The 57,671-nt window shown below is 65.4% G+C and carries 48 protein-coding genes and 7 pseudogenes; 30 read left to right on the top strand and 25 right to left on the bottom strand.

The window, feature by feature from the left end:
* Positions 1 to 163 precede the first annotated feature (163 nt).
* Positions 164 to 1,171, bottom strand: a complete 1,008-nt coding sequence (locus AB0M48_RS30185; RefSeq protein ID WP_363848502.1) for an SIS domain-containing protein — start codon at positions 1,169 to 1,171, stop codon at positions 164 to 166.
* A 659-nt stretch (positions 1,172 to 1,830) separates the two neighbouring features.
* Here AB0M48_RS30185 and AB0M48_RS30180 point away from each other — a divergent pair.
* The 5 genes and pseudogenes from AB0M48_RS30180 to AB0M48_RS30160 all read left to right on the top strand — a co-directional run bounded on the left by AB0M48_RS30180 (position 1,831) and on the right by AB0M48_RS30160 (position 6,971).
* The gene (locus AB0M48_RS30180; protein ID WP_363848501.1) at positions 1,831 to 2,778 is read left to right on the top strand and encodes a hypothetical protein; all 948 of its coding nucleotides are present in this window, start codon (positions 1,831 to 1,833) and stop codon (positions 2,776 to 2,778) included.
* Positions 2,779 to 3,072: 294 nt separating this feature from the next.
* The gene (locus tag AB0M48_RS30175) at positions 3,073 to 3,516 is read left to right on the top strand and encodes a DUF4267 domain-containing protein (RefSeq protein ID WP_363848500.1); all 444 of its coding nucleotides are present in this window, start codon (positions 3,073 to 3,075) and stop codon (positions 3,514 to 3,516) included.
* 11 nt (positions 3,517 to 3,527) lie between these two features.
* Positions 3,528 to 3,974, top strand: coding sequence for a nuclear transport factor 2 family protein (locus tag AB0M48_RS30170; RefSeq protein WP_363848498.1), 447 nt, complete (start codon positions 3,528 to 3,530; stop codon positions 3,972 to 3,974).
* Positions 3,975 to 4,154: 180 nt separating this feature from the next.
* Positions 4,155 to 4,643, top strand: a pseudogene (locus AB0M48_RS30165) (ATP-binding protein); the annotation flags it as partial.
* 114 nt (positions 4,644 to 4,757) lie between these two features.
* Positions 4,758 to 6,971 carry a LuxR C-terminal-related transcriptional regulator gene (locus AB0M48_RS30160; protein WP_363848553.1) on the top strand — a complete coding sequence of 738 codons (2,214 nt, stop codon included), beginning with the start codon at positions 4,758 to 4,760 and terminating at the stop codon, positions 6,969 to 6,971.
* A gap of 87 nt (positions 6,972 to 7,058) precedes the next feature.
* On the opposite strand, the gene AB0M48_RS30155 is transcribed toward AB0M48_RS30160, so the two are convergent.
* Positions 7,059 to 7,907: a hypothetical protein gene (locus AB0M48_RS30155; protein ID WP_363848496.1), complete on the bottom strand. Its 849-nt coding sequence runs from the start codon at positions 7,905 to 7,907 to the stop codon at positions 7,059 to 7,061.
* A 294-nt stretch (positions 7,908 to 8,201) separates the two neighbouring features.
* Here AB0M48_RS30155 and AB0M48_RS30150 point away from each other — a divergent pair, with 294 nt between their 5' ends.
* Positions 8,202 to 8,543 carry a hypothetical protein gene (locus AB0M48_RS30150; RefSeq protein WP_363848494.1) on the top strand — a complete coding sequence of 114 codons (342 nt, stop codon included), beginning with the start codon at positions 8,202 to 8,204 and terminating at the stop codon, positions 8,541 to 8,543.
* A gap of 973 nt (positions 8,544 to 9,516) precedes the next feature.
* Positions 9,517 to 10,101: a hypothetical protein gene (locus AB0M48_RS30145; protein ID WP_363848492.1), complete on the top strand. Its 585-nt coding sequence runs from the start codon at positions 9,517 to 9,519 to the stop codon at positions 10,099 to 10,101.
* A 153-nt stretch (positions 10,102 to 10,254) separates the two neighbouring features.
* Here AB0M48_RS30145 and AB0M48_RS30140 read toward each other — a convergent pair whose 3' ends face one another.
* The 3 genes from AB0M48_RS30140 to AB0M48_RS30130 form a co-directional block, all read right to left on the bottom strand.
* The gene (locus AB0M48_RS30140; RefSeq protein ID WP_363848491.1) at positions 10,255 to 10,611 is read right to left on the bottom strand and encodes a hypothetical protein; all 357 of its coding nucleotides are present in this window, start codon (positions 10,609 to 10,611) and stop codon (positions 10,255 to 10,257) included.
* Between the two features lie 382 nt (positions 10,612 to 10,993).
* On the bottom strand, positions 10,994 to 11,821 hold the full coding sequence (locus AB0M48_RS30135) for an RICIN domain-containing protein (protein ID WP_363848488.1): 828 nt from the start codon (positions 11,819 to 11,821) through the stop codon (positions 10,994 to 10,996).
* A 351-nt stretch (positions 11,822 to 12,172) separates the two neighbouring features.
* Complete coding sequence (locus AB0M48_RS30130; protein WP_363848485.1) at positions 12,173 to 12,697, bottom strand: hypothetical protein; 525 nt, start codon at positions 12,695 to 12,697, stop codon at positions 12,173 to 12,175.
* Between the two features lie 798 nt (positions 12,698 to 13,495).
* Here AB0M48_RS30130 and AB0M48_RS30125 point away from each other — a divergent pair.
* Both AB0M48_RS30125 and AB0M48_RS30120 read left to right on the top strand, forming a co-directional pair.
* Positions 13,496 to 13,918, top strand: coding sequence for a hypothetical protein (locus AB0M48_RS30125; RefSeq protein WP_363848483.1), 423 nt, complete (start codon positions 13,496 to 13,498; stop codon positions 13,916 to 13,918).
* 13 nt (positions 13,919 to 13,931) lie between these two features.
* Complete coding sequence (locus tag AB0M48_RS30120; protein WP_363848480.1) at positions 13,932 to 14,510, top strand: isoprenylcysteine carboxylmethyltransferase family protein; 579 nt, start codon at positions 13,932 to 13,934, stop codon at positions 14,508 to 14,510.
* A 19-nt stretch (positions 14,511 to 14,529) separates the two neighbouring features.
* Here the strand turns inward: AB0M48_RS30120 and AB0M48_RS30115 are convergent, their stop codons facing one another.
* The 7 genes and pseudogenes from AB0M48_RS30115 to AB0M48_RS30085 all read right to left on the bottom strand — a co-directional run bounded on the left by AB0M48_RS30115 (position 14,530) and on the right by AB0M48_RS30085 (position 26,872).
* Positions 14,530 to 16,086, bottom strand: a complete 1,557-nt coding sequence (locus AB0M48_RS30115; protein ID WP_363848476.1) for a 4-hydroxyphenylacetate 3-hydroxylase N-terminal domain-containing protein — start codon at positions 16,084 to 16,086, stop codon at positions 14,530 to 14,532.
* A gap of 336 nt (positions 16,087 to 16,422) precedes the next feature.
* Complete coding sequence (locus tag AB0M48_RS30110) at positions 16,423 to 17,406, bottom strand: 3-oxoacyl-[acyl-carrier-protein] synthase III C-terminal domain-containing protein (RefSeq protein WP_363848474.1); 984 nt, start codon at positions 17,404 to 17,406, stop codon at positions 16,423 to 16,425.
* Between the two features lie 143 nt (positions 17,407 to 17,549).
* Complete coding sequence (locus AB0M48_RS30105; RefSeq protein ID WP_363848551.1) at positions 17,550 to 21,218, bottom strand: acyltransferase domain-containing protein; 3,669 nt, start codon at positions 21,216 to 21,218, stop codon at positions 17,550 to 17,552.
* Between the two features lie 210 nt (positions 21,219 to 21,428).
* Positions 21,429 to 22,991, bottom strand: a pseudogene (locus AB0M48_RS30100) (type I polyketide synthase); the annotation flags it as partial.
* Between the two features lie 713 nt (positions 22,992 to 23,704).
* The gene (locus tag AB0M48_RS30095; protein ID WP_363848471.1) at positions 23,705 to 24,574 is read right to left on the bottom strand and encodes an RICIN domain-containing protein; all 870 of its coding nucleotides are present in this window, start codon (positions 24,572 to 24,574) and stop codon (positions 23,705 to 23,707) included.
* 259 nt (positions 24,575 to 24,833) lie between these two features.
* Positions 24,834 to 25,058: a hypothetical protein gene (locus tag AB0M48_RS30090; RefSeq protein WP_363848468.1), complete on the bottom strand. Its 225-nt coding sequence runs from the start codon at positions 25,056 to 25,058 to the stop codon at positions 24,834 to 24,836.
* Between the two features lie 767 nt (positions 25,059 to 25,825).
* Positions 25,826 to 26,872: a VCBS repeat-containing protein gene (locus tag AB0M48_RS30085; RefSeq protein ID WP_363848465.1), complete on the bottom strand. Its 1,047-nt coding sequence runs from the start codon at positions 26,870 to 26,872 to the stop codon at positions 25,826 to 25,828.
* Positions 26,873 to 27,458: 586 nt separating this feature from the next.
* Here AB0M48_RS30085 and AB0M48_RS30080 point away from each other — a divergent pair.
* The 7 genes from AB0M48_RS30080 to AB0M48_RS30050 all read left to right on the top strand — a co-directional run bounded on the left by AB0M48_RS30080 (position 27,459) and on the right by AB0M48_RS30050 (position 32,791).
* The gene (locus AB0M48_RS30080; RefSeq protein ID WP_363848462.1) at positions 27,459 to 27,671 is read left to right on the top strand and encodes a putative adhesin; all 213 of its coding nucleotides are present in this window, start codon (positions 27,459 to 27,461) and stop codon (positions 27,669 to 27,671) included.
* 765 nt (positions 27,672 to 28,436) lie between these two features.
* Complete coding sequence (locus tag AB0M48_RS30075; RefSeq protein WP_363848459.1) at positions 28,437 to 29,609, top strand: mandelate racemase/muconate lactonizing enzyme family protein; 1,173 nt, start codon at positions 28,437 to 28,439, stop codon at positions 29,607 to 29,609.
* A complete protein-coding gene (locus AB0M48_RS30070) occupies positions 29,606 to 30,511 on the top strand; it encodes a dihydrodipicolinate synthase family protein (protein ID WP_363848456.1) in 906 nt (301 codons plus the stop codon). The genes AB0M48_RS30075 and AB0M48_RS30070 overlap by 4 nt, the downstream gene beginning before the upstream one ends.
* 5 nt (positions 30,512 to 30,516) lie before the next feature.
* Positions 30,517 to 31,230 (top strand): SDR family oxidoreductase, encoded by a 714-nt coding sequence (locus tag AB0M48_RS30065; RefSeq protein ID WP_363848453.1) that lies wholly within the window; start codon positions 30,517 to 30,519, stop codon positions 31,228 to 31,230.
* 9 nt (positions 31,231 to 31,239) lie between these two features.
* Entirely contained in the window at positions 31,240 to 31,848 is a 609-nt protein-coding gene (locus AB0M48_RS30060) for a bifunctional 4-hydroxy-2-oxoglutarate aldolase/2-dehydro-3-deoxy-phosphogluconate aldolase (protein WP_363848451.1), read from the top strand.
* Positions 31,845 to 32,333: a PfkB family carbohydrate kinase gene (locus tag AB0M48_RS30055; protein WP_363848448.1), complete on the top strand. Its 489-nt coding sequence runs from the start codon at positions 31,845 to 31,847 to the stop codon at positions 32,331 to 32,333. The genes AB0M48_RS30060 and AB0M48_RS30055 overlap by 4 nt, the downstream gene beginning before the upstream one ends.
* Positions 32,330 to 32,791, top strand: a complete 462-nt coding sequence (locus AB0M48_RS30050) for a PfkB family carbohydrate kinase (RefSeq protein ID WP_363848445.1) — start codon at positions 32,330 to 32,332, stop codon at positions 32,789 to 32,791. The genes AB0M48_RS30055 and AB0M48_RS30050 overlap by 4 nt, the downstream gene beginning before the upstream one ends.
* 208 nt (positions 32,792 to 32,999) lie before the next feature.
* On the opposite strand, the gene AB0M48_RS30045 is transcribed toward AB0M48_RS30050, so the two are convergent.
* The 5 genes from AB0M48_RS30045 to AB0M48_RS30025 all read right to left on the bottom strand — a co-directional run bounded on the left by AB0M48_RS30045 (position 33,000) and on the right by AB0M48_RS30025 (position 38,495).
* Positions 33,000 to 34,277 (bottom strand): hypothetical protein, encoded by a 1,278-nt coding sequence (locus AB0M48_RS30045; protein ID WP_363848442.1) that lies wholly within the window; start codon positions 34,275 to 34,277, stop codon positions 33,000 to 33,002.
* A 102-nt stretch (positions 34,278 to 34,379) separates the two neighbouring features.
* Positions 34,380 to 35,258, bottom strand: a complete 879-nt coding sequence (locus tag AB0M48_RS30040; protein ID WP_363848440.1) for an SMP-30/gluconolactonase/LRE family protein — start codon at positions 35,256 to 35,258, stop codon at positions 34,380 to 34,382.
* 125 nt (positions 35,259 to 35,383) lie between these two features.
* A complete protein-coding gene (locus AB0M48_RS30035; protein WP_363848437.1) occupies positions 35,384 to 36,670 on the bottom strand; it encodes an extracellular solute-binding protein in 1,287 nt (428 codons plus the stop codon).
* 32 nt (positions 36,671 to 36,702) lie between these two features.
* The gene (locus AB0M48_RS30030) at positions 36,703 to 37,560 is read right to left on the bottom strand and encodes a carbohydrate ABC transporter permease (RefSeq protein WP_363848434.1); all 858 of its coding nucleotides are present in this window, start codon (positions 37,558 to 37,560) and stop codon (positions 36,703 to 36,705) included.
* On the bottom strand, positions 37,557 to 38,495 hold the full coding sequence (locus AB0M48_RS30025) for a sugar ABC transporter permease (RefSeq protein ID WP_363848431.1): 939 nt from the start codon (positions 38,493 to 38,495) through the stop codon (positions 37,557 to 37,559). The genes AB0M48_RS30030 and AB0M48_RS30025 overlap by 4 nt, the downstream gene beginning before the upstream one ends.
* A 179-nt stretch (positions 38,496 to 38,674) precedes the next feature.
* Between AB0M48_RS30025 and AB0M48_RS30020 the strand changes: the two genes are divergently transcribed.
* Positions 38,675 to 39,478, top strand: a complete 804-nt coding sequence (locus AB0M48_RS30020; RefSeq protein WP_363848428.1) for an IclR family transcriptional regulator — start codon at positions 38,675 to 38,677, stop codon at positions 39,476 to 39,478.
* Between the two features lie 510 nt (positions 39,479 to 39,988).
* Here the strand turns inward: AB0M48_RS30020 and AB0M48_RS30015 are convergent.
* A complete protein-coding gene (locus tag AB0M48_RS30015; RefSeq protein ID WP_363848425.1) occupies positions 39,989 to 41,071 on the bottom strand; it encodes a putative glycoside hydrolase in 1,083 nt (360 codons plus the stop codon).
* Positions 41,072 to 42,382: 1,311 nt separating this feature from the next.
* On the opposite strand from AB0M48_RS30015, the gene AB0M48_RS30010 reads away from it, so the two are divergent.
* Together AB0M48_RS30010 and AB0M48_RS30005 are read left to right on the top strand one after the other, a co-directional pair.
* On the top strand, positions 42,383 to 43,039 hold the full coding sequence (locus AB0M48_RS30010; RefSeq protein ID WP_363848422.1) for a hypothetical protein: 657 nt from the start codon (positions 42,383 to 42,385) through the stop codon (positions 43,037 to 43,039).
* Positions 43,040 to 43,080: 41 nt separating this feature from the next.
* On the top strand, positions 43,081 to 43,980 hold the full coding sequence (locus AB0M48_RS30005) for a hypothetical protein (RefSeq protein WP_363848420.1): 900 nt from the start codon (positions 43,081 to 43,083) through the stop codon (positions 43,978 to 43,980).
* A 727-nt stretch (positions 43,981 to 44,707) separates the two neighbouring features.
* Here the strand turns inward: AB0M48_RS30005 and AB0M48_RS30000 are convergent.
* Positions 44,708 to 45,001: pseudogene (locus AB0M48_RS30000) on the bottom strand (GMC oxidoreductase).
* A gap of 409 nt (positions 45,002 to 45,410) precedes the next feature.
* On the opposite strand from AB0M48_RS30000, the gene AB0M48_RS29995 reads away from it, so the two are divergent.
* From AB0M48_RS29995 to AB0M48_RS29985, 3 genes and pseudogenes are all read left to right on the top strand, one after another.
* Positions 45,411 to 45,545 (top strand): hypothetical protein, encoded by a 135-nt coding sequence (locus AB0M48_RS29995; protein WP_363848417.1) that lies wholly within the window; start codon positions 45,411 to 45,413, stop codon positions 45,543 to 45,545.
* 184 nt (positions 45,546 to 45,729) lie between these two features.
* Positions 45,730 to 46,086 (top strand): IS3 family transposase, encoded by a 357-nt coding sequence (locus AB0M48_RS29990; protein ID WP_363848415.1) that lies wholly within the window; start codon positions 45,730 to 45,732, stop codon positions 46,084 to 46,086.
* Positions 46,022 to 46,324, top strand: a pseudogene (locus AB0M48_RS29985) (DDE-type integrase/transposase/recombinase); the annotation flags it as partial. The gene AB0M48_RS29990 and the pseudogene AB0M48_RS29985, both read left to right, overlap by 65 nt.
* Before the next feature lie 337 nt (positions 46,325 to 46,661).
* Here AB0M48_RS29985 and AB0M48_RS29980 read toward each other — a convergent pair.
* Together AB0M48_RS29980 and AB0M48_RS29975 are read right to left on the bottom strand one after the other, a co-directional pair.
* Positions 46,662 to 46,862, bottom strand: coding sequence for an IS3 family transposase (locus AB0M48_RS29980; protein ID WP_363848549.1), 201 nt, complete (start codon positions 46,860 to 46,862; stop codon positions 46,662 to 46,664).
* Between the two features lie 44 nt (positions 46,863 to 46,906).
* Positions 46,907 to 47,269 (bottom strand): annotated as a pseudogene (locus tag AB0M48_RS29975) (hypothetical protein); the annotation flags it as partial.
* Positions 47,270 to 47,414: 145 nt separating this feature from the next.
* Here AB0M48_RS29975 and AB0M48_RS29970 point away from each other — a divergent pair.
* From AB0M48_RS29970 to AB0M48_RS29940, 7 genes and pseudogenes are all read left to right on the top strand, one after another.
* Complete coding sequence (locus tag AB0M48_RS29970) at positions 47,415 to 47,834, top strand: rhodanese-like domain-containing protein (RefSeq protein ID WP_363848412.1); 420 nt, start codon at positions 47,415 to 47,417, stop codon at positions 47,832 to 47,834.
* Positions 47,792 to 49,071, top strand: a pseudogene (locus tag AB0M48_RS29965) (MFS transporter). The gene AB0M48_RS29970 and the pseudogene AB0M48_RS29965 overlap by 43 nt, the downstream one beginning before the upstream one ends.
* Complete coding sequence (locus AB0M48_RS29960; RefSeq protein WP_363848410.1) at positions 49,068 to 49,313, top strand: aminotransferase class V-fold PLP-dependent enzyme; 246 nt, start codon at positions 49,068 to 49,070, stop codon at positions 49,311 to 49,313. The pseudogene AB0M48_RS29965 and the gene AB0M48_RS29960 overlap by 4 nt, the downstream one beginning before the upstream one ends.
* Positions 49,314 to 50,286: 973 nt before the next feature.
* The gene (locus tag AB0M48_RS29955; protein ID WP_363848408.1) at positions 50,287 to 50,775 is read left to right on the top strand and encodes an NUDIX domain-containing protein; all 489 of its coding nucleotides are present in this window, start codon (positions 50,287 to 50,289) and stop codon (positions 50,773 to 50,775) included.
* A gap of 672 nt (positions 50,776 to 51,447) precedes the next feature.
* Positions 51,448 to 51,729, top strand: a pseudogene (locus tag AB0M48_RS29950) (SpoIIE family protein phosphatase); the annotation flags it as partial.
* Between the two features lie 76 nt (positions 51,730 to 51,805).
* Positions 51,806 to 51,934, top strand: a complete 129-nt coding sequence (locus tag AB0M48_RS29945) for a hypothetical protein (RefSeq protein ID WP_363848560.1) — start codon at positions 51,806 to 51,808, stop codon at positions 51,932 to 51,934.
* 32 nt (positions 51,935 to 51,966) lie between these two features.
* Positions 51,967 to 52,320 (top strand): ATP-binding protein, encoded by a 354-nt coding sequence (locus tag AB0M48_RS29940; protein ID WP_363848405.1) that lies wholly within the window; start codon positions 51,967 to 51,969, stop codon positions 52,318 to 52,320.
* Between the two features lie 60 nt (positions 52,321 to 52,380).
* On the opposite strand, the gene AB0M48_RS29935 is transcribed toward AB0M48_RS29940, so the two are convergent.
* Positions 52,381 to 53,427 carry a glycosyltransferase family 4 protein gene (locus AB0M48_RS29935; RefSeq protein WP_363848402.1) on the bottom strand — a complete coding sequence of 349 codons (1,047 nt, stop codon included), beginning with the start codon at positions 53,425 to 53,427 and terminating at the stop codon, positions 52,381 to 52,383.
* Between the two features lie 347 nt (positions 53,428 to 53,774).
* Between AB0M48_RS29935 and AB0M48_RS29930 the strand changes: the two genes are divergently transcribed.
* Positions 53,775 to 54,023: a hypothetical protein gene (locus AB0M48_RS29930; RefSeq protein WP_363848400.1), complete on the top strand. Its 249-nt coding sequence runs from the start codon at positions 53,775 to 53,777 to the stop codon at positions 54,021 to 54,023.
* On the opposite strand, the gene AB0M48_RS29925 is transcribed toward AB0M48_RS29930, so the two are convergent.
* The 3 genes from AB0M48_RS29925 to AB0M48_RS29915 all read right to left on the bottom strand — a co-directional run bounded on the left by AB0M48_RS29925 (position 53,998) and on the right by AB0M48_RS29915 (position 57,254).
* Positions 53,998 to 54,729, bottom strand: a complete 732-nt coding sequence (locus tag AB0M48_RS29925) for a GAF and ANTAR domain-containing protein (RefSeq protein WP_363848397.1) — start codon at positions 54,727 to 54,729, stop codon at positions 53,998 to 54,000. The genes AB0M48_RS29930 and AB0M48_RS29925 overlap by 26 nt on opposite strands.
* A gap of 992 nt (positions 54,730 to 55,721) precedes the next feature.
* Positions 55,722 to 56,486 carry a GAF and ANTAR domain-containing protein gene (locus tag AB0M48_RS29920; RefSeq protein ID WP_363848394.1) on the bottom strand — a complete coding sequence of 255 codons (765 nt, stop codon included), beginning with the start codon at positions 56,484 to 56,486 and terminating at the stop codon, positions 55,722 to 55,724.
* A gap of 342 nt (positions 56,487 to 56,828) precedes the next feature.
* Positions 56,829 to 57,254, bottom strand: coding sequence for an STAS domain-containing protein (locus AB0M48_RS29915; protein ID WP_363848391.1), 426 nt, complete (start codon positions 57,252 to 57,254; stop codon positions 56,829 to 56,831).
* Positions 57,255 to 57,671 lie beyond the last annotated feature (417 nt).

Raw genomic sequence — 57,671 nt, 5'->3', positions numbered from 1 at the left:
CTGGTGCAGCCGATCCGGAGAGCGCAAGTCCACCCCGCCCCCGCGTGGGCGGGTTTCCTGCGCAACTGTGCGACTGAACCAAGATGTTCGACCGACATGTGCCGATTGGGACATGGGGCTGAGGCCACCTGCGTGGAGTCGGTTCGGCGCGGCGGACATGTCGTCAGCCGGTTGGCCGCAGTGCCACTTCAGCGGCAATGGTGTCCTGGTTGTACCAGGGATTTCCTGAACTTCTTGAGATGAGCTGGAACGAACGGCGGTCGTAGTGCGCGGCCAGGTCGCCGAACACGTCGTTGAGGAAGAACATCGCCCAGAAGGCACGTTCGAGGAAGGTGGCGCCCTTCATCTCGATCACCGTGCACTTGACGGCCTCGCGGGACGGGCATTCGCGGAGCAGCTCGACGGTCCGCTCCACCCTGCTCCTTTCGAAGGGGTGGGCTTCCGGATGCGTGAGGAGCAGGATGTGGTGCCTGTCCTGCAGTTCCGCGAAACTCGCGATCTCGCTGTGGGTGAACTCGTGCAGGAGGTTGACCGACGATGGCATCATCGCGATCTCGTTGAGGTACATCCGCGCGATGCGCACGATGGACCCGGTGATCGCGGGCTCTCCCAGGAAGAGGATCCGGCTGTCGCGCAACCGCACGGCGAGCTCCTTGGCGTGGTTGCTCTCACGGTTGGCGAGAAGGAACCGGCTGACGTCGGGCAGGCGATCCGCGTAAGGCTCACTGACCACTCCGAGCGCCCGCAGGATGTTGAGGCTGGAGGAGAAGAACTCCGCGACGTGGAAAAGCGGGTACTCGCGATCGTGATCACCGAGGTTCCACTGCACGTAGGACAATCCATCCTGGACAGCCATCCGCCCCAGCGGTCCACCGGCCGTCCAGACGACGATGTTGCTGGTGAGGCTGCGGGCGTGCCGGTATGCGATCAGAGGTTCCTCGGAGCTCCCGCTGTAGGAGGTGATGACCACGAGAGTGCCGGGATCGGCCAGCAACGCGTCCGTCAGGTAGTACTCGAGGTGGTAGTCGTTGACCACCTGCACGTCGAGAGGTACCTGCTCGCTCGCCAGGAACGACTTGAGCACATCGCCGCAGATCGCTGAGCAGCCCATTCCCACGAGGAGAAGCCGCTGGAACCTCCCGCTGCGCACCGCGTCGGTCAGCTGGACCACTCGGAAGCTGTCAGATCTGCACAGTTGTGCAGGGATTGTGTCGATGTTGGCCAGGAAACGTTCGATGCGCGATTCCACGTCCGCGTCCTCCATCTCGTCATGCCACCCGTTCTGAGGTGTGCATCACGGTTCCAGGAGGTGGCGACTCCCTGCCTGGGCAAGTTCCCTAGTTTTGTATCGGACGGTGGCGGCTGGACTGCTGTGGCCGGATGTCTGCCCTGTTGTCCGCCCGGTCGAACGATGCTAACGCGAGCTCGCTGATCTAGCAGCCAGTCGTTCCTCTGAAGTGCCGGAGGCAGGCGGTGCCGCTGGCGCGGCAAGTCCGGGTTCCTGAAGTCGCATGTCGACGGTCCCAACTCGATGGTCTGCCCATCGCGTTGCCTGATGAGGTACGGAAAGGGTGTGCCCTCGCATGCACCGGTGGGGCGGGCGGAGCCGCAGCGGAGGACGGACGATGGGACTCGCCTGCCGCAGAGCAGAGCATCGGCACGGTTGCCTTTCTCGCACATCGAGGTGCTCGCGCCTCGCACGGCGCCGCTGAGAATGGTTCGGCTGCTTGCTTCGGCGTGGGCGAGGACGAGGCTGTGGCCGAGGCGAGGGCGGGCTTGGACTGGCACCGCGCTGAGGGCTGCCCAATAACACCAACGGGTATCCCCGGTGTGGCATTCGTGTCGCGGTACGGCGACGTGCGGCAGGTCCTGCTCGATCAGGAGGCTCTTAGCAGCCACGGCAACTTCATCCTCGACGGCGACGACAGCGACTCACCGCTGGCCTTGATCATGCAGAGCGATCCACCGGAGGACACTGCTTCGAGGGACCTGCTGCGTCCAGGATTTCGCCGTGCGTCCATGTCGGACGCGGCTCCGTGGATCGGCGAACGCGCCACGGAGCTGATGGACCGCCTGCCGGACCGCGGACCTGCGGACATCGTCGGCGACATCGCGATGCCGCTCACGGCGACCGTGATCTCGCGGCTCATCGGTGTGCCCCAAGGCGATGCGGCCGAGCTGTCGCTCGCCATCACCGAGATCATTCCAGGCAACTTCCTCCAGTCGGACGTTTGGACCGAGCTCGAGAGCTACTTCGTCGAGCAGGCGAGGCGACGCCGGGCAGCCGTGAGCACACCGGATGATCTGCTGACCCGGCTGGTGACGGGCAGGCCAGCCGGCGAACTGCTGACCGATCGGGAGGTGTGGAGCGTGAAGAGCGCCTGCGCCGCTGCACGGCCATCCGATGGGTCATGCGCAGTGCGAGGTACAGACTGCGGTCGGTGCTGCGATGGTGGGACCTGGTCTGCGAGTTCTGGTGGGACTGGAGTCCGCGAACCTCGACGAGACCACGTTCCGCTCAGCCGCCGGCGAGTACGAGTTCCGGGGGAGTCCGCTCGCGCAAGCACGTCTCCCCTCAGCCACGGCATGCACCTGTGCTTGGGCGCGGAGTTGTCCCAGACGGAGATCACCTCGACGCTGAGCCACCTCTTGGACCGGATGCCGGGCTTCGCCTGCTTGACCTATCACGGCGTGACCAGCACGGTATCTGCGGTCCACGTCGGATCGACGTCTGGTGAGGCCGGTGCTGCACCGTCGGCCTCACGCATCTTCCTGTAAGCACTGATGGCACCTCGATCAGCCCTGATGGTCGCCCGGTCGTCCCTGGAGCGCCGTCTCCGGTTGCGAGACGATCTGCGACAGGCACAGGAGAAGTGGCTCCGTGCCGGACCGGCCCCGCGAGGTATCGACCGCGTCGATGTCTGTGGGTCCTGAACGTCTACCGGCTGGATGCAGCGAGTATCAAATTGGGAAGTATGTATCTGAAAGGTGCGTACTTCCCTTCCGGAAGTAGCTTTTCTAGGGTGACCACTACGGCTCGCATCTGCTGGCCATTTCACACAGGAGTGTCAAATGACTTCGACCAACGTTTCCGCCCGCGCAGCAGGCGGACGCGCCGCGTCCGGACACATTGGTCCCGTCCTTCGCTGGCTGCTCACGCTTCAAGGAGTCGTACTCATCGTGCTGGGCGCGTTGTTCGTGTTCGCGCCCGAGGCGGCCGAGCAGTCGTACGGCGTGCTGGTCGACACCGGGTCCTACGAGTTGCACTACGCGCTCGCCGCCAGGGAAGTGCTCCTGGGCCCGATCATCATCGCCCTCGCATGGCGACAGCAGATCGCGGCGCTCAGGCTGATCATGTTCTGCAGCATCTTCGTCGCGCTGGCCGACCTGGTGAACGTTCTCGGCGCCGGCGGGAGTGGAGGGTCATCACTGATGCCGCACGTGACCGGAATCGTCGTGCTGTCGGCGTTCTCCATCGCGCTGTACCGGGTGTCACGCGTGAGTCGAACGGCGTGACGTGGTGTGGCATGGAGCATGAGCAGTCAGAATCCAAAGTGGACGGCGACCGTCGTCAAACGAGCGAGGAAACGGCCGCCGGCACCACAGATTCAACCGCTGAACTGATCGTTGCCGAGCGGCGACTCCAGTCGGCGCAGCTGTCCGGAGACGTGGCGGTGCTGGATGAATTGCTCGACGATCGTCTGATCTTCACGTCGGGACCGGACGGCCGGTGTTACGGCAAGCACGACGACTTGGACCTGCATCGATCCGGGCGGCAGGTCATCACCAGACTTGTGGAAGAAGACCTGACTGTCCTGGTCGAAGGACGTACGGGTGTGACGTTGTTCCTCGGCGTACTGGAAGGTTCCGTGCGCGGAGTGCCGTTCGCGGCCAGGATGCGTTACACCCGGACCTGGTTCTACGACGGAGTTCAGGGGTGGCGGCTTCTGGCCGGGCACGCAAGTGCGATCTAGTCACATGAAGTGGGGCTCGATGAACCGCGGCGTCGTGGAAGCGCTCCCACGATCTCTTGCCGGTTCGGACCGCGTGCCGGGGAACAAGAATCGCGTGCCTGGCCGCTGCCCTAACGAGCAATACAACGCCGGGAAAGCAAGAGCAGAATCCACAGCGGAGCTGCTGCCTGGAGGTATCTGATGGTTCTGCCGGGAGAACGAGGATCACCACCCAGCCGTGCTGAACGGGAGGTTTTCGTCGGACGGCGTCGCGAGCTGGACCAGCTGCGTGAAATCGCGGCACGGGTCGCCGCGGGGACGCCGTGGCTTGTGTCGGTCGAAGGGGAGGCGGGCATGGGCAAAACGGCCCTGCTGGGCCACTACCTCGCCGAACTAGAGCATTCGGTGGTGCTGGGGGCGCGCGCTGACGAGGCCGAGGTCGACTACGGCTTCGGCCTCGTCGGTCAGCTCGTTGCCAGGGTGGACCCCGACGTGTTGAAGCGCTTCCCCTTGTTGTCGAGTGGCCCGACGCCGGCTGCGGCACCCTTCGCGGTGGGAGCCGAGTTGGTCGGGCTGCTGGGCAAGCTCCAGGCACGAGGACTGGTGGTTCTCAGCATCGATGACTGGCAGTGGGCCGACCAGCTCTCGGTGCAGGCACTCGGGTTCGCCTTGCGGAGGTTGTGGGCCGACCGCGTGCTGACCGTTGTGACGGCACGAACCGCAGGAAACGGGTTGGACGCCATCCGGCGTCGTCTGCTGGAGTCCAACGAGCGAACCACGCGGATCGTCCTGAAAGGACTCGGCGTGGAGGAAGCCGACGAGCTCGCCGCGGCGCTGAGCAACGGGTTGAGCCCCAGGGCGATCGAGCGGCTGCACACGCACACCGGTGGGCATGCTTTGTATCTGCGCACTCTGCTCACTGAACTCGCTCCTGACGAGTTGGCCGCGGGAGACGTGAAGCCTCCGCTGTCGGCAACCCTCGCTCAGACCATCGAGGACCGCCTCGCACGCCTGCCGTCCGACACCAGGAAACTGCTCGAAGCCCTTGCGGTGCTCAACACGAGAGTCCCGCTCGCACGGGTCGGCCACCTGGCGGAGGTGCCCGATCCCACCGCGGCACTGGAACCGGCACTTCCCGCCGGCCTGGTCGAGTGGTGGCCGTCGGAGGCGTCCAATCCCATCGCGTTCCGCCACCAGCTGCAACGCGACGGCGCCTACAACGCGATCCCTCCCACCCGCCGCAGGGCACTGCACGCCAAGGCGGCGCTGCTCGTGGACGGAGCAGCCTCGTGGCACCACCGCGTAGCGGCTACCGACACCACCGACGGCGTGCTCGCCGCGGAGCTGGAGACCGTTGCCGCCCAGGAAGCCGCTGAAGGTTCCTTCGGCCTCGCGGCAACGCACTTGCTGTGGGCGGGTGACCTCCATCCCGATCGCGTCGACCGCGAGCGTTGCGCCTTGACCGCCACCGTTCACCTCTTCGTGGTCGGAGACCTTCCGCGCCTGCTGGCTCTGCGAGAGACGGCCGTGGCGTGCCAGGACACCTCATTGCGCAGCACCGCACTCGGCCTCATAGCCTTCACCAGCGGCAATGCGCAGGAGGCGGAGATCCGGCTGCGTGAAGCCGCTCTAACCCTCGAAACCGGCTCCTTGGCTTGGGTTCCTCCGACTGCGGCGACTTGGCTCGCCGCGTTGCGTGCCTGGCAGGGGCAGGGCATCGGCACCGTCGAGGCAGCCGAACTGGCCTTGGGCTCCGGCGTCCTGCCGCAACCGGTCTCCGATCTGGCGACCTATTTCCACACCGTCGGCCGAAGCCACGCCGAGGGGCCTGGTGTCGCCCTCCCGCCACGGATCGGGACTGAAGCCGACAAGGACACGCTGGTGTACCGCGGTGCGTTCAACACAATCGCGTGCCGACTGCCCGAAGCTGAGGAAGATCTGCGCCAGGGGCTGGAACTGGCACAGCGGGGAAAGATCACGATGTTCGCCTCGTTGAGCTCTCAGGCGATGAGCGTGTTGGCGGTGGCACGGTACATGCGTGGTGCCTGGACCGAGGCGATGCTCATGGGTGAGCGCGCCGTTCACTCGGCGGAAAGCCTCGAGCACCGCTGGGACATCGCACGATCGCACCTGGCCTGTGCGATGGTGGCGGCTGGACGTGGAGACTGGACGACCGCCGACAAGCACGTGGGGACGACGTCGCAATACGCGTTCGCAGGACCGCAGGAGGCGTGCTTCGCCGCGGTCGCAGCGGCAGTGCTCGCCCAAGCCCGCCATGACCGGCCCGCCATGCTCGCCGCCCTGACGCCATTGCGAGATCCGGACGTGGTGGCAGGGTGGGGAAGCCACTGGGCCTTGCTGTGGCGCCCGCTGCTCGTCGAAGCGCTGATCGGTGTCGGTGAGCTCGCCGAGGCGGAGACGGAACTGCGGGAGCTGGAGCGGCTCGCCACGGACACGCCGGCGTTGAGGCCCGCCATCACGTGGCTGTCAGCCTGGCTCGCCGCCGAGCGCGGTGATATCGCCGCCGCCCGTGCCATTTGCCGCCGTGCAGCCGAGGCAGGCCCGTTCAAAGCCGGGATTCCGCTCCATCAGGCTCTGCTGGAACAGTTCCACGGAGAGCTCCTCCAGCGCCAGGGCAGGTCGCGCGAGGCCGAACAGCGGCTCCGCGAGGCTTACCGCCAGTTCGCTGAACTGGACGCCCATCCGTTCAAGGAACGGTGCCACGATGCTCTGGCGACCTGCGGCATCCCGGTGGCGCTCACGATTCCGACTGCGCGGGATGGACTCACCGAGCGCGAACGTGAAGTCAGCTACCTCGTTTCCCGCGGGCTCACGAACACCGAGATCGCGAGCAAGATGTTCGTCACCACGAAAACCGTCGAGTACCACTTGAGCAACGTCTACAGCCGGTTGGGCATCGCCAACCGACGTCAGTTGCGCGACCTGATCCAGCAGGAAGATCTCGACCGCCGCTCGCCGGCCTTGGCCAACGGCTCCGCAGGCCCGAGCCGACGATGACGCGGTAACCCGATGTCATCAAATGCGGGCCCCGTCGGACGGACTGCCTTCGACGGGTGTGCGCGGCTTGCTGTGCACACCCGCTCCTCACTCCTCCGAACGGTACTTCCAGTACCTCGCATGTAGTTGTCGTAGCAACGTTTTGAGCTCTTCCACCACCTCGTCTCCGTCGCCGGCCTGCATCGCCTCGTGATAGGCCAGCCTGCACTCCGCCATGAGCTCACCACCGGTGCGCCGGTTGACGATCTCCAGATCGTGCACCTCCAGGTTCGCGTCCGCCCACACCAACGCGATGTATTCGTCGATCGCCTGGCCGGGATCGACGACCTCCATCAGGAGCTCTGCAACCTCGTCGACATTCTCGGTATGAGCAGGTGGCTGGCCCTGGTCGCCCAGCATGTCCATCAGACCCTGTGCCGCGGTCGCCGCGTCGTCGTCGGCAGACGGATCGAACTCATGCGCGGCACCCATGTCGAAATCGAAATCCTCCATGGCTGCGTCGTCGTCGGAAGTCCATTGATGTGGAGCTGCAGCGGGTGCCGATGCATCGGCATTGATGCCCAGCCGCCGCCCTTCAGCTTCGAGCCACGCCAGCCATCCGTTGTCGTCGACCTTGGCGGCCAGGGTGTCGTAAAGCGCCTGGAGCGGCATGCCGAGGCCGGAGGCCACGAGCCGCAGATCCCCGGTGACGCTCACCGCCTCCACCCAGGCCGCCGGCGATCCCTGCGCCCGCAGATCACCGACGACGTGGTGAATCTCGGTGTCGAACAGGATGTGCTGCCGTGTCTCGCGCGCCAGGGCGTCGTCGTCACCGATGTAACCGGCGTGCAGGATGTCGAGCCGATGGGCCACCACGCGGCACCACAACCTGGCCAGGTCCTCGGTCACCCGGCAGTTGACGGCGATCTCGGCCACGGTGTCGCCCCACAGTTGCACGGCGTCCTCCTCTTCCCATCCATCGGCCACCGGCAGGTCCTATCCGGATCGGACCTGGAACTCCGCGTGGCCCTCAAGTCAGGTCACGAGTCTTCACCGCGCCAGCCCTCTCCGCACCGGGGGTTTCCCCCAGTCCTTCTGGGCATCGGGTCGGCCGCCCTTTTGGGAACTCCATGTCCCCTTCACCTCAACGCAGGTCGAACGCTCGTGCGGTACGCGGCCGTCCAACAGCGACGATGTGCGCTGCCAGAGGTGACCGACCTCCGGGGGAGCAGGGATTAGGGATTTTCCCCGGTGCCGGGAGCTGGGTGGGCGCTCAGACTTGCGCTGGTCGAGTTGTTCTGCGGCAAGGAGAAGCTCATGGTCCCCAAGACGACGATCGAGCCCACGGGCCGGGTCAGGGCGATGCTCCGAGCCGTTCGGGCGGGCCGGTGCGAGTTGTCCGGTGGCACCGAGCCGGACCTGTTCGTCGACGGCGTTCCGTTCTGCGACCAGCCGATGGCCCATGTGGTCGTCAACGCGGGTCTCATCGAAGCGGAGCGGCCCGTGGCACTCTGCGACCGTGCGTGCGCACGGCTGACCCCAGCCGGTATGGCGCTCATGGGCGAGCACACGGAGTTCTCGGCCGCAGCGTGAGTTGCGTGCGATGTGGGTGTCGCTCCCGCCCGCTCTATCGGGTCGGACGGTGAGCCCCGCACCTCGTCGCCGCTGATCACCCAGGCCCGATGACCGGCGCCGGTGTCCGGCGAGGGCCGGCTGTGCTCCTTCGCGAGCGAGCGCCCACGAGGTCGGCGGTGCTTGGCCGGCGCTCCATGTCCGAGAGATCCGAGGCGCGGAACACGATGTGCGCAGCGCGGAGACGCTGCGCCCGAGCAATGCGGTTCCCGCATGTGCGGCGGCCGTAGCAGGCCCTGAGCGCGCCAGAATTCCGCGACCTACGGTGCTGGTGTGTGGCCAACGTGAGCACCCAACCGGCCGCCGTCAGCCGGCACGCCGCCGGGATCGTTCCGACGATGTGGTAACCGGTCCGCCCTGCTGCGGTTCGGTCAGCAGGTTCACGAGCAGCTCGCCACGGCGTACAGGGCCTGCAAGCGACGTCGCCTGACCCGGCCGCGACGCCGAGTTGCCCCATCTCGCTGTGCCGCGGGGCGTTGGGGAGAACCACGCCTGGCAGCGAGCCGGGGCCGGGCACCGAGGCAAGCGCTTCGATCGGCCTGACCGGTGTTGCAGCGGACTTCGAACGTCCTCTCGTCCAGGAGCCGCGTCGGCCATCGAGACAGGTGGTGGCACGAGCTGCAGGCCTGTTGGCGCGGCCGCAGCGAGGATGCTTGCACGGTGGTCGGCACGTGGAGCGGTCGTTCGGCTGGACCGCAGGGTTGTGGTTGGCCACCCCTGAATCTCCGTGTTATCGCCGCGTTTCATCATGGGGCAGCCGCGGCACGGCCGCTTGTGTCGCTCGAGGCGATCATCTCAGGATCGTCCTGGTTGATCAGGATGGTCGGCATGGAACCCTAGTCCGCCAGTACAAGGGTGTTGCCCTGGGGACGAAGCCTCCTCGGACGCCGATGCTGGACATGTGAGAAGCAGCGGCTGCGTCGGGAGGTGGAAGATGAGCGATTCGCTCAGGCAAGAGCTCGTTCCTCTGCTCACTCGCGTGCTCAACGCCAACCTGGTCGTGCACTTGCCCCAGCTCATCGGTGGTGTGGCGCCGCTCGGCGTGGTGGCAGCCTTCACAATGGAGTCGGCTGTCCGTCTCGCTGCCCAACTGGCGGCTGTCCTGATCGTGGCGGGCTACCACGTTGCGGTTCGGCTCGTGCACAGGCGGTCGAGGCCGGGCGGCGCGGAGGTGCGCGGCGCGGCAGCAGGCCTGGCTTCCCACGACACTTCACCGGCCGGTGGAGGACTTGACCGCACCGGCGTCGAACGCGTGATACGTGCCACTGCACGTGATGGGTGGCTGATGACGGGCGGAGGAATTCCGGTCATGGCTTACCCCGGCGGGGAAGAAGGACACCGGCGCTCGAGACCCCGAAAACATTCCAGCAGTGAGAGGTTCGATTTGATCGACAGTTTCCGTGGCGCCGTCGCAGTCGTCGCTACGCAGGCCTTCGCCGAAGATCGCTGTAACCGCGGATCAGACGGTAGCGGTCACGGGCTCTACGGACTGGCGACCTTGAAAGGCATGCGCTCGTAGCACGTTGCGACGTGACGTCGAGCCCAGCTGACGACCACGACAACTGGTCTCGACTGAGGCCCGCTAGGACATACGATCCCCGCCGGGTGCCGAGTTTGTTCGGACGAGGATGTCCAATGCGCTGGTGAAGCCCTCCATCCATGGCGAATCGCATCAAGGCGGCCAACACGACGGCGAGCGGCAGTCCATCAGCGTTGCAGCGGTCCGGGAGAGCACGACGATCAAGCACGCAGCACCACGAATCGCGACGCTGCCATGTCTCGGGTCGTCGGCGTGGGCACGATCGTCCTCGTCGCCCGGCTTGCGCACGATGACGGGTGGCAGTGCGGCACGGTCGTTGGTGTTGCTTGGTGGCTGCTCTGGTTGCAGGATCTCTGTGAATGCCGATAGGGAACTCTCGCGGTCGGCCCGGTGGACGTTTCGCGACCGTCTCGACGAGCCGAGCTGCTCCACTTCGAAGATCAGCGACGGTGTTCTGTCGCACCACGATGCCAGACGCTCTGCCTGCACGCACCCGTGCCTGACGCGCAAGCGGGAGGCGAAGAAGACTGTTCCCCAAGAGGCGCGACGCCGTGGTCAGCGGCGGTACCCATACGCACGATCGTTGGGTTCACGCTCAACGGAACCTCTCACAACCCGGCGCTGAACATTCCCGTCCTCCTGGACACGCGCCGGTGCCTCCGCCGCCGGCGCCAGCGGCGGAGCGGCTACGACAGCAAAGACTCAGAAACAGCCTGGACAGCCTGCCGCACAGCCGCTCCCAGATCCATGACGCCGGATGACGAAGACCTTCGAAGATGCCCCCGTTCGCCGGGCATCTTCGAAGGCTGCGGCTACCTCACGGCGGCGACGTACGAATCCAGAGAGCCGCCTGAATGCGGTGTGGTCACTACTAAGAAATCGGACCGCAGTAGAGCATGACCTGGCCCGTCTTCGTGATCACGTCTTCGTTGTAGAACTCGGCAATTGCGACATGTGCTTCATTGTTGTCGACCTCGCTGACCCGATGGACCGCGCTAGTGCCGATATTGTCATACTTATAGTAGTCGAAGCCGTTCTGCGAGCTGGTCACGATAAATTTCCACCCTTGGGTGCACGTGTACTGTGGAGAAAATGCACTGCTGAAGGGTGCGACCTTGACTGGCATAGTTGGGAAACGGAATTGCTGCTGAACTAGGTTCCAGTACACAGGGGTGGGTGACTGGCCGATGTTGCCGTTGTGCACGCCGATGTACTTGCCGCTGTGCAGGGCCTTGAGGGCGTACCTCCCAGCTCCATCGTGGACGGGGGTGAATTTTTGGTTGGACCCACCGGTGCAGGTGTACTGGTGGATTCCTGTCCAGTCGGAGGTGAAAGCGCCGTAGACGTCCAGGCATAGGGTATTGCCCGCGTGGTAGGTGTGGCGGGGATGAATCGTGAAGTAAGGATTGTTGCCGTACCAGCCAGCGTTACGGAACTCGAAGTCTTGATGGTCACCGTTGGTCGTGGTGTTCCAGCTCTGCAGCTGCACTCCACTCGACGTCGAGGCTTGGGGTACGGTCATGAAGCCGCCGCTCAGTAGGGAGTAAACCCCGTTCGCTTGCGGTGCAGCGTATTGGGTGGCCGTCGCTGTTGTGGCGGTGGCTGCGATCGCGCCAAGAGCCATAGCCAGCACGAAGCCATACGACGCCACACGGCGTCCGATCGCTCCGAGAGAACGTACCTTTCCTGATGAATGCATATCAACTCCTCGTGCCGTGGTTCTCCATGTTTAGTCGTGACGACGACGCTGCGGTGTGTCCAGTGTTTACCGGTTCTCGCTGTTTCCGCTTTAGGATGCGGCGAATGTCCGTGGAGCGCGTTGTCGTATTGGTCCGGTGGACGTCCGCAGACGTCGCGGCCAGCCGAGCAGCTCCACTCCGAAGACCTGTCATGGTGTGCCTCACGACGATGTGGGTAGCTCGGCCTGCATTACTCATGGCCGCCGCGCACAGGCCTCCAGGTGGCCTGATGCCCGTGCTCAGAACCTTGTACTCCTGGAGTCCTGTCCCTGTCCGACGTTTGAGCCGGGAGATCTTTGTTAGCTGTGTGGCTAGTTCGGATCGCAGCGAAGAGTCATGAAGGCCTTTTCGTAAATATTGCCGTCAGCGTCGTAGTGAAGGTAGGAATATGCGAAGCTGTCCCTGGCTGACGGTTCGTACAACATACTGCCCCGGTGGGCCGCACCCTCGTTGTCTGGGTAGCCGCCGCCGTAAAAATCTGCACCCAGGTTCATGAAGACCTCGTAGCTGCGGTTTGCGAGGCGCTCACCTTCGTGGAAGAAGTTTCGCACCCTGAAATGCCAGCCGTCAGGGCAGGTGTCGTGGTCGCGCTTTCCGATGCCCAGCTCGATATTGGTGATCGTCCTTGTGTTGTAATCGAACGTCACGCGGGTGAGATCCCAGGGTGTAGGGTATGTCGACTGGCCAATCCATCCGTTGTTGGATACGGAAAGGTAGAGCCCACTGAGCGCTGCTTTGAGTGCATATTGAGTGCTACCCAGGTAGACCTGAAACGGCTTGGACTTCTGGTGATGACCCGTCGTGCATTCGTACTGGTGGTGAACTCCCACCCACACGTCGGGACACTTCGCGTGTCCATTGTTGTAGGTGTGTCGTGGGACTATGTAGAAACTCCGTCGCCTGCGTCTCGGAACTCGAAGTTCTGGTGGGTTCCGCCGGAGTTCGCGCTGACGTTGAGTTGTACGTCCGACATGGACTCGTTGGGAACGGTGAGCACTGCCCAGGGAAGTTGAAGCCGTTGTTGGTCAGGGTGTAGATCCCGGTGACCACCGGAATACGCCTGCCGATGCCTTCGGAGGGGAAGAGCCAGCGTTGCGGCTAGCGCAAGCAACGCAGCGGCGGCGATGCCCACACGTCGCCGTTCGCTGCTCTGCGGTGCGCAGATTGTGGGAATGATGGTCACGGTTTCCTCCAGTCGGACGGTCCGCGAATCTGACCGAACGTCGTTGCTGTGCCGATCTGACGGCTCACTCAGTCGAAGTTGGGAGCGCTGTTCGCTGCTGAGCAATCTCTTGTCTCTTAACATAGGTGGCCCTCATCACAAGCACCCTGGGGCAACTCCTAGTTCGTTTGAACGAGGGCTTGCGCTCATTCCAGAACTCAAGCGCTGTGGAAATGCAATTCCTCGACACTACTGATCAACAACGGGAGGGGATGCGCCCGCTTCTCGGGTCGGTAGTTCAGTCATGCCCACCGTCAGGGTGTCGACCTCAAGGTCCGGCGCGGCAGAGGACGCCGCCCTTTGGGGCGGCCGGACAGACCACGAGTTCGGCTCTGTTTCACGCGTCCGTTGGGCTGGAGGGGTGGACTGACCGGTTTTTACGCTGGTCAACAGGCCACGAACGGAGCTCACCATGGAAATTGATCACGTCGGCCTCACCGTCGCCGGCCTGTGGAACGACTGGACCGAACGCGGCGATGAACTCGGTGCCCTGGTCCGCGATCTCGCCGCGCAGTTGCTGTCACCGCCTGTCGACGTGGTCGGGCGGCTCGTCGGCACCGAAGTTCAACGTGCAACACGCCAGGCGATGGACGGCGTAGAGCTCCTGGCGTTCGAACACGCTGCCGGTGCCGAGCCCAGCGCGGTCACGAAGCCAGGCGCCGTCCACATCGGTGTCCGGGTCCCGGACCTGGACACCGCGGTGGCAGCGGCCATCAGCGACTCTGCCGAGGAGATCGGTCAGGCTGTGCAGATCGGCGAACTCGTGCACCGATTCGTCCGCTATCCCGACGGATTGATCGTCGAGTTCCTGGCACCGCCGGCGCAGGACGACTGAGGTGGATGCTCACATGACCATGTCACAAGGAGCGTTCCTCGTGCTCGTCGCGGCCGTGTTCGCCGAACGTGCGCTGGAACCGCGGATCAGCCGACGGCATCTCGCCGGGATGCTGGAACGAGGAGGCCGTGTCCGCGTTCCCGGCCGCGTCGGGACGGCGATGCTGGTGCTGCACCTCAGCTGGTTCGTCGCGATGATCGTCGAGGTCATGGCGTTCGACCGGCCGTTTCACCCGTGGCTCGCGGCCGCGTGTTCCGCGGCACTGGCGGCCGGCATGACGTTGCGAGCCCTGTCCATGCGGGCTCTCGGCGACAGGTGGGCGATCCAGGTGGCCACCATTCCTGATGAACCTCTTGTAGAGCACGGAATTTACCGCTACTTGCGGCACCCGAACTATCTCGGTGTCATCATCGAGATGCCGGCATTGCCGCTGTGGCACGGGGCCTGGGTCACTGCTCTCGTGTACGGCCTCCTCAACGTCGCCTTCATGGCGGCGAAGATCGCCCTCGAAGAACGGGCTCTCGCACAAGACGGAGGCGAGGCAGCCACGCGGCTGGCGCGGCTCCCTCGCCTCGTTCCGGGCATCTTCTGATGCCCGTGCGGCTCGTCGGCTACTTGGCTGTGGCCCGCGCCTGAGCACCGTCTCCGTTCGGCTGCAGTGAGCGGTTGGCGTAGACGGTGCCCATCGACTCGTAGTCCAGTGTGTCGCCCTGACCGGTGCCGACGACTCGCGCGGCCAGGTCCAGCGACGCCATGCCGGCCGTTGCCTTGGCGAGCAGCTTGTACGGCTCGGCGTCGAACTGGGTCACCAGGAGGTCTCGTTGCGCGGTCCACGGCATGGCGTTGAACAACTCGAAAAGCGTCTGGCGTCCGCCATAGCTGTCGCAGACCATGTCCCACCCGAGGTGCAGCACCCGTGCGCGATCCCGTGCGGCGGAGGACGGGCTGCTGAACGTTCTATCCAACGTCTCGCCGACAGCCGGGTGATCGAAGGTCGCCTCGGTCGGCATGTTGATCAGGCCTTGGCTGCCGAGGTCCTGCACGTAGCTGATGATGCGCCGGTAGTGCTCGACGGAGTAGGCCCGCCCGGTGGTGACGAGAGTCGAGTCGGGCATCCAGTACCCGCTCGTGCTGAGCTTTCCCTGGTCCTCAGACGCGTGGATGAACGCCCGTAGCGTCGTGAGATACCTGATCGTCTCACCGAGCGCCTCCCGTGCCTGAGGTGTCCGAGCCCTGCCGACCATCTCGGGGATGAGCGCACACAGTCCGAGCAGCACCTCGGCTTTCACCGCGAGGCGGCAGATGATGCTCCAGTGAGCCCACTCCGTGATGCGGGGGAACACGGTCAGCGCGAACTTGGGGTCGCCGTAACTGAAAACCCTGTTCCACGGCACGAAGACGTCATCGAAGATCAGGATCGCATCGTTCTCGTCGCCGTACTGGCTCACCGGACGATCGAACGCGTTGCCTTTGCCGTAAGCCTCGCGGGCAACGATGCGCAGACCTTTCGCGGCCATGGGGGTGGAGAAGTAGACGACGTGCTCCGGCGAGAGACCAGGCCGCGGGAACGCTCCGACGAGGCACTCGTCGGCGTGCACCGCGAACGTGGCGACACTCTTGACACCACGTACCACCACGCCTTCCTCCGTCTGTGCCACGACCTTCAGCAACGAGGTCTCTGGCAGCTCGGACGCAGGGTCGAGTGGCGGATCGATGAACGCGTGTGCAAGCGCAAGATCGCGCTCACGGGCGTACTTCCAGTAGTCGACGATGTTCTGCTCGAACGCTGCGTCACCACGGCTGAAATCGTGCCGGATGTCGAGCATGCCGAGGTGGAACAGTGGCACGTAGTCGACCGGACGACCGAACAGGCCGCCGGTGTGGCGTGCGACGGCCTGAAGATAGGCGCGCCGCCAGGCCAGTTGCTCGCGGTCTCGCGGTTCCATCCAGGCGCCGCCGTACCGCTGGCCGTCCTCCGCGACGAACGTCAGCGTGTCCTGCCACTCGTCCGTGCGGGCCAAGTCGTACATGCGAGCGAACGTCTCAGCCACGCCGCACAATCCGGGCTCGCTGGTGACGTCGTCGACGCGTCTGCCGTCGAGATAGACCTCGCGGCCGTCGCGCAGCGACTCCAGGTAGTGCTCGCCCGTGCGCAAGTTTGCATTCATGTCACGTCCCATTGGTGTGAGAGGGCTCAAGACCGTCGATCGCACGAAACGCCGACAGGTCGATCAGCGGTCCGCGGCCCCGTTCCTGTTGTGGTGCACGTGGCTTCGGGTGGTGACGTCCTTCCACCACGCGGCCATGCTCGCCTCGTCCATCGAGCTCCATCCGGGGGCTGCGGGATCGTCCTCTCTCCGAACAGCTTGCCCAGGTTCACCATGTTCTCGTCGCGGCGTGGACCTCCTGGTTCCGGTGGCGAAGTGCGGCATCCTCGACTCGTGAGACGACCGGTGTGTCAACGTCCACCAGAACCCGCTGCGTCCGACCTGAGACAGACGCGCCTACCACTGCAGCAAGACGGATTCAGTTGCGAAGCCAGGGCCCATGGCCATCAGGAACCCGTACGTGCCCGCCGGCGGGGGAGGTGCGGCGAGCACTCGGTCCAGCATCACCAGCACCGTGGCCGACGAGATGTTGCCGACGTCGGCGAGCACTTCGTAGCTGAGCTGGAGATCCGACTGGGACAGGCCGCAGAAGCTCTGGATCGCGTCGAGCACCTTCGGTCCTCCGGGGTGGACGATCCAGAGGCCGATGTCATCGATGCACAGTCCCTGCTGGGCCAGAAACCCTTCCACCGCATCAGGCAGCGCCGCCTTGATCATCGCCGGAACCTCAGGACGAAGGACGCAGCGAAGGCCGGTGTCGACGTAGTCCAGTCCCATCAGCCGTTCACTGTCGGGAACCTGGACCGATCGGGTCGCCAGGACCTTCGGATGTGGCCGTCCGTCGTCGGCGAGCGGATGCTCGTCCCCGACCATCACCGCCGCTGCCGCGCCGTCGCTGAACAGCGCCGCTGTGAGGATGTTGGACACCATGTCGCTGTAGGCGGACGGATTGTCTCCGAGCTGCTTGTCCAATTCGGACAGGTCGCGTTGGAGGGCGCCATACCAGAAGATGGACGAAAGTTCGACGGTGAAGAGAACCGACGCGTCCTCTGGATGCCCTTCGAGGTAGTCGTGGGTCCGTGCCAGCGCGGCCGCTCCCGCCATGCAGCCCTGGCCGAACATGGGCAAGCGTCGTGTCGTAGCAGCGAACGGAACGCGGAAGAGCACCCTGGATTCGAGCGACGGCATGGAGCTCAGGTATGTCGCCGAGGCGACCTGCGCGATGGCCGCTGGATCCAGCCCGACATCCTCCAGGAGCGTCCGGAGCAGCGGCACGACCAGCTCCGTGGCTTCGGTAGTCGCCCTGGTCATGGCCGTACCGGGGCCGGGCGGGTCGAAGACGTCGTCCAGGGGCAGACCGAAGTGGCGTCCCTCGATCATGGAATTCTTGAACAGCTGGTCGATGACGTCGAGGTCGGGGAAGGTCAGGTCCGCGCTCCGGAACCACCTGCGCAATGTCGCGGCGAGCATGGTCTGGCTGTAGTACCTCTCGGGAAACCGCACCGAGGTCGAAATGATCCTGCTCATCGAGTGCTCCCGATCGTCCTGAGCGCGAAACCGGCATCACCGGTACCTGTGCTGGCGTTGTTCAACTCAGCCGCGACGAGCCGCGGCACGTCGGCATCCCGTCCCACCATCGACCGGTGATCTGCACGAACCTCGTGGATCACGAATCGCCCGGTCGTGAGCTCACGCCATTGTTCGATCTCGTCGTGCGCGACGGCTTTGTCGTCGGTGGCGGTGAACGTGACGATCGTGCAGTCGAGTGGAGCCGACGAGGCGTGGACGTAGGTCTCGACGACAGCGAGGTCTGCCCGCATCAGCGGCAGGTGGCCGACGGTGAAGTTCGGATCGCCGGCCATTGCTTCGGTGACGAGGCCACGGTTCGTGAGTTCGGCGACGAGCTGGTCGTCCGGCAGCCGATGCAGAGGACGGTTCATGTCCTCCAGGTGGGGCGGCCTGTGCGCGGAGACGCAGAGGTGCGTCGGTTCCGGCAGGGCTCGGCGGCGCAGGCCACGCGCGATCTCGTAGGCGATCAGCGCGCCCGATCCGTGACCGAACAACGCGAACGGGCCGTCCACCGTGGCCGTGATGTCGTCGATGAGCAGGTCGACCAGCGCCTGAGCCCGTTCGATCGGCGCCTGAGCGGCTCGCGCTCCCCGGCCCGGTACCGCGAGCGGCTGAACGGCGAACGAGTCCTCGGCGACCTCGGCCCACGGACCGAAGACCAGCTCGGCATCCTCACCCAGGTCAGGTACGCACAGCAGCAGTGCCGGTGCTGTCCGATCCGTCGCGGTTCCATGTGCTGCCTGCGGTGGCACCGCGGCGGCAACGGGTTCTGAGCTCGCGGCCAACAGCGCCTGGACCTCAGTGCTGAGCTGCGCGACCGTGGTGTGGAACGCCGCTTCGCCGAGGGGCAGCGTGACGCCGAGGTCTGTGCGCACTCGATTTCTGAGGTCGAACAGCATCAGTGAGGAGATGCCGAGCTGGCTCAGCGGAGAGTCGACGTCCAGGCGCGCTGTCACCAGGCCGACTGCGCCCGCGACCACTTCGCACACGTAACGCTTCAGCTCGGCGGTGCGCGCGGCCGGGTTGAGGGAGAAGTAGGTCTTCCTCGTCAGCGGTAGGTCATTTGGCTGTACGACAGGCACTGACGTATGCGTTGACTCTGCGGGACGCACCACATCTGCCTGCACCGGCGCGGCAGCTAGTGGCGACGCAGGACGAACTACCGCCGGCTCGGCCAGCCAGTAGCGTTCCCGCTGCCAGGGAAGCGGTGCGAGGTCGACTCTGCGGCCTCCTGCCGGCTGCACGCTCGGCCAGTGCGGACGGTGTCCGCGGACGTAGAGCCGGCCGAGAGTGCGCAGCATCGCCGATCGTTCGTCCTCCTGGCGATGCAGCGATGTCAGCACGGCCACATCGGACCCCGCTTGCCGCACTGTTCGTTCCAGGACCGGCGCCAGCGTCGGATGCGGGCTGACTTCGATCAGCGCGGTGATCCCGTCGCGCAGCAGGTCCCGGACGGCGGAGTCGAAGCGAACCTGGCGTCGCAGGTTCTGGGCCCAGTAATAGTGGTCGAGCTCCGTTCCTTCGATGCGGGCGCCCGTCACGGTCGAGTACACGGACACGGCCGTGGGGTGGGGCGACATGACCGACAGACCGTCGCGCAACTCCGCGCAGAGGGGATCCATCTGAGGGCTGTGCGAAGCGCAGTCCACCGGTACCAAGCGGCAGTAGCGGCCTTGTCCCTCCAGACTTTCCCGCAGTTCACCGAGCGGCCCCGGTGCGCCGGACAGAACAACCGATCGGGGTGAGTTCACCGCTGCCACGACCACCTGGTCGCCGTAGCGGCGGATCTCCTTCTCCGCCTCGGACTCCGAGAGCTCGGCGACCGCCATGACACCCTGCCCGCTGGTACGTGCCATGAGATTGCTGCGCAAGCAGATCACTCGCGCCGCATCTCGCAGGTCCAGCGCGCCGGCGACGTGGGCCGCTGCCACCTCTCCCATGCTGTGCCCGACGACCGCTGCGGGTTCGACACCCCACGACCGCCAAAGTGCCGCCAGTGCCACCTGTACGGAGAAGACCACCGGCTGCACGACATCGACCCGGCTCGATGCCGCTTCGGCCTGCTGTCCCATGAGCTCGTCGATGACCGACCGGCCCGTGAACTGACGGATGGCGCTGTCGCATTCGGTCATCGCCGTGCGGAAGGCGGGCTCCCTGAACAAGCTCCGCCCCATGCCCGGCCAGTGCCCGCCCTGACCTGGGAACACGAAGGCGATCGGGTCCTCGCGGTCGGGACGAGCCTCGCCGATGGCGAGCGAAGGAGCGAAGCGGCCGTCGAGGAACCCGTCCAACGTCTGCCGGAGCTGCCGGCGGGACACCGCGGTGACTGCGATGCGATGGCGGAGCTGGCTGCGGTGTTCGCCGCTCGTGTGCGCCATGTCCCGGACCGTCACACCTTCTGCCCCTCCAGCAAGCTGTTCTGAGGTCACCGCGACCCGCTCGCGCAGCGCCTCGGCGGTGTGACCTGATACGACGAAGAGGCAAGGGAGATCGTCATCGGTTGTGATCTCGGTGCACGGACGCAACGGCAGCGCATCCGGCAGTGGCGTTAGCTCGGTGTCCGGGGTGAACACACGCGACCAGCGGATCGGCGCTCCGATCTCGTGCAGTCGTGCCAGCGAACGGAGCATTTCCGCCCGTCCTGGCGTGCCGCGCCGCATCGAAGAGAGGACCACACCCGCCTGCCCGAGTTGTGTGAGTTCCTCTGTGATCGGCCGGCTCAGAAGCGGGTGCGGACCGATTTCGAGGAAAACGTCGTGTCCCGCAGCGACGAGTTCGTCGATGGCCGAGGAGAACAGGACGGGCCGGCGCACGTTGCGCATCCAGTGCTCGGCTCCGAGCTCTTCTCCGCTCACTCGGCCGCCCGTCACCGTCGAGAAGAGCGGCACCGACGACGGCAGGGGCCGGAGCCCGTCGAGGCATTCGCGCAACTCGCCACTGATCTCATCCATTTGCGGGCCGTGGAAGGCGATGTTCACCGCTACCGCTCGACAGGTGACGCCTTGGCGTTGCAGCTCGGCCGAACACCGTTGGATCGCAGGAATCACTCCGGAAAGGACGGTCGAACGCGCGCTGTTGACCGCGGCGATGGCCACCTCGTCTCCGAAGTCGGCAATGAGTTGCCGGCAGTCTTCACGGTCACGATCGACGACGATCATCGCGCCGTGGCCTTCGGCCCGACGCTGAAGCCTGCTCATGTGATGAACGACGTGCATGGCTTCACGAACGCTCAGGCTTCCCCCGGTACAGGCAGCGGAGATCTCACCGGCGCTGTGACCGATCACCGCAGCGGGCTCGACGCCCCAGTCACGCCACAGCGCCGCGAGCGCGATCTCCACGGCGACGAGCAGCGGTTGCGCCACATCGACGTTGAAGGCCCGTGCGTTGCCGTTTTCCGCGCCGCCGCTGCCCGTCAGCTGCTTGCAGAGCGACCACCCGCTGAGCGGCGCGAAGTACTCGTCGCATTGCTGCAGCGCCGCGCGGAACACTGCTTCGCTCTCGAACAGGTCGCGGCCCATACCGTGCCAGTGGCCGCCGTTGCCGGAGAAGACGAAGACAGGTGCGGACGACGTCACTTTCTGGCTGACCGGGAGATCACGCGGCAGTTCGGCGAGCTGCCGCATGATCTCCGCGTGGGAGTCGCCCACAGCGGCGAAGCGAGCGGGTCCGTCCTGGGCCAGTCGCACGGCGGCGGCGAAGCCGAGGCTGCTCAGTGGTACGTCGGTCATCTGGTCGGAGGAGATGTGCCGGCGGATGGCAGAGGCCAGCTCCACGAGCTTCTCCTCGTCGGGAGCCGAGAGTGGTAGGACGCAGGTCTGTTCTCTGTGGACTTCCTCCACAACGACGTGGCTGTTGGTCCCGCCGAAGCCGAAAGCGCTCACTCCCGCGATCGCGGGCGTCTGGTGGGCGGGCCACGGTGTCGTCTTGTGCTGGACGCGAACGTTCTGAGCCTCGAAGTCGATGTGCGGGTTGGGAGTGTCGAAGTGGAGGCTGGCCGGAATCCGGCGGTGCCGGACGGCGAGGACGGCCTTGATCAGACCGGCCGCACCCGCGGCGGCCTCGAGGTGTCCGATGTTGGTCTTGCAGGAACCGATGAGCAGAGGCTGGTCCTTCGGACGGGCACGACCGAGGACGGCGCCGAGCGCGTTGACTTCGATCGGGTCACCGAGAGCGGTGCCCGTGCCGTGCGTTTCGACGTACGCGACCTGTGAGGCGTCGACGCCGGAACGCTCGTACGCGTCATGTAGAAGTGCTTGCTGGGCTTTGGGATTCGGGGCGGTGAGACCGTTCGAAGCCCCGTCGTTGTTCACCGCACTGCCGCGGATGACGCAATGGATGCGGTCACCGTCCAGCAACGCCTGCTGCAACGGCTTGAGGACGACCACACCGCCGCCTTCGCCCCGAACATAACCGTTGGCGCGCGCGTCGAAGGACTTCGACCGGCCATCCGGGGACATACCGCCGAACTTCGACATGAGGACGGAGGTGCGTGGACTGAGCATCAAGCTCACCCCACCGGCAATGGCGAGTTGGGACTCGCCGCTGCGGAGGCTTTGACAGGCGAGGTGCACTGCGACCAGCGAGGAAGAGCACGCCGTGTTCACCGAAAGGCTCGGACCACGCAGCCCGAACGCGTAGGAGATCCGGGCGGCGACAATGCTCAGGTCCTGACCCGTGGCCGTGTGCGACGTGATCGCATCGAGCTCGCCGTCGCGCAAACGGGAGTAGTCGTCCCACATCGCCCCGATGAACACCCCACTGGGGCTGTCCTTGATCCGCTCGACGTCGACGCCGGAGTCCTCGAGGGCCTCCCAGGCGAGTTCGAGCACAAGCCGTTGCTGCGGATCCATCTGCACGGCCTCGCGAGGCGAGATGCCGAAGAAGAGGGGATCGAAACGATCCACCTGGTCGAGGAAGCCGCCCCAGCGGGTGTTCATCTTGCCGGCGGCGCTCACGTCCGAGTCGAAGTGATCGCGCCAGAGCCAGCGATCGGCTGGTACTTCCGTGATCGCGTCGGCTTCCTCGAGGAGAAGCCGCCAGTACTGGTCGACGTTCGAAGCTCCGCCCGGGAACCTGCCAGCCATACCGATCACTGCGATCGCGTCCTGATTCGCTGACGGTCGTTCCCGGACGTCACGGCCGGTGCTGGACGTGGTGTCGTGGCCGGCAAGGTGATCCGCGAGCTCCGCGATCGTCGGAAACTCCCAGGCGATGGTGGGCCGCAAGGCCTCGCCCAGTTCGGCTCCCAGTTCGGTCACCGTCGTCATCAGCTGCGCTGACGAAAGACCGGCGTCGGTGAAGTGAACACGAGGGTCCACCGATTCGGCCGGCACGCCGAGTTGCCGGGCGACACACCGGGACAACCACGAACGCAGGTTCGCGGAGCTGCGGATCATCTCGTACTCACCGTCCCTGAATCCGGTTGCGTGGCGCTGCGGCAGGTTCTGACCGTGGCAGGGGCCGGAGGCTCCTGGACGACATGCACGTGGCCGTGCTTATGACGCCAACGCAGGACTGACTTCCTGATGGTCGGCCCGGTGCAGCTGGATCGTTTGGAGTCCGAGTCATGGCCGCTCCTGCCCCGTGGTCGGTGCTCGTGGACGCTTGGCGGTGAGCGGATCGAAAAAGCCACCGGACAGGACGATGCGCCTTGCAGGGGAGTGCGGTGCAGAGTTGAACGGCCCGCGCAGGAGACCGCGAACGATGCCTCATGGGGCACGAGCCGGGGCAACCAACTTCGTGATCAGTCGCGCAGGTGAGAGTGATCTGGTCAGGCGAGCGTCACAAACGGGAGCCGCCATTCCGGTGCGACCAGCAGGCGGGTCAGGCCCATTTGCGGCGAGCGGTGGGACTGCGGCGTGAGTGTGGTGCCGTGCAACCGTTGTTGCCGGGCATGAGATCGCGGCCGCCGCAAGAGTGTCCTCGGGGTGGCGGTAGTCGGCCGGCGGGTTGGGGCGTTGGGACGTGTGTAAGCAGGGCGCCAGGAACTGACCGCCCTGTACGCTCATGGTCGCCCTACAGCACAAGGGCGGGTGCGGATGTCGTTAGTGGTGAATTCTGGCGACCTCACCAGTAACGACCTCCGCACCCGCCTTCGCTTGGACCTTGTTCAGGCCGGGTCGCAGTAGAGACGGACGTGGGCCGGGACCTCCCACGGGTGTCCAACTGCAACGGACCACCTGTACTCGAACTCGGCTTTCCTTCGGAAGGTGCTGGAGTCATGGCCGTCGGAGTAGTCGACCTGTCGATGCCAGAGATTTGGGTGGTTGTACCCGAGTTTGTCGAACGCGATCTCATACCCCGATGTCACGATTCCTCCGCTGGCTGGCCGGAACTTCCAGCCGTCGCTGCAGCTGTAGACGGTGTCGTCATTTTCCCAGACCCCTGGGTCGCTTTGGACACCGATGACCTTGGTGACGTAGTGGAAGCTCGCCTTGTTGATCTCCCAGTAGTACGCGGTAGGTGACTGGCCGATGTTGCCGTTGTGAACGCCGACGTACTTGCCGCTGTGCTTGGCTTTGAGGGCGTACCTGCCGTAACCGTAGGTGATGAGGCTGAACTTCTGGTTGTCGGCACCGGTGCAGGGATACTGCTCGATGCCGACCCAGTCGTCCCGCGAACCGTTGTGAACGTCCAGGCACAGCTTCCCTGACTCACCGCCGGCGTTGTAGGTGTGCCGGGTGACGACCGTGTAATAGACGCCGTCGCTGGTGCGGAATTCGAATTTTTGGTTCTCTCCACCCGTCGGCGTGAAGGCTTGAAGTTGGACGCCGGCGTTCAGTGAGGCGTACGGAACGTCCAGGTTCGCATTCTCGTGCGTGAGGGTGTAGACGCCGTTGTTGACAGGGCTGACTCCGGCCGATGCGGTACCGGGCAGAACAGTCGTCATACTTGCGAGCATCATGACGCTGATCGCCCCGCCGACGACGGCGCGGCGGGTCTTCGGAGTGTAGTTCGAGGTTCTGTGGGGAGAATTCACGAAATCAGCCTCCTCGTGGCTTCGGTGTGGTGTGGGCGAACTCATGATGCGAGCGCGGCGAACTTGACTCAGCATGCGCCCCTGTCCCATTCCCGCGCCCTAGGGAAGAACCCCAGGATTCCGGCAAAGTCAGGTCGATGCTGGTCAGGATGGATTTCGGGCAGGGTTGGGACGCCGAGCACGGCCATCGCGGTGCGTCTACCGCCGGTGTGGGCGACATAGCGTTCTATGAGAAACGCTTGTGCCGCACCGGGAAATGTCACGTCCTAGGGGAGGGAACGGGTAGGACCTGGATGGTGCGGTGTCCGCGGCGCTCGTGCCCGGTGTCCACTATGGCGTGATCTTGGGCAGCGGACCAGGACAGGGCGTCGAGCTGGGCATAGAACCGGTGCTGCTTGTGTTTGGCCAGCAGCACGTGGTCTGCGCCGCGACGCAGCAGGTCGGTGACGGTGGCGCGGACGGTGTGCATCGCGTCCGCGGCCACGGTCGCTCCCGCCAGGTCGAGCTGGTCGAGCAGCGCGGCGGAACGCCCCGGCCTCGTTGAGCTTCGTATCGACCAGGACCTGCGCTACTAGGGCCTGTATCGAAGTCCCGTTCGATGAGAGTCGCGCCCGAGGTGGTTTATGGCGGTGCGGCCTTAGGGCCCACATACCGGTGGATACAGGCCCTAGCGGCGAATTCGCCTGGCAGAACGCGGGCCGGCAGATGCACCGCACCGGACCCGTCCGGGCCGCGAGTGCCGCGCGCGGTCTTGCGCGGTCCATGGCGATCACCGCCGGCTCGCCCGCCGACCGCGGCTGGCGGGCCTGGCTCCAGATCGTGATCACGACGTCCACCCCGTCGCTGTCGACCTGTTGCAACACCCGTGGCACGTGGCTCACCTGCGGTCCCAAGCGGATTGTTACGCGTACGGCGGACAATCCACGTTGGCGTTCCATCAGGGCGGTCGGGTGTCGCCCGGTTGACGCAGACGTCGATGGCGGTCATGGGCGGCGATGTGACGGGATCAGCCCACGTCCCGAGTCAGGTGACGACGACGCGTTGCTCATTGGGCAGATCACATCAAGCCAGCCGCGTCACGCCGGTGAGTGTCCGAGACGGCGCGCAGACCGCGTCACGGGTATCTGTCCCCACACAGTCGGAGTGCGGTTGCTGTGCTCGTCACACAGCAACCGCACTCGTGAACACCCAGCACTTGCCCATACCAGTCCGGCAACTGATCGGAACCCGCCTGAGCGTTGGTTCGATCCGTCAGGCGCCGTAGTGGACCGGTGCTTGAACGGTGCCATCGCCGTTGCCCATCAGGACCGCGATGGTTCCGCCACCTCCGTTGGCGACGACGAGGTCTTGCTTGCCGTCGCCGTTGAGGTCGCCGTGAGTAACAGCCCACGGCACAACGCCCACCGGCAGGACCTGCGGGGCCTGGAGAGTGCCGTCACCATTGCCCAACAGGATTCTGAACGTCGGCTGCACTCCGTCGGTGGACAGCACGTCCTGATTACCGTCGTTGTCGAGGTCCACCACGTCGTTGCACATCGCAACGATTCCGGAGGGGTAGTAGTCCGCAGCTTGGAAGCTTCCGTCCGGGTTTCCCAGCAGCACTGCGACGGTGGAGCCGGCCGCGTTCGACTCGATGAGATCGATGTTGCCGTCCGCGTTCAGATCAGCATTGCTCTGGCACCAGGGTACGAGTCCTACCCAGTAGTTCTTCGGGTATTTGAAGGTGCCGTCGCCGTTGCCCAGCAGAATGCCCACCCGCTGAGTCGCTCCCGCTCCGCGTGCGATGTCCAGGTTGCCGTCGTGGTTGAAGTCTCCGACGGTGATCGCCACGCCGATCAGTTCTCCCACGATCGGGATGCCGACCGGACGCGTGACCGACTGGCCGAACGTTCCGTCACCGCGGCCCAGGATCACCGTCATGCTGCCGTCGAGGCTCGTGACCGCGACATCGGAGTGGGCGTCGTTGTTGAAGTCACCGGACGCCACTCCGCCGGGCCCGATCCCCGCAGGTAGAAGGATGACGGGGCGGAACGACCCGTCCGGATTTCCTAGCAGGATGGACACGTTCGCCGTGGCGACGTTGGACACGGCGAGATCGGGATTGCCGTCCTCGTTGAAGTCGTCCATCACCTGGAAGTCGCCGCCCAGCGCACCGAGCGAATAGTGACGAGGGGGGTGGAAGGTTCCGTCACCCTTGTTGAGGAACACGGACTCGTGGCCGCCGAGGAACTGCTCGACCGCGATGTCCATGTGGCCATCCTTGTTGAAATCGGCGATCGACATCAGGCCCGGCGCCACCGGCGGCCCGACCGGTAGAGACAGTGCCGAGGCCGAATGCGCGGTCTGCGCGAGCGTGAGAGCCACACCAATCGCCGTCGCTGTGACGGCTTTCCTGATTCTGACTGCGTTGCGATTGCTGGATACCATCCGGCATCACCTTTTCGGTGTAAAGCTGCGTGAACGCGAGCATGAAGTTCGGACCGTAACGTTCTCCACGCCGTGAGTCTCTGGGGTTAATCCCTAGTCGAGCTCTGCTTGCCGCGATCTTCATCGAGCTTGCCGATTTCCGGCGACCTTGGGCTGGGTGGCGTGTTCGCAGAGGTCTGGCGACCATCGGTGATGACCGGGTCAGACACAGGACCAAGGTGGCGTCGTGCTGCAAGCTCCACCGGGACACGGTCTTCTGCACCCAGATCTGCCCGGTCAGCACTGGAGTGGCACGCGAGCCGCGAGGACGCTCGTCGTGACGTCCGATCGACCCTGTAGATGATCGACCAGCCCCAGGGCCTCATGTTCGCGGGACGGGGCCTGGAGGTTGCGGCGCATCCGAGGCCGAGCGGGTCGGGCGTTTGCTTGGGAGTTATGTGACTGGGCGGAGGATCGGGTGGCGAAGGCGTTCGTGGTGGCCCACGGGTCCTACGAGTCCGAGGGACGGGTCGACGGCACCGGCGTGGTCGTGCCGAACGGCAAACGGGTGTCGTGCTACGCCGATCCCGACACCCGGCTGCCAACCGCGGTTCTACTGGCGGCGGTAAACGCCGGTGACGCGCGGCCGCGCCACGTTTACACGGCAGGTGATGTACTGCCGAACTATTAGCTCAGGCCTTTCGAGCCCGACGAGCACACCTGCTGCACGCCTCGCTGTCCTCACGCACACAGGCTGCCGTCTACCTGCTTGCCGCGAGCACATCCGGCGACTGCCAAAGGCACCCGCCAGGGACTCTGTGCGTGAGGCTCGCGAACATCGTCGGCACTCGACTCCACAGCACGTCGATGACTGCCGTGAGCTGTTCGACTCTCTCGCGGAGGACGACATCCACCTGCTCACGTGCCGAGTACGCAGCCGCAACGTGCCTTGCCCTGCGACCGTTGCCTTCGACGACCAGGAGGACTACCTGCAGACCGTCTACGGCTGGGGGCTGCGCGTGCTCGCACAGGCGGCCAGCGGGGATCGGTTGGGCGCTCTGCGATTTGTCCAGTCATTGCCGGGGCCGTCGGCCGCGTCGTTGCTGACCGTACGCGCGCTCGCCGTGTGGCTGGATCAGATGCACGATCCGCTGCGTGGTCCGCGCGACGCTCGGTTAGCCCAGGTGTGGTCGGCGGTCCGTGCAGGCGGTCCTCACCTGCACCCGACCAGAAAATCGATCGGCGTCGGAGGCGAGCGCGCGTCAGGCCGCGTCCTTGCTGGAGGCCGCGACAGCCACCCGGTGCAGTGCACAACCGCACTTTGCCGTGCTCGGCGGGATCCGGAGCAGCCTGCTCGCGATTAGGGTGAACGCAGCGCTGATTTATATTGTGGGTAGATGTAGCAGATGTTGAAGCGCACTTGCAGGAACTGCAAGAGACATGCAAGACTGCGCTCATGCGGATCGTGGACGTCAGCACGTATGTCCTGAAGTTGGAGAGCCCGAAGGCCTACCTCGCCGCACTCGAGGGCGGTGCCGAATCAGCGGTCGAGCGCGGGTACTCAGTCGGCGAGCCGTGGCGAAGCCTGTATTCCAGCCGGTTCGAGACGATGCTGGTACGCATCACAACAGATGAGGGTGTGTCGGGCTGGGGCGAAGCGCTGGCGCCGGTGGGCCCGGAGGTGCCTGCGGCGATCGTGGATCGGATGCTGGCACCGTGGCTGGTCGGCCGTGACCCGCGGGGCGTGCGCCCGCTGTGGGACGGTCTCCGCGATCTGATGCGTGAACGAGGCCATCTCGTAGGTCATCAGGCCGACGCGTTGGCGGCAGTGGACATCGCGCTGTGGGATCTGCAAGGCAAGATCGTCGGCTTGTCCGTCGCGGAGCTGTTGGGGGGCGCGAGACGCACTCGTATACCGGTGTATGTGTCGGGACTGCCGGAGCCGACAGATGAGGCGCGTGCGCGCCTGGCTGCGGAGTGGGTGACCAAGGGCGCCACTCGGGTGAAGCTGGCCTTGGGCAAGGGCGTCGCGGCCGATCTGGCAACCGTGGACGCGGTGCGAGCCGCAGCGCCGTCGCTGGGCGTCGCGGTGGACGCGCACTGGGCGTATCGGTTGGGTGAGGCGATCGAGCTGGGGCAGGAACTCGACCGGCGCGAGGTTCTGTTCTTCGAGGCACCGTTGGCGCCGGAGGACATCGCCGGACATGCCGACCTGGCATCCCGGCTGCGGGCGCCGATCGCGGTGGGGGAGGCGCTGCGCAACCGCTACGAGTTCGCGGACTGGCTCGGCAGGCGTGCCTTGCACCTGGCCCAGCCGGACGTGGCGCGTACGGGAATCACAGAGGCGATGATCATCGTCGATCTGTGCTCGGTGCATCACGTGCCGGTGGCGTGCCACCACTCCGTGGGCCTCGGCGTCGCGCTTGCCGCGGGGATCCACGTGTCCGCCGTCGCGCCGGACGTGCCGTTCTTCGAGTTCCAGCCCACCACCGCGCAGGTCGCCCAACGCATCCTGCGCAACCCGCTGACCTTGGGGCCGACCGGGTTCGTCCTGCCCACCGGACCTGGGCTCGGTGTCGACATTGATGTTGAACTCGTGACTGCCCTCGCGAAGGAGAGTCGACCGTGACCACCTTGGGCGCCCCGTCGGGCCTGATCCCGGTTCTGGCCACCCCGTTCACCGAGACAGGCGTGCTGGATGTGCCCTCGCTGCGCTCGCTGGTGGAGTTCCAGCTCTCCTGCGGCGTGGACGGGCTGGCTGTGTTCGGCATGGCCAGTGAGGGTTTCGCCCTGACCAGCAGCGAACGCGTCAAAATCCTGCGAGAGGTGCGTGCTGTCGCGGGAGCCCAGATGCCGATCATCGCGGGGATCAACGCCACCAGCATCCAGACCGCCCTCGAGCAAGCCGCCGCCGCAGTGGAGGCCGACCAGTTGATGGTGCTGCCGCCGTATCTGGTCAAGCCCGCGCCCGACCAGGTCGTCGACTTCTACGCCGAGGTCACGGAGCACGCTCAGCTGCCGGTGATGGTTCAGGACGCCCCAGGCCCAACCGGAGTCGCGGTCAGCGTCGCGGCTATCACCGAACTGTCCCACGTGGACGGGGTGACGTCGGTGAAGGTCGAGGCGCCTCCCACGCCGGCGAAGGTCGCTGAAGTGCGTGCGCGAACCGATGCTTCGTTCGCGGTGCTGGGCGGACAGAACGCCCAGGCGTTGATCGAGGAATATGACAACGGCGCCGTGGGCACGATGCCGGCGTGTGAGTTCGCCGATGTGCTGCGCGTGGTCCTCGACGACTACAGCGCAGGGCGGCGGGCCGTCGCCCGCGCCGGGTTCGCCCGGCTGTTACCGCTGATCCACCTCGGTATCCGGCCGGGTCAGGCCTGGGCCGTCCACAAAGAAGTCCTGCGCCGCCGCGGTGTCATCGCCTCGGCCGCGGTCCGCTCGCCCGCCCGTGAACTGGACGCGGTCACGGGGAAAGCACTCACCGAGATCCTGGACGAACTGTCCCTGCCGATCTGGCGGCGACCGTGACGCGAGTGGTTCTGATCATCGGGGGCGAGTCACCCATCGGGCTGGCCGTCGCCGAGGCCTTCACGGGTACCGGGGACAGGGTCGCGGGCATTGGCCGCAAGCTCTGCGATCACCACGCCTACAGCTGGTTCGGCCAGATCGACGCATCCACCCCGGACGGAGCCACCGCAGCGGTTGTTCGAGTCGTGGCCGAGTTCGGTGGGTTGGACGTACTCGTACTGGCGGCGGCTGCCCAGCCTGTGGCCGCCGCGGCGGCCACCACCGAGGAGCAGTGGCGCACGGCCATCGACAACACCCTGGACGCCGCTTTCTACCCAGCCCGGGCAGCTCTGCGGGTTCTTCCTGCCGGCGGCAGCATCGTCGCGATCACCTCGGTCAACGGATTCCTCGCCGCGCCCGGCCTGCCCGGCTACACCGCAGCCAAAGCCGGCGTCAACGGTCTCGTCCGGCAGCTGGCCCTCGAATACGGGCCACGCGGCGTGCGGGTCAACGCCGTCGCCCCTGGCGTGATCGGCACATCAGATCTTGCCGGCATCGCCGAGGGCTATCCGTTGCGCCGCACGGGTCAACCTCACGAGGTCGCGAGCGCGGTGGCGTTCCTGGCCTCCCCGGACGCCTCGTTCATCACCGGGGTCGTTCTCCCCGTTGACGGTGGCCTTTCCATCGCCTCACCCGCGGCTTTTCTGCGCCCTGATCTTCGCGCCCGTTTCCTCGACTAAGGAGTCCGCGTGCTCGACTTGGTGTCCGTGCTGGCTGCGCGCGGACTGCTCGCCGTCGTACGGGCGGCCGGCCCGGACATCGCCCTCGACACGGTGCGCACCCTCGTGCGCTGCGGTGTCTCGCTGATCGAGGTCTCCCTCACCACCCCGGGCGCGGAAGTCGTGCTGGAACGAGCGAGCTCGGAACTGGGCGACGAGGTCGTGCTCGGTGCGGGCACCGTGCGCACCACCGCGGACGCCGACAGCGCCGCTGCAGCGGGCGCGCGGTTCACCGTCACCCCAGCCGTCAACGAGGCCATTGCACACAGCCGCTCCCTGGGGCTGCCCGTGCTCGCGGGTGCACTTACACCCACAGAGGTCCACAACGCGCTCGCCGAGGGCGCCGCCGCGATCAAGCTCTTCCCCGCCTCCTTGGGCGGTGTCCAGTACCTGCGGGCTCTGCGCGCTCCCTACCCCGAGGTGGCGTTCGTGCCCGTCGGCGGTGTCGAGGAGAACAGCGTGCGTGCCTACCTGGACGCAGGCGCCATCGCAGTCGGTGTCGGCGACCCGCTCGTCGGCGATCCGATCGGTCGCACCGAGCGGATCGCCCGGTACCACGGCCTCGCGACCCGGCCATGATCGATCTGCTCACTTTCGGCGAGACCATGGCCGCCTTCCGCGCGGACCAGCCGCTGCGGCTCGGCGGCAACCTGCGCCTGTCGATCGCCGGTGCCGAGGCCACTGTCGCGATCGGGGCCGCCCGCCTCGGCCACCGGGCTCGTTACGTCGGCCGCGTCGGCCCTGACGAGTTCGGGCTGTTGATCACCCGCACGCTCAAGGCCGAAGGCGTCGACATACGGCAGGTGTCGCGCTGTGCGGCACCGACCGGTTTCATCGTGTTCGAACCCCGCATCGCCGACGTCGTTCGCGTCACCTACCGCCGCACTGGATCCGCCGGGTCCACAATGGATGCTCCTGACCTCGAACGCGCACTCGCGGATGGCGCACGTGTGCTGCACGCCACCGGTATCACCGCAGCATTGGGTGAAGGACCACTTCGTGCTGTGCGGGCAGCCGTCACCAACGCGTCGGATGCGGGTAGTGTGCCGTCAGCTTCGACGTGAACTACCGCGCCGCTCTGTGGACCCGCGCCGCCGCGGCCCAGGCCCTGCGTCCGCTAGTCCGTCACGTCGACATACTCATCGCCTCGGACGACGAACTGGCTCTTGTCGCCCCAGAAGTGGCCACTACGGAAGACGCGCGCGTCGATGCCCTGCTCGCCGCGGGCGTTCGCGAGATCGTGATCAAACGCGGCGCGGCCGGTGCGGAGGTCATCGGCGCCGCAGGCCGCATGGCGCGCCCCGCCATCTCCGTCCCGGTCGTCGACACGGTGGGGGCGGGCGATGCGTTTGTCGCGGGCTACCTCTCGGCCGTCCTCGACGGCCTCCCCATCTCGGACCGCCTGAACCGCGCGGTCACCACAGGTGCCTTCGCCGTGGCCTGCAGAGGTGACTGGGAGGGGCTGCCCACGCGAGAGGAACTCGGGCTCCTCGACCTGGAACCAGGCACAACCCTGCGCTGACCGCCACATCGAGAGAGCTTTTCAAGCGGTCTTTTCGTCAAGCCCGGCCGCGCCGGGTACTTCCCGGGGCGCTCGGCGTTTCTCGCACGTCCCGCGAGCAGGCGCCGAAGGTCCAACCACGACTGATGACTTCGAAAGTCACCAGTCGTGGTCGGAGCCTCTTGCCTGGGCGGACAGCCACGATGGGCCGACGTCGCCTCGCGGACCGCTAGTTGAGGACGAAGGAAGCCTGATCGACCCGCAGCCATTGGTTCGCCGCGGCATTGGAGGTGAAGGCGACCGTGGCTGAACCGTTGGTCACGTTGACGTTTGGGATGGTGACCTGGGTCCACGTGTTGGTGGCCGGGATTGCCACGGTTCGTTCAACGCCGCCGTATCCCATCACGCGGGCCATCGCCTGCGTCTGCCCACCGGAACTCTTGACCTTGGCCGTCAGCGTGTAGGTGCCGTTGGGGATGAACGTGAGGTTCTGCTTGGTCGTGACCGTGTAGGCCGACGTGCTGCTGTGCTTCAACGAGCGCGACCCGTCGACGACATCATCGGTGGCGATCATGCTCGCGGGCTTGTCGTAGGACTCGATCCAGCCGGGCACGATCCAGGCGCCGGGGTTGGTCTTAGGCAGTGCGTCGAAGCTGGGATTGCCCAACAGGTTGGTCCCCTTGAGCGGGCGGGAGTAGAACCGGAAGTAGTCGAAGTCGCTCGAGCCGGCGGCCACAGTCGTCCCTGCGACGGGGTCGTACGGCAGCGCGGTCAGCCAGTGGTTCATCGGAGCGTATTGGTAATTGGTCGCGACGTTGTCGATCGTGAAGCTCAGGTCCCCGTTGATGAAGAACTTGATCTCCTGGGGTGTGTACTCGTAGCCGTAGACGTTCCAGTCGGCGTAATTGACCTCGCGCTCCGCGCCGGTCTTGTACCCGCTCCGCTTCATGATCGTGCCTTCGGACTGGGGGTAGTTGCCGTGGTCCAGCCTGTCGGGCGAGTTGTGCTCGAAACCGTCGATCTCGAACAGCTGGTTGTTCTCGGGCAACTGCGAGGCATCGATGTCGTCGTTGATCCTGGTGTCTCCGCCGGCCCCGGTCATGTTCCTTCGCAGACCCATGCTCCAGAACGAGGTGTGCAGCGGTGCCGAACCGCTGTACAGGCGGGCGCGTACCTCGTAGTAGCCGTAGCCGAACAACTTGCGGGAGATGACGCCTCCGCTGACGAAGTCCTGCACACCGTCCCCGTTGACGTCGCGCTTCGAGTAGCTGAAGCGCAGGGCGCCCCCGGACTCGCTGACCGCACTGGACGTCATGTAGCCGCCGCGGTACGGGCCGGTGATCCGGTAGTACCAGTCGTTGGCGTTGACGGTGCTGTCGTTGAACTCATCGGCGTAGGTCGGTGTTGAGCTGTACAGCGAGGAAATCTCAGGTGGAGCGACAGGTGGTTGTGCGGCGGCGGTTGCGGGGGCCAACGCGCCCGCCGTCACCGCAGCGATCGTGAACAAGATCAGACGAGACCGCCTGTGCTGCCTTGGGGACCGGGAAACCATGTAACGCCTCCTGTGAGATTTGGTGCGAAAAACAAATACATATGGCGCATGCGACAATCACTCAACACAATCGGAATCCGATAACCTTCGATAAGGTGCCGCAGGCGGGCCTGCGACATCGACGTCGACACAGAGCAGCGCGCCGTCGAGCGGCCCGGGATCAACGAGCCCGGCCGACGCGGTTGTGATGATCAGCAGCGATCCGGCGAACGTGACGGCAGTGGGGCGGGACGCCGGCAGATCGATCGTGGTCAACAGACGTCCGGTCGGGGTGTACCTGCGGATCTGGGCGGCATCCCAGACTGCGACCCACAGGTTTCCCTCAACGTCGATGGCGAGGCCGTCGGGGTTGCCGCCGTCGACCTGGCTCACGACCCGTCGACCGCTCAGCTCGCCGTTCGAGGACACGTCGAACGCCTCGATACTGCGGTGGGGCAGGGTGTCGATGTAGTACATGGTGCGGCCGTCTTCACTGAAGCACAGTCCGTTCGAAACGGTGACGCCGGTCAGCCGGGTGATGATCGCGCCGGTGACCTCCAGGCTGTAGAGACAGCAGGCGGGGGAGCGCGGCGCGCATTGGGTACCCGCCCAGAACCGACCGGTGGGATCGCACCCTCCGTCGTTCATCCACGCCCAGGCGGGTGCCGGATCGTTGCCGATGACCTCGACCGTGCCACTTGCGGTGACCTCGCGGAACCCGCCCGCAGCGGCGACGATCCAGCGGTCGGGCGCTCCCTCGACCGGGGCCGGACAGCCGATCCGTCGCGCTACGGGGAACGTCTCGTGGTTGACCAGGCCGCTCTGGGTCAGCACCGCACAGTGGAGGTTTCCTGCGGCCATGTCGACCCACAGCAACCGGCCGGCCGCAAGGTCCCAGCGCGGGGATTCGCCGTGTGCGTAGCGGTGTGGAGTCAGGACACCGATGTCGAGGCTCACCGCCGTGATCTTTCAACCGATGACGATAACCGGTGTGGTGGTGTCATTGTTGTTATCTCCCAAGAGGGCCGTGCCAACCAGCGGGCAGACTGGAGCGCCATGACCGCCGGTTGCCGCTGGAGGGTTCACCGCTTGTCGAGCAAGCCCTGTACCTGCTTGCGCAAGTCGTTGAGCCCCGTCTGCACATCGCTTTGTCCGGCGAGGATGTTGGCGACACCCTGACCGATCGTGGTGTCGATCTGCTGCAGCACAGGGAGCCGGTCCCACGCGCCGCTGCGGGTGTGCTGGGCAACGTTCGAGTAGAAGTCGGTCTGGAACTTGTTCGCCGTCAGCTCAGGAATCTGATCGGCCACGGACTTCACCGATGGCAACACCGACGACTTGGTGAACAGCGCCCTCGCGGCATTCACGTCGGTGAGGGCGAACTTGATGAAGTCGATGTTGCTCAGTTCGCCCTCGCCCGCGCTCGCGCAGAGACCCTTGCCCCAGAACCGGTTGAACGACGGTTTGCCTGCGTGCGACGGCCGGGTCAGCGCGGTCATGTTCGCGACGAGATCCGCGCTGCCACCGTTCGCACGGACGAACGTGGAAGCCAGCGGTGCGTCGTCGTACATCGCTGTCTTGCCTTGGGCGAACAGGATCCGCGCATCGGCTCGGGCGACACCTGCCTTGGTCAGCCCCGCATCCTGCAAGCCCTTGTACCAGGTGATCGCCTCGACGCTCTCCCGGTCGCCGATGGTGCACTTCAGGTCCGGGGTCACGACCTCGCTGCCCCAGCCCCACATCCAGTGCGCGGCGTCCTTCAGATCGGGATTCTTTGTGACCGCGGCGTACGGAATCAGAGCGGAGTCCTGCTGTTTGATCCGCTCCAGGGCGGAGGCGAACTCATCGGTGCTCATGCCTGAGCGCAATCCGGCGCTGCCCGCGATGTCGCCATTGGCTACCAAGCCGATTCCTGACGCGGTGAGAGGGATGGCGAGGAGTTTGCCGTCGATCCGGTAGGCGTCGAGGGCACCCTTGGGGATGTCGAGGCCGGCTGCCAATTCGTTGAGGTCGGCCAGCACCCCCAAGGGAGCGAGTACCTGCCATGGTCCTGCCTCCGCCACGCCTTGGAACTTGGCGCCCAGCAAGGCGAGCTGGTGGGAGGCTTGGTCATAGGGATAGGTGATGACCTTGACCGTGGCGCTCGCAGACTTCTCCCAGCCCGCGATGAACTCCTTCCAGCCCGCGCTCTGCGCCGAGTCCCCAACGGAGTTGCCGTAGAAGTTGACCGTCGACGTCCTGGTTGCAGCGCTACGGCCGGAACTCTGCGGACCTGCGGAAGTCGCGCAGCCCGTCAAGGCGAAGGCACCCGCGGCGGCCAGCGTGCCGCCCAGAAACGAGCGCCTGCTCAGGTTGAAGGTGGATTTCATGACACTTCTCCTTGTGCTTCGGGCTAAATGGATCAGCCCTTGACCGAGCCGGCCGCGAGACCGGAGACGAAGTACCGCTGGAGCGCGATGAAGATGAGCGCGAGCGGCAAGGAAGTGATGAGTGAGGCGGCCATCAGCGCCGGCCAATCACCCGTGCCGTCCCGGATGAACGACTGGGTCAGGCCTGCGGGGAGGGTCTGGCGGTCCGGCCCGCCGAAGGCCAGTGCGAACACGAGATCGCTCCAGCCGCGCATGAAGGCGAACATGCCTGCGGAGAGCAGACCGGGCACGACGAGCGGGAAGACGATCCGCCAGATGGTGGCCAGCCGGCTCGCCCCGTCGATCTTCGCCGCTTCCAGGATCTCGTCGGGCAGGTTGTCCATGATTCCCTTGAGCAGGAACACTGTGAGCGGGAGTGTGAACGTGGTGAAGGAGAGGATGAGCGCGGCGTAGGTGTGGAGCAGGCCGATCGAATCGAGCAACAGATACAGCGAAACCAGCAACAGCGCGCCAGGGATCAGCTGCCCGATGAGCAGCATGATCATGATGGCGTTGCGGCCGCGGTAGCGGAACTTCGACAGCGAGAACGCCATCAGTCCGCCGACCAGCACGGACAAACCCGCAGTGCCTGCCGACACGACCACGCTGTTGACCAGATTGCGGAGCAGAGCGTCGCTGCTGAAGAAGCTGATCAGGTTGCCCAGCGTCGGATCCAGTGGAACGAGCGGGCGGTCGTCGGAGAACACGTCCTCCCGTTCCATGAACGCGGTGGCCGTCAGCCAGTAGACCGGTAACAGGGCGAACAGCGCGAACACCGAGAGCACGAGCTTGCCGGGCAGTGACAGCGGGGGGTTGTAGATCGCCTCGCCGATCTCGGTTCGACTCTTCATCGGTTCTCCAGCTTCCGGTTCAGCACGAGGTAGCCACCTGATACGGCCAGAAGAAGCACCAGCCACAGCACGCCCAATGCGGCGGCCTGGCCAAGTTCGAAGCTGCCGAACGCGAGTTGATAAAGGTCAACGGCAAGGGTCATCGTGGCGTCACCGGGCCCGCCCCCGGTCATGACGAAGATCGTGTCGAAGGTGCCGAAGTTGTAGACGAACTCCAGGACCGTCACCAAGGTGATCGGCCCGATGAGGTGAGGCAACGAAACGTGCATGAAACGCTGCAACCGTGACGCGCCGTCGATGGCAGCGGCCTCGAGTTGCTCACGGGGCAGGGTCTGCAGGGCAGCCAGAGCGACAACCATGATCCAGGGGAACGATTGCCACGTCTTGGCGATCACCACCGCGGCCATCGCCCCGGCCGGCGATTCCAGCACGCTGATGCCGTCGAGACCGAACCGTCCGAGGATGTTGTTGATGACGCCATAAGTGTCGTTGAAGATCCACGCCCACAGGAACGAGACGACGACACCCGGCAACAACCACGGCAGCATCAGCAAGCCGCGCAATGTGTTGCGGCCACGAAGCTTGCCGTTCAGCAGCATCGCGACCGAGACGCCGATGAGGACCGGGAACACGGTCGCGAGAGCGGAGAACTCCAGCGTGGTCCCGAGTCGCTCGAGAAACTCCGGCCACACCGTCCCGTAGTTGTCCAAGCCGACGAAGGTCCGGTCCGGCCGGACCAGGGACTGGTCGAAGAGACTCGTTCCCACGCTGGCGAGCAGCGGGTAGATCGAGACCGCCAGGAACAGCGCCAACGCGGGCAGGGCAACCATGAAGCCGAAGGTCCGGTCCCGCACACCCAACCTCGGCCGTTCTTCCGGCGGGGGTGGGCGCAGCGGCGTGGCTCCGTCGCTCCGAACTTGCAGGATCTCGGTCATCTCATGGCCTTCCGCAGTCGGTTCCTCGGGGTACAGGACGGCTGTGGCATGCAGTGCATCACATTTCAGATGGGACTTCCACTATATGCAACTGAAACCTGCTCACGGATGCGACGAGGTCGGTCATCAGATATGCTCTGCTGTGCGCACACACGGCATCAGGTTCACCAGGAGGCGGAGTGGCAGTGGAAAACGGCGGCGGCACCCAGGCGGTGGAGCGGGCGATGTCGCTGCTGGCTTGCTTCAGTGAGGCCAAAGGCGCCTTACGCGTCTCGGAACTGTGTGCGATGACGGGTCTCGGGCAGTCGACTGTGTCCCGGATGATGTCCACCCTCGACCGCATGCGGTTCGTGCGCCAGGACTCCCGAACAGGCCTGTATCACGTCGGGCCTGCCGCGATCTCTCTCGGCACGCTCGCGCTGAACAGCTCGCCCGTGTTCCGGGCCTCCCGGCAGGTCGCTCAGAATCTGGCCCATCGGTCGGGTCTGGGTGCCAATGTCGCCGAACTGGACGAGTTCACCCTCCGCTACCTGTGCAACTTCGAGGGTCCCAGAGCTCCCAAGTCCTTCTCGATGGCGGGCCGAAGCGCCCCCTTGCACGCAACGGCGCTCGGCAAAGCCCTGCTCTCCGCCATGTCCGCCGAGCAGGTCAGCGAGTACTTCCAAGCCCCGCTACCTCAGCTGACTCCCCGAACCATCACCGACTGCCAGGTGATGGCTGCCGAACTCGAGCAAGTCCGCGCCCGCGGCTATGCCTCCGAGGTCGAGGAGCTCGCCTTCGGTCGGGCCTGCATCGCCGCACCGATCCGCGACAACCTCGGCGCGGTCGTCGCCGCGATCTCGATGAGCGGTCCCCTGTCTGCTCTGGACCCGCGCGCTCCTCACGAAGACCTGGCGCTGTTGATCATCGAGGCCGCCGATGAGATCTCGGTGGCGTTGGGGCACAGTCCCGCGCTCCGCGATGACGTGTTCATCTCACTCTAAGCACGCGGATCTCCGGTTGCAGCTCGCAGCGTTGGAGCGCGAGCCCGCGGCCGTGAGGTTTCTGCGGACTCGGTGTGGAAGCCCAGCTGGACCAGGTCGAGCACGGGATGGTCGGCGGCTGAGCCAGGCGTCCGCAAGCGCCTTTTTGTGTCGATGTCGGTTCATGGATCAACTGGAAGCGGTGGAGCGCGGGACAGCATCGGGGCGTGACCGACCTCTTGTCGAACCTGTGACGACCGCGCTCACTGAGGTGGTCCGGGAGACAGTAGCTGCCTGTCACGACCGGACGGGTTGGCGGTCAACATCGCTGCGGCTGATGTCGACCGGTCTGGATGGGCGAACGTGACCAGATCGCGTCTCACCCATGCCCGCGGGTTTGCTGCACGGACGACACGACATGTCGCAAGCAGCGATGAGATACCGCTCGGGACTGCATAAGCAACCTGAGTCCCACCCGACGGGCACAATCCCTGACGCAAGGCTGCAACACACTCCTGCGTCAAGGAGGGATCAGCAGGAGCGCCGCAGAATCGAGCCCGACGTGCCCGCGAGCGACACTGAACCCACGGACTGGCCTCTCTCATTCGTAAACGTGGCGTCGCCGAGCGGGATGGTGACGGCTTTCGAGGTAGTCGGGTTGGCGTTGACGATCACCGCACCGCAGCCGAAGTCACGACGGAAGAGATTTGTGCCGATGGGTCGGTACGCCCCGGACGGTCTGCCGAGCCGCCAGCTCTCCTCGATTCGGCGCGGCGATGGATCTCCGTAATCGTCGGTGTGCTGGATGGGCGCGAAGGCACTGTGCGCACCGTTCACCATCAGAAAGCTCGCCAACGCGAAGCGGAACGGTCGTTGCGCGCCATTGGTGAAGTGTGGCTGCACCCACGTGATCTTGCCACGCGCCTCGTTGGCGGCGATCTCGGCGAGTTGCCTGCTCCACCCTTCGCTGTACTCGGGCAGCATGTTCGTGTCGCTAAAGGTCAGCCACCACTCATCAAAACCGCCGTCGACGTGCTCGGTATAGGAGTTCCACGCCCCGGCGAACAACCGCGCGTTCGCCAGGTTGGCCACGGTTGTGAGACCCGCTGCGGCGAACTTCGGTCGGGTGTTGCCGAGCATCGCCTCATAGGCGTTCTGAAAGGACTCGTCACTCGGGTACTTCGCTGGGCACACGCCCTCATGATAGGCGTCGCATGCGAACAACGCGTTGTCCATCAACACACCGTCGAACCCCGAGGCCTTGGAAGCGGAGATCACGTTCTCGGCCCATGCGTCCTGATAAGCGGTGTTGCCGATGTCCATCTGCCAGTGTCCCGGGTAGCCGCTGTACTCAAGCCGTTGCCCGCTCGCGCTGCGTAGGAACCATTCCGGATGAGACCTGTTCGTGGCGCAGTATCCGATACCGGCCGGCAATTGCGAGTCGTCCACTCCGTCGCGGCACGCATAGCTGCGCGTTGAGGAGAGATCCTTGTAGACGAACACCTGAACGCTGGGATTGGCCGCCTTGAGCTTCGGGATGAACGCGGTCTCCCAAGCATTCAGCACGATGTAGGTACGGCGCCGGGCCTCCGTCTCAAGCTGCGCGTCGGTCACTGGAGTGCTGTTGAGGTGCAACCAGAACGACTGTGCCGTAGGAGTTTCTCCGCGATACGTCACCGAGTCTCGCGCCGGAGGTTCGGCGGTGGGCGTGGGCATCGTGCGTCGCGTTCTCGTAGTCGCGTCACCGGCCACGATTGGCAGAGTGATCGTGCGGCCTACTCGGCGGTCGCGGTCTCCTCGGCGGCGGTTTAGGGAGCTCGTGCTCACGTGAGCGGCCAGCCGAATCTCGGCCCCAAGTCCGCGTGTCGGTGCGACTCTGTCCACCTTGTCGTTCCACTCGGACGGCACGGGCGGGCTGGCAGCTATGACCCCGGCCATGGTGATCAGCGCCAGTATGGTGGGCGCGTGTCCGTGCGGCCGTGTTCGTGCTTCGGACGGCATGACGACCTCCAGGATGGGCTGGACCAACAGGCCGTAGGTCGTCGAGCGACCAGAAGTTGTAGTGATCTCACGCTATGCAGCGAAACTGATCGAGTCGTGCCTCTGAGGGACACCTTTTCGGGCTATCGACAGTGCGTCTGTGTCACATTGGCGAACCCACGTGGGTGGCGGCAGGTTGCCGATGGCTGATCCGGCCAACTGGAACGACTGTCGCCATGACATCGACCGGGGTACCGACTTCGCGTGGGAACCAGCAGCGACAGCGTTGTGCCCGACCGAGGTGCTTCAGCTGAGCTCTGCAACACGACCGCGACGAACACAGCTCGGCCAAAGCGGCGAGGGCGCGCGGGGCATTTTCCGAGCGATCTCGGCGGCCCGGAGCAGAAAATCTGATCAGGCGAGTGAATTTCGCATTGTTGTGGTGTGAGAGGCCATCTGACGCTGTTGAGTGGTGCTGTCCAGGTTGTGCTGTACGTGTGTTCTGGGTGAAACGGCCAATTGCTGCGGGAGTTCTCGTATTGACCGACCAGTCCCGCAAGCTCCGCGGCTCGGCACCTCCTCCTCGCTCGTGCAGGGGCACTTGGAAGGCGGGATCCGCCACAGCGCTCGGTGAGGGTGTTGTGGCCATGACTGCGCCGCCTCGTGATCAACTGCTGTGGCGGCTCATCGTCACTCTTCTGTTTGCCCGTCCGGCCTTTACTCTTGGGTAGGTGATGAACTCACTTTCATTCGCCGCTTGTGTGTTCGGCGCTCGCATCGTGCCGTTCGGCGCAGAGTCGCCGAATCTAAGTGAATCGTTTTTCGCGACGGCCTTGAGTTGCTGAGGGCGAACTCAAGAAAACTAGTTCATCGATCTTGTCCGCAACGGCTTTCGGTCGTGACGCGAGCTTCGGTCGTTGACGTGAGTGTCCGGCGGATACGGATGTGCGGCTCCAAAAGTTGCCTGGCAAGGGTAAGAAGCGCATCGAGCAGGAAACCGTGTACGTGTGGCTGCCCTTTCCGGCTGAAATAACTGGTGTGGCGCTGGCACGATCGGAGCAGCCCACGGGAGCCGCAGTGGATGGAGATGCTTTGCCGACGTACGAGGAGCAACTTGGAGAATGGCTCGACGAGCCACTCCGGAAACTGAAGGACGACTACCGAGCCCACCTTGACCGGGACTGTGAACGGCGCGCTTGCGAGATGTGGGAACAGCTCGGTGTCGCCACAGGGCATCGCGATCCGGTCATCACAGAGTTGATCACGCTCGTGAATGATCTCCTCCGCAGGATCGATCGCGAGATGACGGGCCGTCAGCGGGCTGAGTACCTTACAAGTGCTGAATTCGATCGTGATGTGACTGAATGCATTTCACTTGCGACGGCTCGAGGTGGTTCTCAGTTCAACAGTGGATCGGCTGAGATCTCGCCGGAGCCTGCGAAGGATCCGGCAGTGGTGTCGGAAGCGGTCGCGCTGGAGCTGGCGTTACCAGTGTTGGAGGAGCTTTCGCGAACCAGGCCTGATCTCCTCGTCCAGCACTCCATCGATGAGCTCGTTGCGCAGCTTGGACGGATGATCGTCCGACGCTTGGCGGAACGCTGAAAAACCCAGGAAGGCTATCGATGCAACCCTATGATGCGGAATTGGGCAACGCCATCGATGCGGCGCTCGACCGGCGGCTGGCAGCCGCACCGCAACTCGCCGTCGACTTCAATAGGACCTTCGGTTCGCAGGATGCCCTCATTGCCCAAGAATGGATCAACTATGGACTGGCTCAGCACGCCGACGAGATGAGCGACGTGGTGTTGACCGCGAGGGAAGCAGCCAGCGTGCCCCAGCCCGACCAAATGGTCACCACCCCGGTGAATTCAGGAAGAACCGTCGCGGATCTGGAGCCTCGCACGAGGGTGGTGCTCATCAACCACAACGACTCCTTTTATGGAGCCGTGGGCACCGTCGATCGGCCGGTTTCCGGCACTCACGTGCGGGTGGCGTTCGATCTGAAGCCGAACGCCCACTACGACGTGCCGGCCGCGCATCTCGATCTTCACCGCGACATGGATCACGTCAGGAGCCTGCTGGAGATGGACGACGGCCGATGGACGTTTACCGGCGTGCCGTCGCTCGTGCAGTTTCTCCGTGCCAAGGAAGCCAACAACGGCAAGTGGGCGTTCACCGGCAGTGTCGCCCTGTCCTACTGGGCGCGGGAGTACAATGTCCGCTTTCGCCACCCGCACGACATGGACATCGTCGTGGCGAACCTGGACGCCTGGTACTTCGACTTCGGTTTGGCGGTCAACGGCTCGCCCGGGATGCCTTCACTCACTGCCGATCATCGGACCGTCCAGCTCAGCATCGGCAAACTGGACATCATCGCTGACGGTCGGGGACTGGGTGAGTTCGGCGCTGGACCTCACCTCGTCGGGGGCGTTCCGGTCGTCGGTCTGCGGACTATCGGCTACTACAAGAAGAAACGTGGTGCGCCGAAGGATCTCGAGGATCTGAAGGTCGTCAACCGGCTTCTGCGCCTGCAAAACCGCTAAGCGATCAGTTCAGAATGAGCTGACCAAGGCCGGAGCCGTGTTCTACGCCGCGACGGGCGATGATCGGTGTGGTCGTTGTCGCCACTCTGAACAGAGATGTTCCGCGCCTGGGAGCGTGTTCGGTGAAGTCGTGGAGTTGAACTCGGCCGCATTCTTACGTCGTCAGGCTAGGCCGCGGTGATGCGGAAGACCTGGAGCGCAACGCTGGCGCAGCGGGTGCGTTGCACGGGTGCATGGCGAAAGCCGGAGTGGAAGGGCGCGAGACGCGTCTCCACTGCTTGTCGACGTAGAGGACAAGTCCTTCAGGTGCCTGGCCGAATAGACGTTCTACCCGCGTGAGCGTGGTTTAGCGGATCAGGTGAGTGCTCAATTGCCGGATGGCGAACCAGGGCCGGTGTTTGCCGAGCCGCTGCCCTCGAGGCTCAGCGCCGCAGCGAAAGGCAGTCATCCGGTCGGCCGAGCCGTCGCGGAGCTCCACCGCGGCCGACCGGATGACAAGGCACCGGTTGTCTTCCAGTCGTCTCGATGATGGGCCGTAGTCGTCGGCGAGGGTAGCCGTGCCCGGACGGCGGCCCGCCAGCCGTCCACCAAGGACGGCGTCGGCGACTCATTCGGTGGTGAGCTTGCGACCGTGCGCCAAGTCAGCGCCTGGCAGGCCGAACTCGTTGGTCTCGGCCATGACGCCGAAGGTCCGATTGAGCTGTATGTGCACTGCTGCGACTCGCGTTCAGCGGCGTTGGTGTAGATCACCGTTGAGAAGTAATTGGGCTGCGCGCTCCCCGATCATGATTGCCGGAGCGTTGGTGTTACCACTCGCCACAGAGGGCATGATGGACACGTCGGCGACGCGTAAACCTTCCACGCCTTGTACCCGCAGCTGTGGCTACACCACGGCGTCGGGATCGTTCCCCATTCGACAGGTACCTGCGGGGTGAGGCGTGCCGGCGACGCGTTTGGCATAGGCGCGCAGCAATGAGTGATCACGGACATCGCGTCCAGGAGCGATCTCCTCCGCTCGCACTCATCGAACGCTTGCTGGGCACCGATTCCTCTCACCATTTCGAGACAGGCAACCATTGCGTCGAGATCACGGGTTTCCGAGAAGATCGCCGGGTCGATGGCGGGAGGAACGGCGGGGCCGGCACTGCGCAGCCGAAGGCCCCGGCTGTGCACTCCTACGACTATCGGAGAGCAGCTGAATCCCTGGTTCACTACCGGGTATCCGTCAACTGGTACCGGGATTGTGAGGAACAGCCGAAGAAGGTCCGGCGCAGCGAGGGCCAGATCGCTGCGCCAGAACGCATGAGCCTCTGCGACGAGACCTGGCATCGCTGGAACGGGCTTCTTCGCGCTCCACACCACGGAGCACCTGACGTGATTGTTCCGCACCGGGTTTGATGGAGATCATCAAGCCTGGATGATGAGGAGTAATGGCTGCACCGAAGAAGTACCCCGATGAGCTGCGTGAGCGGGCGACCCGGATGGCCGTGGAGGCCCGTCGGGACCTGGCCTCGGCGACCGGGGCGATCAAGCGGATCGCTGAGCAGCTCGTGATTCATCCCTAGGCGCTGCGGACCTGGGACAAGTGCGCGGATACCGACGCCGGGGACTGGCCGGGCACCACGCCACGACCAGCGATGCGGAGCGGCTCACGCAGCTGGAGCGGAAGAACCGTCAGCTGCGGCGGGCGAATCAGATCTTGAGGTCAGCGGCCTGTTTCTTCGCGGCGGAGCTGTACCGTCCGTCGCGATGAAGGTCGCGTTCGTCGGCTCGCTGCGGGAAGAACACGGTGTCCAGCCGGTCCTGCAGGCGCTCGCGCAGACGTCCGCCGAGATCGCACCGCCGACCTCTTACGCGGCCAAGTCCCGTCCTGAGTCGGCCCGTGCGGCACGCGACCGGGAGCTGACCGGGACGATCAAGCGGGTGCACCAGGACAACTACGGCGTCTACGGGGCGCGGAAGGTGTGGAGGCAGCTGAACCGGGAGGGCGTCGACGTCGCCCGCTGCACGGTCGAGCGGCTCATGCGCGAGGCTGGGTTGCATGGCGTGCTGCGGGACAAGTCTCCGCGCACGACACGCCCGCGGCGGGGACCGGCAGATCGCTGACCTGGTAGAACGTGACTTCGCCGCGACGCGTGTCAACGAGCCGTGGGTCGCGGACATCACCTACATGCGTATCGCCGCCGGCTGGGTCTACGCGACGTTCGTGCTCAATGTGTTCTCCCGCCTGATCGTCGGCTGGCAGGTTGCCACCAACCTCTACACCGATCTGGCGCTGGACGTGCTGCAGATGGCGATCTGGCGCCGCCAGGCGGCTGGCGCGGACCTGGCCGGGCTCGTCCACCTCAGCGACCGCTGCGTGCAGGGTGGATTCAACTGGTCGTCGCAACACCCTCTGATGTCGGAGGTGGTTAACGATGGCGGCGGCGGACTGGACCAAGAAGACCAGCGATGCGCCGGAGCGTGCGCGTCGGCAGTGGCGCGCGGATTGGGCGCCGCGGCCCGCGATGCGCTCGCCTGGCACCGTCGTCGGGCCAGAGCCGCCGACGCGGAAGGGGCTGACAAACCTCATCGGCAGGATCGGCGGTGGGCGACCGCTTGGAGTCCAAGCAGATTTCGCACCGGCTGAAGCTCGACTTCCCCGATGATGAACCGTCACGGATTTGAGACCGGCTTCGGTTTCAGACCAGCGCCGGTCGGCGTGGCGGGTGTTGAGAGTAGTACGCGGCTTCGTACTCGGCCGGGGTCAGGTAGTCCAGACGCGGGTGCAGACGGGGGTTGTTGTACCAGTCCGCCCATTCCATGAGCGCGAACTCGACCTCGGCTAGGGACTTGAACGGGCCGTGCCGGTTGACCACCTCAGTCTTGAACAAGCCGATGATCGACTCCGCTAGCTTGACTCTATCGGTGATCTTGCTCGCGTGGGTCAGCTGCTGACGGCCCTCCAGGACTTCAGTCGAGGGATCTCTTGTTGGTCCAGGAAATCCTGGAAGGCGGTCGGTAGTCGGGATGAGGTTGTCTCGCTGGTTGGTGGCAGGCCGCTGAGGCGTTCGATGTTCACGGCGATCGCGGTGAAGACATGTTGTAGGTGGGCTTTGGGTTGTCCGCGGTTTGGCAGGCTGCCGCCGTAGTGGTCGGTGCGCTGGTTGGTGTTGAGGGCGAGGAACTGCTGGAGCAGGTAGCCGTTGGCGCTGTGGGGTTCGACGCCATCGAAGCCGGCTTCGATCGCGCGCTTCGCCGCGGTGGCGTGGTCGTCGATGAGTTGGTCGATGTCGGCAGTGGTGGCCGCCTGCGGTAGGCGGTTGGGCTCCGCGTTGTGGGCGTGTCCTGCCTGTGGGTCTACGGCTGAGGGAGCGAGGACGCGCCCGGTGCGCTGTCGATCCCTCTACGACCGGTGTTCGCCTCCTGGCTCGGCTGGCTGGCCCTTGATCATCGTGCGCGGTCCTGACCAGGACCCGGCCGAGATCGCCTGGCAGGCAGCCAAGATCGGATACGCCGACCTCGTCGAACTCGCCAGCGGCATGGATGCCTGGACAGCGGCGGGACTTCCCACCACCACGACCAGGCTGGTCGGTCCGGGCGACGTGCGCGGGTCGGTGCTCGACATCCGGCAGAGCGCCGAGTTCGCCTTCGGCCTCCTGCCGGGAGGGCAGCACGTCGGGCTCGGCGACCTGCCCGCCCGTGCCGGAGACGTGCCGCGAGAACCGCTCGTGGTGATGTGCGGCCACGGCGAACGAGCGATGGGCGCGGCCAGCCTGCTCGAACAGGCCGGGCACCGCGACGTCGCCGTGCTCACCGGCGGACCCCGCGACTGGGCCGCCGCGACCGGCGGACGGCTGGAGAGCGGCCGGTGAGCGTGCGGCTCGGGTTGCGCGCCAACCTCGCCCAATTCAGCCTGCTCGTCGCGGTCAACGCCCTGGTCGGCGGTGTGCTGGGGCAGGAACGCGCGGTGCTGCCGCTGCTGGCCGAGAACGAGTTCGGCCTGACCGGCTACACCTTCGTGCTCACCTACGTCGTGGCCGTTCGGCCTGACCAAAGCCGCCACCAACTACTTCGCGGGCACCTGGTCCGACCGCTTCGGTGGCCGCCCGGTGCTGCTCGCGGGCTGGCTCGATACGATCCCGGTGCCGCTGCTGCTGATCTGGGCACCGTCGTGGGGCTGGGGTGGTCGCGGCGAACGTGCTGCTTGGCGTCAACCAGGGCCTGACCTGGTCCACCACCGTCATCATGAAGATCGGCCTCGCCGGCCCGTCCCGGCGAGGCCTCGCGATGGGACTCAACGGTGCCGCTGGCTACATCGCTGTCGCAGTCACCGCGCTCGCCACCGGCTACCTCGCCGCGCGTTACGCCCTGCGGCCCGCGCCGTTCCTGCTCGGACTGTCCTACGTGGTCCTCGGCCTCGGCCTGTCGGCTTTCGCCGTGCGGGAGACCCGTGAACACGCACGGCTGGAAGCGAAACACCACCCCGCCGCGATCGGGGACGCGCCGAGCGATCGGGAGATCTTCGCCCGGACCAGCCTGCGCGAGCCCGCCCTGTCCGCCGCCAGCCAGGCAGGCATGGTCAACAACCTCAACGACGGCCTCGCCTGGGGCCTGTTCCCGATCCTGTTCGCCACCGCCGGGTTCTCCGTCACGAAGATCGGCGTCCTCGCCGCGGTCTACCCAGCCGTGTGGGGGCTGGGTCAGCTCGTCACCGGCCCGCTGTCCGACCGGTGGGGCCGCAAACACCTGATCACCGCCGGAATGCTGGTGCAGGCAGCGGCGCTCTCCCTCGTCGCGACCGCCGGCACCTTCACGACCTGGCTGGTCGCCGCGGTTCTGCTGGGCGCGGGCACCGCGATGGTCTACCCGACGCTGCTCGCCTCGATTGGCGACGTCGCCCACCCCGCGTGGCGAGCCCGCGCCGTCGGGGTCTACCGGCTCTGGCGTGACGGCGGCTTCGCCGTGGGTGCGCTGCTCGGAGGCATCGTCGCCGACCTGTGGGGCCTGCGCGCCGCTATTTGGGTCGTGGCCGTGCTCACCGCGCTGTCCGGCGTCGTCGTCGCCGTGCGCATGTACGAAACCCACCCCGACAGGATGGTCAGCGCGTGACCGTCCCCAGCGGACTCCTCCACGGACCGATCTACCTCGACTACAACGCCACCACCCCGATCGACCCGGCGGTGACTGACTCGATGCTGCCCTACCTGACCGCGGAGTTCGGCAACCCTTCCAGCACGCACCACTGCGGACGAGAGTCCCGCGTCGCCCTGGACCACGCCCGGAACCAGGTCGACACGCTCCTGGGATTCACGCACAGGCGTTCGACGCCCGCAGCGGTGGACACAGGCTGAACGTGGGAGGACGATGGGAGGAAATTGGGAGAAGTCAAGGTGTGGCAACAGGATTGAGCTGTGTTCAAGTGCATCCAACTGCATCGTCGCGACCTGCCGCTTCAGCGCTTTCGCACGTCAAGCGATGATCTGGCCCACCTGGGGGTCAAGGGGTCGCAGGTTCAAATCCTGTCGTCCCGACGGTCTGAATCAGCCCGCTGATTCTGGGTGAAAGCCCAGGTCAGCGGGTTTTTTCATGCGCTCTTTTCGATCTTGTGATGACTGTCCACAGTGGTCTGTACTGGCCGGTAACCCGGTGTTTGGGAGGATTTTGGGAGAATCGGTTTGCCAAGGGCGAAATGGGGTCGCGTTGGCTAAAGCGAATCGTGTCCTCCATTCGGGTGTTCTTCCCTGGCCGTGACTGGCGTGTGCGGTGGCGTTGTCCAAGGGGTACGGCTTGCGGTGATCAAGGTAGATGGCAAGATCATCGCCCAAGAAGTGGACGGCCGTCTTCAGCGGGCGTTCCCAGTGCGGCTGTCGTTGCCGGGGCCAGTGAATCAGTTGCCTTCAGGACACGGAGAAATTTGTCGCAGGTATTTACTCCGTTGACATCCGGCACGACCTGCTGATCGATTGCATCGTGACGCAGGACGGCTTCACCGGTGCCCGGTGACTAGGCTGGAACGCCGACGCGATGGGGAACCGGTTGGCGGAGGATGCAGGAGAGTGCCAGCCCCGTCGAGCTGGACTACCTCAGTGTATTCAGGCATCAGAAGGTGGCCGTGACCCGAAGATCACTTTGCTGCCGCTGCGTGATTTGCAGTGGTCGGGACTCGCTGCCCGGCTCTCGCTTTGCGCACAGCGGATGCTGCTAACGTCGGATTCCGCCACGGCGGTCGACGCGCTCACCGAGCCGGAGCCGATACTGTTCTGAACTCCGGCATCACCCGCGGGGCTGCCGCTCAGTCAGTCGAACGCGAGGAATGCCCGCCGGATGTCCACCACCGCCAACCCGCGCATTGGTGCTCGTGTGCTGCTGCTCGACGCCCATGACCGTGTGCTGCTCATCCATGCCTGCGATCCGCACGACCGCGGTCACCACTGGTGGGAACTACCCGGTGGCGGCCTCGACGAGGGCGAGAACCTAGAGGGTGCCGCTGTGCGTGAGGTTGCGGAAGAAACCGGACTCATCATTTCGTCGCTGGGGCACAAGCTGTGGATCCGTGAATCCCGCTTCCGTTACAAGGGACGCGACCACTACCGCGAGGATCACGTGTTTCTCGCCCGCATCACCGATACCGCGCCGAATGTGGCACTCAAACTTACTGAGAACGAGAAAGCCGGACTGATCGAACGACGCTGGTGGTCAGCAGCCGAACTGCGCCTGTGCAGCGACAAGCTGCTGCCTGCTCGGCTTCCCGGCTTGCTTGACCAAGTTCTCGATGGGCGTCTCGACACCACACCGCTGAGACTGGTCGACTGACCGCGCGTAAAACCTTTGCGACGCCGACGACAACGGGGACGCCGGCCGCCGACGCGCTCTGATCGTTACCGGCGGAGACGACAGAACGACGCTGATGCGGAGCCTGGATCGGGGTGCCGCTAGATAGGAGCACAGCTCGTCAGATGCGGTTGCCGCGTTAGCCGCCTCGAGATCGGGGCCTTGTCGGCGAGGCCAGTGGCGGCGGCATTCTTGCTGTCGGGCAGTGAGCTCGGTACGTGCCGCCGCCCTGGCCGGATCCCCGGCAGGGCACCAACCTGCGCGGGATCGTTCTGCGCGGGGCCGGATCCCCGGCGGGAGTACCAAAGGAGGGGAACAGGGCTGACCAGCGGTTTTACATCGGCGGTTTGGTGGTGGAGTCAAGTTTCGAGCTGTCCACGCCCAAGTAGCACCCGTTGGGGACGGGCTCCGACCCGTCCCCACGTCGGGCATTGGACGCCGATCCTAGATCGCCGCTGTTGCGTGTCCAGCAGGACAGGCCGAGCCTGCAACTGTCCGTTGCTGACCACTGCCTCCTCGCCCGCCTCAAGACTCAACCGGGTCGGCGTATCGGGGCTGCTAACTGCACCGCCAGGTGGCCTGGCTACGCACCCGCACCGCTCACGGCCTGATCTGGGCAAGCTCGTTCCGCAGCACCTGCAGGCAGCGACGATCATGGCCGAGATACGGCACGCACTGCGCGCCTACGCGGTCGAAGGGCACGGCCCCGTCGAGATCCTGCGCAGACTCGACACCATGATCATGCGCTTTCACCCCGCCGGAGGCCTCGCCGCGATGTGCCTGCTGCAGGTGGATCTACAAGCAGGCACGATGACAGTGGCCAATGCCGGCCACGTACTACCGTTGGTGGCCGACGACCAGGGAGCCTGGTACCTCCACATCAGAGGCCCCCTGCTGGGTATCGGACTGCAACGACCGGAAGCGACCGAACTGCCGCTGCCCATCGGCACCACCGTGCTGCTGACCACCGACGGCCTCGTCGAACGGGCGCGACAGCGACCTGGACGACGGCATGGAGAAACTCCGGGCGGCCGTGTCACACACCGACGACCTGGACGAGCTCGCCGACCGCTTGCTCGCCCAGCTCGGTGAAGGTTCGCAAGACGACATCGCGTTGGTGTTGCTGCGCAGGCTCGCATGACGCCGTCCGGAGTTCTCGTCTTGGATCTACCGGTGCATCCTGGCGTCGTGGTCTCGGCGTTGCGCCGGGAGCTCACCGCCGCTCTGGAAGGCCTCGGCGAGGATCACCTCTACGACGTTCTGCTCGTGATGACCGAACTCGTCAGCAACGTCGTGGACCACATGCCCGGCGCCGGACGGCTTCGAGTCCTGCTCAGCCAGGTGCCGTGCGCGGTCACGATCGAGGTCGACCACGATTCGGCGACACAACCCGTGTACGGCCGTTCCCGGCTGCCCAACGACAACCGCGGACGAGGAATGGTCGTCGTCGACAACCTCGCGGACACGTGGAGGACCAGGCCACGAACCGGCGGTGGCAAGACCGTGTTCGCGTCGGTCAGCTGCTGAAGTCACCGGTATCGCGCTGAAGTTGGCGCATCGATGACATCGCGCGCGAGGTAGAGCCAGTTAGTGCAATGCCGCGTCGTTGCGGCGCGAACCGATCGCCTGGTCGTATGCCTGGACCAGGTCGCTGGCGACGCGACCCCACGAGTACCGCACGCACGCCCGGTCGCGGGCGCTCGTGCCGAGCAGGTCCTGTTTCGTCGAGTCAGCCACCAGTGCGCGCAGCGTCCGGAAAAGCTCAGCCACGCTGCCCTGCGGCACGTGCAGACCGGTGATGCCGTGCACCACCATGTCACTCGGACCGTCAGGTATGAGCGCGATGACCGGGACACCACACGACATCGCCTGCAACGTCAGAGCTTCTTGCTCAGCAGATGAGCCCGCGCACACCGCGATATCAGCAGACCGCAGAAGTGCCGCACGATCCTGCTCCGACAACAACCGAGCAGTGCCGCCGATGGTCGCGAACTTGGTGTTCGGAACCATGCTGGAGACGTCAATGTTGTTGAACGACAACGGTTCACCCAGCCACACCACGCGGTGTGGCAGCGAGCGGGACCTACCGGAGCTGTCCGGCTGGAACAGTTCGGTGTCCACGCCCGGCGGAACCACGTACACCTGTGCCCTCCGCGCACCGGCTCTGATCAACGCAGCGGCTCGGCGCTCGCTGGTGACGACGATCCGGCTTGCAGCACGGCAAAGCGCTCGCTCAACCGAACGAGACTGAACGGTCTTCCCGTCCGGTTCGTCCACAGTCTGTACCAAGGGCACCTGGACGTGGCGTGCACTCATCGCACTCACCACCCCGGATGCCCACGATTGCGCATGCACGACATCAGGCCTTTCCCGCTGCCACTGCGCGACGAGCTTGTCCGCGAACGCCGCTGCGGTCGGGGGAAGGTGCGTGACCGCGAACCCATTCATGGTCGTGTGCTCTGGCGCGGCGAGATCCGAGTTACCCGTGTACACGGTCACCTCGTGCTGATGCCGGGAAAGTGCGCCGGCCAACGCGGCGACATGACCTCCGCGTGAGCCGACGACGGCGTTCACAGGACTGGCGTCGAGAGAGACCATCGCAATCTTCACCGGAAAGGCTCCTTCGACGAGCACAGCGAACCGATCCGAGCTGCATCCTCAACCCGTTAGTGCGATTGGTATACCCGTTGTTGCGCAGAACGAAACCTTGAGCGCATCGCCGGGGGAAAAGCTCGGCATCCGCCACCCGGCGGGTAGATTCGCGTAGGCGGGGAGCCGCGACCTCGAAATATTGACGACGCCAGTGTGGATGCCGAAGCGATGGGCAATGCAGAGGGTGATCCGCTCGTGATACACGGGACCTGCCGACGCATTGTCCATGCGTTGGTGCGCATTCATGCTGTGCTGTATTGATGTTGCCGGTGCCCGGCACTGGGATCAGTATCGGGGACCCGCGTGCGTGACCAACACTTTGCCGATGTATGCGTCGTATCGACCTTGTCGAGCGCTTCGATGATATGACCCGGCGCGGTGCTGCTAGTGAGCGCCTTCTGTGCAAACAAGTCTCGCACGTGGTTGTGCATCGTTGCGACAGCTCATCGGTCGGACTTGCAACGCTGATCTTCCAGCAGAGACTTGGAGGTCTCGTCGACCAGCCGCTGGTCTCGTTCGGTGCTCATCGTGAAGACCTTTCCACAGCACGCGTCATGACCGATCCTCCTCTTGCGTGAAGCGAAGTGTGCGCGAGACGACCTGATGAGCGACTTCGGCCAGCGGCAGGTCATGGGTGAAGGCATACCCGCGCAACCGCATCAACGCCGTCTCGGCGTTCACCGCGAGCTGCACCTGCACCATGCCTGTGGCCTGGTGCACCTCGACGTGTGGGTCGAGCAGCCAGCTCACATCAGCGGTGTCGCGTCCGGCGAGTTCGTCGGCGATGCCATGTGTGGCCATGTCGGTCAGGATCTGCGCGTCGCTCAACTCGTTGCGCGACAGCGGACCGGGCACATCGCGGTGGAAGTCCAGCGACCCCAACCGCATCACACCGATCTGCAACGGGAAAGAGAACACCGCCTCGACGCCCAGCGCCAGCGCGCCAGGGGTGAACGCGGGCCAGTGCGCACCTTCGGCGGTCAGATCGGACACCAGCACTGGCCCGCCGGAGGCGAACGCGTCCAGGCACGGTCCTTCACCGACGGTGAGTTGGAGGTCTTCCAGCGCGGCGCTGGTCGGGTTCGTCGCGTGGACCAAGCCCCGACTCGGGTGGGTTGCGCCGTCGGAACCGTTGTGGAGGTGGCTGAGCACGGTGGCGCCGGCGCCGGTGACCGACAGTTCCATCACACACCGCGCGCAGACGAGCGCCACGATGGAGCCTGAGTCACGATACCGATCGGCAATGAGCAGCTGGTGGAGCCGAGCACGCCGGTTCTGCTCCACGGCACCCTCCGCGCTTGGCTCGCTACCACCAGATCAAACTTAGCGCGCTCACGACCAGCCGACGGCACCTGCGCAGGTCGGCAGATGGGTACGGGGTACTCCGCCCGATCGTCGCTTGAGCGGCTAACGTCGTACCGGCGACGAATGTGGTGAATGGGACGATGGGCACCGAGCGGTCAGGCGTCGGGCATAGCGCACGGGCGCCGGCTGCTGGCATGATCACGCCGGCCGATACGGGGGTGCCGAGCTCGGCGTGCGGAGGGTGTTGTCGATGCTGGAGGATGTCTTCTTCACGACATCACCTACCGCATCCACCCCGCCACCGCCGGCACCCTCGGCCCCCACTTCGGCCTACTCAGCACCGACACCCCCCGAACTCCTGCACTGGCTACACCACCACGTGACCGCCGCGTAACCGGCAGCACCGGCCCTGCACCTACTCCCGGTCGGACGTGCGGTTGTGGCGGTTCACCGACCACACCACACTAGCGACACTGTCCGGGCATGCTGAGTGGTGCACGTGATGGCGTTCAGCCCCTACAGCCACACGCTGCTCACCGCCGGTGGTGAGCACACGGTCGGGTGTGGGAAGCCGACGCCGGGCGCGCCGCCGAACACATCTGCACCTCGAGTGTGGCCGTCCCTGTCCGAATAGGACTGAGATAAGCACTTCCCTGACGTTGACCGCATTCCAAGCTGCCAGTAGGCGGAGTCGTGAGTGGTGGTGGTCGTCACGGCGCCCGCCCACTCACGATCATGGCCCCGGCCCTGTCTCGCAGCGACGCGACGATCCGTGTAAGCAGGCCACGCAACCAGGACTCCACCGCTGTGGTCATGGTTGCGGCATGGTTCCCGGCGCTGAGCACCAGCCCTGGTTCGCCCCAGTGGGCATCGCGAGCGTGCTCGCGTGACACTTCGACGTCGAGCAGGCGAGGACCAGGCCGAGTTGACCCCGCAACTGCTGCGCTTCGGCTACCTGAGGTAACTCGGTCTTATCGAATCTTGGGGAGTTCGCCGCTGCGCACCAGGTATTCGGCCACCTCGACCAGTTTCGTGTTGGTGTGCTGGCTGGCCCGCGTGAGCACGGCGAAGGCTTGATTTCCGTTGATCTTGTGTCGTTCCATGAGGATGCCCTTGGCCTGACCGATCAGATCACGGGTACCTACCGCACGCGACATTTGCGCCATCTTCTGCGCGTCGGCCATCGCCACCGCGGCGTGCGTGGCGAACAACAGCCCCACCTGCTCAGACTCCTCAGTGAAGGCATCGGCGTCGCGGGAGTACAGGTTCAGGGCACCCAGGTCGTCGCCGGTGACGTAGAGCTGGAACGACAACATGCTGCCCACGCCCAGTTCGGCGGCGCGGGCGGCGAAACGCGGCCAGCGCTGCTCCTTGGTCATGTCCGGCAGCCGCGCCGTGCGGTGCTCATACAGCGCGTCGACGCACGGCCCCTCGTGGAGGTCGATCTGCGCCTGATCCACCTTGTAGACCAGGTTGTCGGAAGCGGCGGGTGTGCTCATCGTCTGGCGGCCCTCGACCACTGACACGCCGGCGTACTGCGCGCCCGGCACCGTGCCGACCGCCGCATACACGATCCCGCGCAGCGTGTTCTCCACGCTGTCCTGCCCCTGCAGGTAGCGCGCCAGGTCGCCCAACTGCAGCGCCAGGTCGTTCACCTCGTCGTATCCGACGGCATGACCGGACGACGTCTCCTGCCGATCCCAGCCGTCCGCGTTCTGCCCGTTGCCAGTCGTCATGCGGGAATCCACCCTGCCGAAGCTCGGCCGTCGGCGGTTTGTATCGCCTCGGGACGCTGACCAAAGCGCGCTACGCGGACCGAGCGCCGATTCGGGACCGCCATGCGCTGTAAAGCCTACCCGCCAGTTACCCCTGGACCTCGACCACGACGCGCACAAACGCGCACTCGTACCCGCCCTGATGCGCGCTATCGGCTCGCCCGCTCCCAAGCCTCTCTCAGCCTTTGCGTCACCACGTCACCCGACGGGATTGTGCACTGCCTGACAGTCGATCACCCGCCCGTCCCAGAACCAGATCCGCCTGCCGGAGACCAGAGCCTGCTCGCCGGGTGAAGCTGCAGGTCACCCTTGGCGAGGGTGTGGCGGTGTCGCGTCGTGGCGGCGATCGAGGAGGGCGAGCGCGTCGGTGGTTGTCGCGGTGATAGTCAGCGCGGCGTCGAGACCGGTGACCTGCAGTGGCCGCAAGACGGCGTGATCGTTGGCCACCACGACAAGCCGGACACCACGTCGTTGGGCGCTGGCCTGGGCGTTGATGAGGGCCGACAGGCCGCTGGAGTCCATGAACGTGATATCGGTGCAGTCGATGACGACGTCATCGCCGTTGGTAAGGCGAGCGCTGATGTCCTCATGCAGCGGCTCGGTCGAGGCCATGTCGATCTCACCTCGCACGTGCAGCACGGCGACACCGTCGAGTACTTCGGTGCTCACGCTCAGCATGTCGGCCGTCGAGGTGTCGGCGGCCGGCGAGACCGGAACGTCCGGCGTCATCGCGGATCCTGCTTCTCAGAGGACACACAGTCAGCGTAGGAGCTCCGACAAGATCGGCAAGCCTGAATTCGCCCGGCCAACAGCGGGGTAAGCGTGCGCCGCGTCGCTGACTGAGCACCACACAGGTCTACGCATTCTGCGTTTTCGGCACATGGGACCGCTGCCCTGGTCCACCACCAGGTGTGCCTCGTGACGGACATACAGTCTGTGATCAGCGCCTACCGCGCGGTCGTACCCGGCGGGGCGCTCTGGACACGGCTCCGATGGCGCCACGGTGCCGTGCGGGTGGTCACCGAGCAGCCGGCGAGTGACGGGCAGGTCTGCGTCGACGGCCACGGTCAGCACTTCCGCGGTAGCCCCCAGGTGATGCCAGCCGAGGCTCGCAAGGGGACCCGACCGCACCGAGGTGGTGCACCG

Source organism: Lentzea sp. NPDC051208 (assembly GCF_040682435.1).
GTDB lineage: Bacteria > Actinomycetota > Actinomycetes > Mycobacteriales > Pseudonocardiaceae > Lentzea > Lentzea kristufekii.
The sequence above is the reverse complement of the archived record's forward strand: the minus strand, read 5'-3'. Positions and strand labels throughout refer to the sequence as shown.

What these genes read in the sequence shown, in the direction of transcription:
- AB0M48_RS30035 (WP_363848437.1), bottom strand. Translation starts at nt 36,670, where the DNA reads ATGAAATCCACCTTCAACCTGAGCAGGCGCTCGTTTCTGGGCGGCACG.
- AB0M48_RS29955 (WP_363848408.1), top strand. Translation starts at nt 50,287, where the DNA reads ATGTCCACCACCGCCAACCCGCGCATTGGTGCTCGTGTGCTGCTGCTC.
- AB0M48_RS30055 (WP_363848448.1), top strand. Translation starts at nt 31,845, where the DNA reads ATGATCGATCTGCTCACTTTCGGCGAGACCATGGCCGCCTTCCGCGCG.
- AB0M48_RS29930 (WP_363848400.1), top strand. Translation starts at nt 53,775, where the DNA reads ATGCGTCGTATCGACCTTGTCGAGCGCTTCGATGATATGACCCGGCGC.
- AB0M48_RS30030 (WP_363848434.1), bottom strand. Translation starts at nt 37,560, where the DNA reads ATGAAGAGTCGAACCGAGATCGGCGAGGCGATCTACAACCCCCCGCTG.
- AB0M48_RS30135 (WP_363848488.1), bottom strand. Translation starts at nt 11,821, where the DNA reads ATGCATTCATCAGGAAAGGTACGTTCTCTCGGAGCGATCGGACGCCGT.
- AB0M48_RS29945 (WP_363848560.1), top strand. Translation starts at nt 51,806, where the DNA reads ATGGAGAAACTCCGGGCGGCCGTGTCACACACCGACGACCTGGACGAG.
- AB0M48_RS29990 (WP_363848415.1), top strand. Translation starts at nt 45,730, where the DNA reads ATGAAGGTCGCGTTCGTCGGCTCGCTGCGGGAAGAACACGGTGTCCAG.
- AB0M48_RS30145 (WP_363848492.1), top strand. Translation starts at nt 9,517, where the DNA reads ATGAGCGATTCGCTCAGGCAAGAGCTCGTTCCTCTGCTCACTCGCGTG.
- AB0M48_RS30105 (WP_363848551.1), bottom strand. Translation starts at nt 21,218, where the DNA reads ATGCGGCAGCTCGCCGAACTGCCGCGTGATCTCCCGGTCAGCCAGAAA.
- AB0M48_RS29995 (WP_363848417.1), top strand. Translation starts at nt 45,411, where the DNA reads ATGGCTGCACCGAAGAAGTACCCCGATGAGCTGCGTGAGCGGGCGACC.
- AB0M48_RS30175 (WP_363848500.1), top strand. Translation starts at nt 3,073, where the DNA reads ATGACTTCGACCAACGTTTCCGCCCGCGCAGCAGGCGGACGCGCCGCG.
- AB0M48_RS30025 (WP_363848431.1), bottom strand. Translation starts at nt 38,495, where the DNA reads ATGACCGAGATCCTGCAAGTTCGGAGCGACGGAGCCACGCCGCTGCGC.
- AB0M48_RS30115 (WP_363848476.1), bottom strand. Translation starts at nt 16,086, where the DNA reads ATGAATGCAAACTTGCGCACGGGCGAGCACTACCTGGAGTCGCTGCGC.
- AB0M48_RS30075 (WP_363848459.1), top strand. Translation starts at nt 28,437, where the DNA reads ATGCGGATCGTGGACGTCAGCACGTATGTCCTGAAGTTGGAGAGCCCG.
- AB0M48_RS29920 (WP_363848394.1), bottom strand. Translation starts at nt 56,486, where the DNA reads ATGACGACTGGCAACGGGCAGAACGCGGACGGCTGGGATCGGCAGGAG.
- AB0M48_RS30110 (WP_363848474.1), bottom strand. Translation starts at nt 17,406, where the DNA reads ATGATCGAGGGACGCCACTTCGGTCTGCCCCTGGACGACGTCTTCGAC.
- AB0M48_RS30120 (WP_363848480.1), top strand. Translation starts at nt 13,932, where the DNA reads ATGACCATGTCACAAGGAGCGTTCCTCGTGCTCGTCGCGGCCGTGTTC.
- AB0M48_RS29915 (WP_363848391.1), bottom strand. Translation starts at nt 57,254, where the DNA reads ATGACGCCGGACGTTCCGGTCTCGCCGGCCGCCGACACCTCGACGGCC.
- AB0M48_RS30170 (WP_363848498.1), top strand. Translation starts at nt 3,528, where the DNA reads ATGGAGCATGAGCAGTCAGAATCCAAAGTGGACGGCGACCGTCGTCAA.
- AB0M48_RS30125 (WP_363848483.1), top strand. Translation starts at nt 13,496, where the DNA reads ATGGAAATTGATCACGTCGGCCTCACCGTCGCCGGCCTGTGGAACGAC.